General features: G+C 46.9%; 48 protein-coding genes and 2 pseudogenes (2 of these 50 cut by a window edge). 38 read left to right on the top strand and 12 right to left on the bottom strand.

The window, feature by feature from the left end; genetic code table 11:
* The 6 genes from G9U52_RS04090 to G9U52_RS04065 form a co-directional block, all read left to right on the top strand.
* A protein-coding gene (locus tag G9U52_RS04090; RefSeq protein WP_166146432.1) for an ABC transporter permease crosses the window boundary here: on the top strand, positions 1 to 461 show its final stretch. It extends 493 nt beyond the left edge of the window; only the last 461 of its 954 coding nucleotides appear in the window; its start codon lies beyond the left edge, outside the window; its stop codon occupies positions 459 to 461.
* Positions 462 to 484: 23 nt separating this feature from the next.
* Positions 485 to 1375: a carbohydrate ABC transporter permease gene (locus tag G9U52_RS04085; protein ID WP_311764800.1), complete on the top strand. Its 891-nt coding sequence runs from the start codon at positions 485 to 487 to the stop codon at positions 1373 to 1375.
* Positions 1376 to 1588: 213 nt separating this feature from the next.
* Complete coding sequence (locus tag G9U52_RS04080; protein WP_166146428.1) at positions 1589 to 3628, top strand: alpha-amylase family protein; 2040 nt, start codon at positions 1589 to 1591, stop codon at positions 3626 to 3628.
* Positions 3629 to 3823: 195 nt separating this feature from the next.
* A complete protein-coding gene (locus G9U52_RS04075; protein WP_166146426.1) occupies positions 3824 to 5191 on the top strand; it encodes an FAD-binding oxidoreductase in 1368 nt (455 codons plus the stop codon).
* Position 5192: 1 nt separating this feature from the next.
* Positions 5193 to 6551: a (Fe-S)-binding protein gene (locus G9U52_RS04070; protein ID WP_166146424.1), complete on the top strand. Its 1359-nt coding sequence runs from the start codon at positions 5193 to 5195 to the stop codon at positions 6549 to 6551.
* A gap of 111 nt (positions 6552 to 6662) precedes the next feature.
* Positions 6663 to 8078 carry an FAD-linked oxidase C-terminal domain-containing protein gene (locus G9U52_RS04065; RefSeq protein ID WP_166146722.1) on the top strand — a complete coding sequence of 472 codons (1416 nt, stop codon included), beginning with the start codon at positions 6663 to 6665 and terminating at the stop codon, positions 8076 to 8078.
* A 136-nt stretch (positions 8079 to 8214) separates the two neighbouring features.
* Here the strand turns inward: G9U52_RS04065 and G9U52_RS04060 are convergent, their stop codons facing one another.
* The 3 genes from G9U52_RS04060 to G9U52_RS04050 all read right to left on the bottom strand — a co-directional run bounded on the left by G9U52_RS04060 (position 8215) and on the right by G9U52_RS04050 (position 11051).
* Complete coding sequence (locus tag G9U52_RS04060; RefSeq protein ID WP_166146422.1) at positions 8215 to 9426, bottom strand: MFS transporter; 1212 nt, start codon at positions 9424 to 9426, stop codon at positions 8215 to 8217.
* Between the two features lie 88 nt (positions 9427 to 9514).
* Positions 9515 to 9877 (bottom strand): Rieske (2Fe-2S) protein, encoded by a 363-nt coding sequence (locus G9U52_RS04055; protein WP_166146420.1) that lies wholly within the window; start codon positions 9875 to 9877, stop codon positions 9515 to 9517.
* A 112-nt stretch (positions 9878 to 9989) separates the two neighbouring features.
* Positions 9990 to 11051 (bottom strand): amidohydrolase family protein, encoded by a 1062-nt coding sequence (locus G9U52_RS04050; RefSeq protein ID WP_166146418.1) that lies wholly within the window; start codon positions 11049 to 11051, stop codon positions 9990 to 9992.
* 183 nt (positions 11052 to 11234) lie between these two features.
* Between G9U52_RS04050 and G9U52_RS04045 the strand changes: the two genes are divergently transcribed.
* From G9U52_RS04045 to G9U52_RS04010, 9 genes are all read left to right on the top strand, one after another.
* Positions 11235 to 12134, top strand: coding sequence for an AraC family transcriptional regulator (locus G9U52_RS04045; RefSeq protein WP_166146416.1), 900 nt, complete (start codon positions 11235 to 11237; stop codon positions 12132 to 12134).
* On the top strand, positions 12131 to 13870 hold the full coding sequence (locus tag G9U52_RS04040) for a sensor histidine kinase (protein ID WP_166146414.1): 1740 nt from the start codon (positions 12131 to 12133) through the stop codon (positions 13868 to 13870). Before G9U52_RS04045 ends, G9U52_RS04040 begins: the two co-directional genes overlap by 4 nt.
* Positions 13867 to 15465, top strand: a complete 1599-nt coding sequence (locus G9U52_RS04035) for a response regulator (RefSeq protein ID WP_166146412.1) — start codon at positions 13867 to 13869, stop codon at positions 15463 to 15465. The genes G9U52_RS04040 and G9U52_RS04035 overlap by 4 nt, the downstream gene beginning before the upstream one ends.
* 127 nt (positions 15466 to 15592) lie before the next feature.
* Entirely contained in the window at positions 15593 to 15673 is an 81-nt protein-coding gene (locus G9U52_RS41565) for a putative holin-like toxin (RefSeq protein ID WP_375790228.1), read from the top strand.
* Positions 15674 to 15906: 233 nt separating this feature from the next.
* Positions 15907 to 16809: a LysR family transcriptional regulator gene (locus tag G9U52_RS04030; protein ID WP_166146410.1), complete on the top strand. Its 903-nt coding sequence runs from the start codon at positions 15907 to 15909 to the stop codon at positions 16807 to 16809.
* Positions 16810 to 16994: 185 nt separating this feature from the next.
* On the top strand, positions 16995 to 19289 hold the full coding sequence (metE, locus tag G9U52_RS04025; RefSeq protein ID WP_166146720.1) for a 5-methyltetrahydropteroyltriglutamate--homocysteine S-methyltransferase: 2295 nt from the start codon (positions 16995 to 16997) through the stop codon (positions 19287 to 19289).
* Positions 19290 to 19507: 218 nt separating this feature from the next.
* On the top strand, positions 19508 to 20380 hold the full coding sequence (locus G9U52_RS04020) for a phosphotransferase (protein ID WP_166146408.1): 873 nt from the start codon (positions 19508 to 19510) through the stop codon (positions 20378 to 20380).
* A 92-nt stretch (positions 20381 to 20472) separates the two neighbouring features.
* On the top strand, positions 20473 to 21045 hold the full coding sequence (locus G9U52_RS04015; protein WP_166146406.1) for a TetR/AcrR family transcriptional regulator: 573 nt from the start codon (positions 20473 to 20475) through the stop codon (positions 21043 to 21045).
* A 59-nt stretch (positions 21046 to 21104) separates the two neighbouring features.
* The gene (locus G9U52_RS04010; protein WP_166146404.1) at positions 21105 to 22535 is read left to right on the top strand and encodes a DHA2 family efflux MFS transporter permease subunit; all 1431 of its coding nucleotides are present in this window, start codon (positions 21105 to 21107) and stop codon (positions 22533 to 22535) included.
* A gap of 701 nt (positions 22536 to 23236) precedes the next feature.
* Here the strand turns inward: G9U52_RS04010 and G9U52_RS41280 are convergent.
* The gene (locus G9U52_RS41280) at positions 23237 to 23428 is read right to left on the bottom strand and encodes a hypothetical protein (protein ID WP_207952764.1); all 192 of its coding nucleotides are present in this window, start codon (positions 23426 to 23428) and stop codon (positions 23237 to 23239) included.
* A 177-nt stretch (positions 23429 to 23605) separates the two neighbouring features.
* On the opposite strand from G9U52_RS41280, the gene G9U52_RS04005 reads away from it, so the two are divergent.
* Genes G9U52_RS04005 through G9U52_RS03985 form a run of 5 tightly spaced genes read left to right on the top strand, consistent with a single transcriptional unit; the run spans position 23606 to position 29088 of the window.
* On the top strand, positions 23606 to 24223 hold the full coding sequence (locus tag G9U52_RS04005) for a hypothetical protein (RefSeq protein WP_166146402.1): 618 nt from the start codon (positions 23606 to 23608) through the stop codon (positions 24221 to 24223).
* A 21-nt stretch (positions 24224 to 24244) separates the two neighbouring features.
* Entirely contained in the window at positions 24245 to 25393 is a 1149-nt protein-coding gene (locus tag G9U52_RS04000) for a glycosyltransferase family 4 protein (protein WP_166146400.1), read from the top strand.
* A 2-nt stretch (positions 25394 to 25395) separates the two neighbouring features.
* A complete protein-coding gene (locus tag G9U52_RS03995) occupies positions 25396 to 26394 on the top strand; it encodes a phosphotransferase family protein (RefSeq protein WP_166146398.1) in 999 nt (332 codons plus the stop codon).
* Positions 26391 to 28316, top strand: coding sequence for a polysaccharide deacetylase family protein (locus tag G9U52_RS03990; protein WP_166146396.1), 1926 nt, complete (start codon positions 26391 to 26393; stop codon positions 28314 to 28316). Before G9U52_RS03995 ends, G9U52_RS03990 begins: the two co-directional genes overlap by 4 nt.
* Complete coding sequence (locus G9U52_RS03985) at positions 28309 to 29088, top strand: HipA family kinase (RefSeq protein WP_166146394.1); 780 nt, start codon at positions 28309 to 28311, stop codon at positions 29086 to 29088. Before G9U52_RS03990 ends, G9U52_RS03985 begins: the two co-directional genes overlap by 8 nt.
* Before the next feature lie 34 nt (positions 29089 to 29122).
* Here the strand turns inward: G9U52_RS03985 and G9U52_RS03980 are convergent, their stop codons facing one another.
* Positions 29123 to 29731, bottom strand: coding sequence for a hypothetical protein (locus G9U52_RS03980; protein WP_166146392.1), 609 nt, complete (start codon positions 29729 to 29731; stop codon positions 29123 to 29125).
* Positions 29732 to 30232: 501 nt separating this feature from the next.
* On the opposite strand from G9U52_RS03980, the gene G9U52_RS03975 reads away from it, so the two are divergent.
* The 4 genes from G9U52_RS03975 to G9U52_RS03960 all read left to right on the top strand — a co-directional run bounded on the left by G9U52_RS03975 (position 30233) and on the right by G9U52_RS03960 (position 34749).
* Positions 30233 to 31177, top strand: a complete 945-nt coding sequence (locus tag G9U52_RS03975; protein WP_166146390.1) for an ABC transporter permease — start codon at positions 30233 to 30235, stop codon at positions 31175 to 31177.
* 22 nt (positions 31178 to 31199) lie between these two features.
* Positions 31200 to 32066 (top strand): carbohydrate ABC transporter permease, encoded by an 867-nt coding sequence (locus tag G9U52_RS03970; RefSeq protein WP_243767105.1) that lies wholly within the window; start codon positions 31200 to 31202, stop codon positions 32064 to 32066.
* Positions 32067 to 32139: 73 nt separating this feature from the next.
* Entirely contained in the window at positions 32140 to 33633 is a 1494-nt protein-coding gene (locus tag G9U52_RS03965) for an extracellular solute-binding protein (RefSeq protein ID WP_166146388.1), read from the top strand.
* 30 nt (positions 33634 to 33663) lie between these two features.
* A complete protein-coding gene (locus tag G9U52_RS03960; protein WP_311764799.1) occupies positions 33664 to 34749 on the top strand; it encodes an amidohydrolase family protein in 1086 nt (361 codons plus the stop codon).
* Here the strand turns inward: G9U52_RS03960 and G9U52_RS03955 are convergent.
* The 4 genes and pseudogenes from G9U52_RS03955 to G9U52_RS03940 all read right to left on the bottom strand — a co-directional run bounded on the left by G9U52_RS03955 (position 34736) and on the right by G9U52_RS03940 (position 38495).
* Entirely contained in the window at positions 34736 to 34981 is a 246-nt protein-coding gene (locus G9U52_RS03955; protein WP_166146384.1) for a hypothetical protein, read from the bottom strand. The two genes, G9U52_RS03960 and G9U52_RS03955, sit on opposite strands and share 14 nt — an antisense overlap.
* Before the next feature lie 269 nt (positions 34982 to 35250).
* Positions 35251 to 35472: pseudogene (locus tag G9U52_RS03950) on the bottom strand (aldo/keto reductase); the annotation flags it as partial.
* A gap of 431 nt (positions 35473 to 35903) precedes the next feature.
* On the bottom strand, positions 35904 to 37148 hold the full coding sequence (locus G9U52_RS03945; protein ID WP_166146382.1) for a DUF455 family protein: 1245 nt from the start codon (positions 37146 to 37148) through the stop codon (positions 35904 to 35906).
* A gap of 93 nt (positions 37149 to 37241) precedes the next feature.
* On the bottom strand, positions 37242 to 38495 hold the full coding sequence (locus G9U52_RS03940; RefSeq protein ID WP_166146380.1) for a DUF455 family protein: 1254 nt from the start codon (positions 38493 to 38495) through the stop codon (positions 37242 to 37244).
* Between the two features lie 204 nt (positions 38496 to 38699).
* Between G9U52_RS03940 and G9U52_RS03935 the strand changes: the two genes are divergently transcribed.
* The 4 genes from G9U52_RS03935 to G9U52_RS03920 all read left to right on the top strand — a co-directional run bounded on the left by G9U52_RS03935 (position 38700) and on the right by G9U52_RS03920 (position 42459).
* Positions 38700 to 39701: an aldo/keto reductase gene (locus G9U52_RS03935; protein WP_243767104.1), complete on the top strand. Its 1002-nt coding sequence runs from the start codon at positions 38700 to 38702 to the stop codon at positions 39699 to 39701.
* Entirely contained in the window at positions 39698 to 40645 is a 948-nt protein-coding gene (locus G9U52_RS03930) for a creatininase family protein (protein WP_166146376.1), read from the top strand. Before G9U52_RS03935 ends, G9U52_RS03930 begins: the two co-directional genes overlap by 4 nt.
* 127 nt (positions 40646 to 40772) lie before the next feature.
* The gene (locus G9U52_RS03925) at positions 40773 to 41489 is read left to right on the top strand and encodes a phytanoyl-CoA dioxygenase family protein (RefSeq protein WP_166146374.1); all 717 of its coding nucleotides are present in this window, start codon (positions 40773 to 40775) and stop codon (positions 41487 to 41489) included.
* Between the two features lie 130 nt (positions 41490 to 41619).
* Positions 41620 to 42459, top strand: a complete 840-nt coding sequence (locus tag G9U52_RS03920) for an AraC family transcriptional regulator (RefSeq protein ID WP_166146372.1) — start codon at positions 41620 to 41622, stop codon at positions 42457 to 42459.
* 20 nt (positions 42460 to 42479) lie between these two features.
* Here G9U52_RS03920 and G9U52_RS03915 read toward each other — a convergent pair whose 3' ends face one another.
* Positions 42480 to 43334 (bottom strand): AraC family transcriptional regulator, encoded by an 855-nt coding sequence (locus G9U52_RS03915; RefSeq protein ID WP_166146370.1) that lies wholly within the window; start codon positions 43332 to 43334, stop codon positions 42480 to 42482.
* Between the two features lie 291 nt (positions 43335 to 43625).
* Here G9U52_RS03915 and G9U52_RS03910 point away from each other — a divergent pair, with 291 nt between their 5' ends.
* The 5 genes from G9U52_RS03910 to G9U52_RS03890 all read left to right on the top strand — a co-directional run bounded on the left by G9U52_RS03910 (position 43626) and on the right by G9U52_RS03890 (position 49213).
* On the top strand, positions 43626 to 44663 hold the full coding sequence (locus G9U52_RS03910) for a Gfo/Idh/MocA family protein (protein WP_166146368.1): 1038 nt from the start codon (positions 43626 to 43628) through the stop codon (positions 44661 to 44663).
* Positions 44664 to 44947: 284 nt separating this feature from the next.
* On the top strand, positions 44948 to 46315 hold the full coding sequence (locus tag G9U52_RS03905) for an ABC transporter substrate-binding protein (protein WP_166146366.1): 1368 nt from the start codon (positions 44948 to 44950) through the stop codon (positions 46313 to 46315).
* Between the two features lie 64 nt (positions 46316 to 46379).
* Positions 46380 to 47324, top strand: coding sequence for a carbohydrate ABC transporter permease (locus G9U52_RS03900; RefSeq protein WP_166146364.1), 945 nt, complete (start codon positions 46380 to 46382; stop codon positions 47322 to 47324).
* A 1-nt stretch (position 47325) separates the two neighbouring features.
* Positions 47326 to 48171, top strand: a complete 846-nt coding sequence (locus G9U52_RS03895) for a carbohydrate ABC transporter permease (RefSeq protein ID WP_243767103.1) — start codon at positions 47326 to 47328, stop codon at positions 48169 to 48171.
* A 196-nt stretch (positions 48172 to 48367) separates the two neighbouring features.
* Positions 48368 to 49213 (top strand): sugar phosphate isomerase/epimerase family protein, encoded by an 846-nt coding sequence (locus G9U52_RS03890; protein ID WP_166146360.1) that lies wholly within the window; start codon positions 48368 to 48370, stop codon positions 49211 to 49213.
* 176 nt (positions 49214 to 49389) lie between these two features.
* Here the strand turns inward: G9U52_RS03890 and G9U52_RS03885 are convergent, their stop codons facing one another.
* The gene (locus tag G9U52_RS03885; protein WP_166146358.1) at positions 49390 to 50478 is read right to left on the bottom strand and encodes a UCP032817 domain-containing protein; all 1089 of its coding nucleotides are present in this window, start codon (positions 50476 to 50478) and stop codon (positions 49390 to 49392) included.
* Between the two features lie 227 nt (positions 50479 to 50705).
* On the opposite strand from G9U52_RS03885, the pseudogene G9U52_RS03880 reads away from it, so the two are divergent.
* Positions 50706 to 51235: pseudogene (locus G9U52_RS03880) on the top strand (type 1 glutamine amidotransferase domain-containing protein).
* 127 nt (positions 51236 to 51362) lie between these two features.
* Here G9U52_RS03880 and G9U52_RS03875 read toward each other — a convergent pair.
* Positions 51363 to 52925 carry a choice-of-anchor I domain-containing protein gene (locus tag G9U52_RS03875; RefSeq protein WP_166146356.1) on the bottom strand — a complete coding sequence of 521 codons (1563 nt, stop codon included), beginning with the start codon at positions 52923 to 52925 and terminating at the stop codon, positions 51363 to 51365.
* A gap of 198 nt (positions 52926 to 53123) precedes the next feature.
* Here G9U52_RS03875 and G9U52_RS03870 point away from each other — a divergent pair, with 198 nt between their 5' ends.
* The 4 genes from G9U52_RS03870 to G9U52_RS03855 form a co-directional block, all read left to right on the top strand.
* On the top strand, positions 53124 to 54665 hold the full coding sequence (locus tag G9U52_RS03870) for a bifunctional GNAT family N-acetyltransferase/carbon-nitrogen hydrolase family protein (RefSeq protein WP_166146354.1): 1542 nt from the start codon (positions 53124 to 53126) through the stop codon (positions 54663 to 54665).
* Positions 54666 to 54680: 15 nt separating this feature from the next.
* Positions 54681 to 55571 (top strand): carbon-nitrogen hydrolase family protein, encoded by an 891-nt coding sequence (locus G9U52_RS03865; protein WP_166146352.1) that lies wholly within the window; start codon positions 54681 to 54683, stop codon positions 55569 to 55571.
* Between the two features lie 395 nt (positions 55572 to 55966).
* Entirely contained in the window at positions 55967 to 56836 is an 870-nt protein-coding gene (locus tag G9U52_RS03860) for an AraC family transcriptional regulator (protein WP_166146350.1), read from the top strand.
* A gap of 117 nt (positions 56837 to 56953) precedes the next feature.
* Positions 56954 to 57671, top strand: partial view of a Gfo/Idh/MocA family protein gene (locus tag G9U52_RS03855; RefSeq protein WP_166146348.1) — the 5' portion only. The gene runs 314 nt beyond the window's last position; only the first 718 of its 1032 coding nucleotides appear in the window; its start codon is at positions 56954 to 56956; its stop codon lies beyond the right edge, outside the window.

Here is a 57671-nt window from a genome sequence, read left to right as displayed (position 1 = left end):
ATGAACCTGTTTTATTTCTGTCCGAGCCGAAGTTTTTTTGGATTTTATTGACGCTGCAAAATATATGGAAGGATGCCGGATGGGGCACGATTATTTTCCTAGCTGCAATTGCTGGGGTTGACCCTGCCCGCTATGAGGCGGCCGTTATTGATGGAGCAAGCCGATGGAGGCAAATTTGGCATATTACGCTGCCTGCGATTCGCCCTACCATTATTATTTTATTGATTCTCCGTTTCGGGAATATGGCGGATGTTGGGTTTGAGCAGGTGCTGCTGATGATGAATCCATTGGTTAATTCGGTAGCCGATGTGTTCGATACGTATTCGTACACCCAAGGGATTGTTGGCGGCAAAATCAGCGTGGGCGTTGCTGTCGGGATGTTTAAAGGCTTTATCGGGCTTATTATGATTGTTGCTGCCAATTATATCGTCAAAAGATTAGGCTATGAGGGAATTTACTAGGATATGCTACTCATGTCATTCCAATGAAGAAGGTGAAAGCGATGAGTTTTGTTTACCGAAAAAGGCTAACGGTAGCCGATTGGATCAATTATGGCTTGCTGGCTACGTTATCCTTGATTTGTGTGTTTCCGTTTATTTATATTTTCAGCGTGTCCTTTACGGATCCAGCGGTTTATGTGCCTTTAAAATTTTATTTTTTTCCTCCTAAATGGTCATTGGATGCTTATCGATATATATTATCTACAGAAAGCTTTTTGAACTCGATCAAAAGCACGGTTTTTATTACGTTGGTAGGTACCCTTTTGCAGATCATCGTCACATTTACACTCGCTTATGGTTTGACGAGAAAGGATTTGGACGGCAGGAAAATCGTGCTGGGCTTCGTTATTTTTACGCTAGTTTTTCACGCGGGCATCGTACCGAACTATTTGGTCGTAAAAAGCCTTGGGCTGCTGAACTCGTATTGGTCTTTGATCTGGCCAAATTTAACCAATGCGTGGACGCTGATTGTGGTCAAAAGCTTTTTGGATTCATTGCCTCCCGAGCTGGAGGAATCCGCAAAGATTGATGGAAGTAATGATGTAGGCATATTTTTCAAGATTGTGCTGCCCCTGTCGATGCCTGCGATCGCAGCCTTTACGCTGTTTTTTGCAGTATCCCAATGGAACATCTATTTTAATGCATTGATCTATATATCCGATGCCAAAAAATGGACCTTGCAGGTGTTGATCAAAGCGCTGGTGCTGGACTCCACACCACTTGGCGCCTCCGGCACAGCCGCCGACGGCATCCCGCCTCTCGAAACCGTTCGCATGGCCGCGGTAACCTTCGCGATGGCGCCGATCTTGATCGTTTACCCTTTTTTGCAAAAGTATTTTGCCAAAGGTGTTATGCTAGGATCAGTAAAGGGTTAAAGGGCTAATAAAAGTGCGGTAAAGTACCTAGCGGAGTGGCCAGGGTGTTCTGGAGATAGCGAAGCGGTGCCTTTGTTCATGGATTTTCACCGTTAAATGTCTGATCTAATCAAAAAATCCATGAACAATAGCAATCGGAGGAGCACCCTGGCCACGCAGCATCGTCTTTGTCGTCCCTTACCAAACAACACTATCAAACAAGGAGGCTCCCCCATGAAATGGTGGCAACAAAAACCAATGAGATTGATCCAAACCAACCTACGCGAAATCGACGCCAGGCTCGATGTTGATGAATTCGTCAAGAGCTTAAAGGAATATGCAGCAGACGTAGTACTTGTTAATACAGGTGGCATCGTCGCCAGCTATCCTTCCGAATTGGACTTTCATTTTCGCAATCCATGCTTGGTGAATGATTTTGTTGGTGAAGTCATAAGCAAGGTACATGAGGCGGGGATACGTTATATTGCACGTTTTGATTTCAGCCGGCTGAACGAAGCTATAGCATTGGGTCATCCTGATTGGCTGTACCAAGGAGTCAAGGGCGAAACAGTCAATTATAACGGCCAGGTACATACCTCTTTTAATGGCTGGTACCAGCAGGAAGGCTCGATCCAAATTCTTACGGAGGCTGTGCGGAAGTACCCTATCGACGGCGTATTCATTAATATGCATGGCTATGTTACTCATGATTATAGCTATAATTTTTTTGGGATCTGCCAGTCAGCAGCGGACCAAGTGCGATTTAAGCAAATGTTCGGGCACGACAAGCTGCCAACGGTAGCCGATAGCCAAGATCCCGTTTATCTCGATTACGAGAAATTCAAGCAGCAAACAGTAGCGGAATTATTCAGAAGGCGTGCCCAAGCCGTCAAAGCGATCAACGAACATGTAGCCATCTGCAACTATACGCCTGAAGGCACGGATATTTTCAGGATGGAATCGAATACTGGGATTGATCGGGGTCTTCCCGAATTTAATTACTCGGCCAGCCATAATGTGAAGCTGGTTCACGGATCCTGGGAAGGCATGGCGGTGAGTAACTCGGCTGTGCATTTTGTTGATTTTGCAATGCGCCATGCTGCGGTATCCCCACATATGACCCAGCTCCGACTAGCCCAGGATTTGGTGCAGGGTGCTTGGCTTGACTATTATGTAATTGGCACTTTAACAAATCAGGATGACCGGCTCTGTATGGATAGTGTGAAAGACATATACAGCTTTCATAAGCAGAATGAGCATTATTACACCAACATCAGGTCGATTGCCGATGTATGCCTGATTGAGCCTTACAGCAGTGCGGTATATGGCAGCATGAGTGAGTTCAAAGGTATGTTTAGAATGTTATCGGAGCTGCATATTGCATTCGATGTGGTTCGGGACCATGTGCTGGAGGATCCAGAATGGCTGGCAAAATTGAGCAAATACCAAGCAGTCATTATCCCGGATGGGCGTAATCTTGATCAGGCTGCCTGCCAATTAATAGACGCTTATGTGAAGGCTGGTGGCAAGCTGTTAACAACTGGAGCGACATCAACGTGTGATAAAAAAGGGACGCCACTTGGCAAGTTCCAGCTTGAATGTGTGGGTGTAGCCTCCATCAAGCAAGCCTTTCCGAAGCAGCAAGGAACCTATTTTGCCGTCACGGCTGAAGATAAAGTGGCTTTAAAAGGCTTCGATGCGGTCGATGTGGTTTATTTATATGGGGAGTATCTATTATGCGAAGCCAAGCCGGATAGCCAAGCCTATTTGGGTTATATTCCGCCCTGCATGTTTGGGCCGCCCGAGAAATGCTACATTACGGAAGTGACGAATGAGCCAGGGCTGATTTATTATCGATATGGCCAAGGCGAAACGGCAGTCATTCCATGGACTATTGGGCGGCATTACGAGAAGCTAAGTAATCATGGGCATGCGATGCTGCTTAAAACGGTTCTGGAGGATCTATTAGGTATCTCTAGCTCAATTAAGGTGATTAACGGCTCGCCGTTGGTTGAGGTTTCGGCACATCATCAGCTTAATGGAGCGTACGACCTTGTGCATACTGTTAATTTGAGCGGGCAACTGGGTACTGCCTTTCATGCGCCTCTATCTATTCGTGATTTGCGAATTAGCTTTACTGTGAAGCAGCAGCCGCAACGAATTTTCGGGCTTCGAAGCGGCAAGGAACTGCCGATTATTGAGAACACTGCCGAGCAGGTGACATTTTTGATTCCTGAACTAGATGTATTTGAGACTGTGGTTATCAGTTATTAAGCTATTGAAATAAAATCCAAGGCCGTTGGGGCTTAATAAACTCCAGCGGCTGCTTTGTGTTAGGTGTTACGTGAAAAAGCAAAAACTGTCTCTATGCGGATGGTGAAGTTTTAGGTATGATAGATATAAGTTCATGTTTAAGAAGTTAGTTTTCTATAATGAACAGAATGCGCAAAATTATGAGGAGGGACATATATGGATGGCGTAAAGGTAGCATTTCCGATCCAACAGGCGATGGGCCATATCGGTGAAATTGTTGGCCCAGAGCTTGTAGAGGAACAACAGGCAAACAATCATACCTCCTCCTATACAATCCGGGCTTCCATAGTCGTTGCTCCAGAAACGGAGGAGCAGGTTTCGCATGTTCTGCAATTTGCCCACTCCAATGGTTACTCCGTAGTTACCCAAGGGGGCGGCACGAAGGATGCATGGGGAGGGCACACCGGGCAGGCGGATATTTTATTATCGATGAAAAATATGTCCGGGATTCTGCATCACTCTATAGGTGATTTGATGGTGACGGCACTTCCGGGCACGACTGTTAAGACACTACAGGATGCTTTAGGGCAGGCAGGGCAATTTCTCCCGATTGACCCCTCATGGAGTGAACAATCAACAATTGGCGGAATGGTAGCCGCGAATGGTTCGGGACCCAAACGGGCACTTTTTGGTTCGGCTCGAGACCATTTGATCGCTACAAGGGTTGCCCTTGCCGATGGAACGGTGATACGAACAGGTGCCAAAGTGGTTAAAAATGTTGCCGGCTATGACATGAACAAGCTTTTTGTGGGCTCGATGGGGACACTCGGCGTGCTGACAGAGCTTACGTTCAAAATACGCCCGCTACCTGCAACAACGGGGCTGTTGGCTTTTGGCTCCAACGCAAGTGGTGATTGGAAGCGCATTCAGGAAGCGCTGCTCGACTCTCAGCTAGAGCCATGCGCCGCAGAGCTTGTTAGTCCAGCGCTGGCAATGAAGCTATTCGGCTCAGCGCAGCCTGAGCCTGCTTTAGTCATTTTATTCGAGGATGTCGACCCCTCTGTCAGCTACCAGCTAGAGTGGCTGAAAACTTTTGCCGCGAATATAGGGCTGGAGCCTGCTTCGGAATGCCGCGGACGGACAGCAACCGAGCCGCTGATCGAGCACTTACGCAATATCGTTCCAAGCGCCAACGCTATCGCTCCCGACCGCTTGGTCGTTTCTTTAAAGCTGCTTTCCACGATGACAGAAGTATCGGATATTTACGAGTTTGCCAACACATCGGCTGCACAACTGGGCTGCGAGCTTTATTTCAGCGGTGGCTTATTTACAGGAATCAGCTATTGCACGTTAGATACGGAGCCCAATCGTACACAGGACATCATCCAATGGATTCATGGCATCAATGCCTACATGGACCAGATCCATGGAGCGGCGATCGTCGCTTTGGCTCCTGTGCAGGTGAGGTCAGCCGTTTCTGTGTGGGGCTTTGCCAGAGCCGATGGAGGCCTGATGAAGGATATTAAACAGAAGCTGGATTCGACACATATTTTGAATCGTGGTCGTTTCGTGGGAGGAATTTAAAATGTCTAAATCATTAGCACCACCCTGTAATGAGCTATCGCTGATCAAATCTAATTATTTATTTGAGGATGCACCGGATGAGAATAAATTCTCGCAATGCGTCCATTGTGGAATGTGCCTGGAGGCTTGCCCAACTTACCAGCAGACTGGATTGGAGGCGCATTCTCCCCGTGGCAGGGTTTACCTGATAAAGGCTGTGGCTGAAGGCAAAATGAACCTTAACGAATATTTCGCCGATCCCGTCGAGACTTGCTTGGACTGTCGGGCCTGCGAAACCGCTTGCCCATCCGGTGTGCAGGTTGGCGCTTTGATTGAAGAGGCGCGGGGACAGCTATTTAAAGCAGACCCGCCAACAGGGATGGCTGGACTGATGAATAACTTTTTTCTGCATAAGCTATTTCCTTTTCCCAAAAGGCTTCATGCTTTGCAATCGTTACTGAAATTTTATCAAAAATCAGGCTTACGTACGATCACACGAAAAACGAAGGTTTTGCATGTACTTCCTAAGCATTTGCGAGAGATGGAATTGGCTGTGCCAGAAATTACAACCGGACCTGTTTTGCATAGAATGCCTTCAACTTTAACCGCCATCGGCCCGAAGCGGGCACGCGTAGCAGTATTGACGGGCTGTGTGATGGATGTGATGTTCAGTGATATTAATGAGGCGACAGTTCATGTATTGCGCGAGAATGGCTGTGAGGTGTGGATTCCGCAAAATCAAAGCTGCTGTGGCGCGCTGCATGTGCATGCAGGTGATCGGGATATGGCCAAAGCATTGGCGCGGCGCAATATTGATGTTTTTCTCTCCGAGGATATCGATGCGATTATTATTAATGCCGCTGGCTGCGGCTCTACGCTTAAGGAATATGAAGAACTGTTGAAAACAGATGAGCGTTACCACGATAAAGCACGGCATTTTACAGAAAAAGTAACGGATGTATCGAAGTTTCTCGACCAATTGGGTTTAATTCCGCCCAAAGGAAGTATTGACCTGACTTTGACTTACCACGATGCTTGCCATCTTGCCCATGCCCAGAAAATTCGTGCAGAGCCGCGGCGCTTGTTGGAGGCGATTCCCGGCATTCGAATGGTACCTTTGCCTGATGCTGACCGTTGTTGTGGCAGTGCGGGCATCTATAATCTGACCCATCCGAAGATGGCTGGTGAACTGCTGGAGCGTAAAATGGATGATATCCCGCAAGGCTGCGATGGCGTCGTCATGGGAAATCCAGGCTGCATGATGCAATTTCAAGTGGGCATTGTTCGCGACAATCGTCCGGAAAAAATATTGCATACGATCCAGGTGCTGGATTGGGCTTATAGAGGGATTAACCCGATGCGGCAAGCGGAAGGAGAGTAAGGGATGAACAAGATGAACGTTCAAGCAGCGAAGCATGTGGGGAATCATACAGCAGACCAAGCTGAAAGCCAGTTTGGAAATCAGGCTAATAAGCAAGCTTTCATTGCAGAAATGCAGCGAATCATCGGTAAGCAAGCCGTATTACATCGCTACGAGGATTTAATGGCTTACGAATGCGACGGCTACACGATTCATAAAGGCGTGCCTGCTGCTGTTATTTTTCCAGCGAATACGCAGGAGGTTTCCGCAGCGGTCACTTATATGCATAAGCATAAAATTCCGTTCATTCCGCGTGGTGCAGGCACGGGCTTAAGCGGCGGAGCCACAGCGCTGAATGGCGAAGTGATCATCAGCCTTGTGCGGATGAATAAGCTGCTCGATGTCGATTATTTAAACCGCAAGGCAGTCGTGCAGCCGGGCTTCATTAATCTGAAGCTATCCAACTCGATCTCAACCAAAGGCTACTATTATGCGCCAGATCCATCCAGCCAAGCCGCTTGTACAATAGGCGGGAATGTTGGGGAAAATGCCGGAGGCGCGCATTGCCTGAAATATGGGGTGACAACGAATCATGTGCTGGGGCTGGAGCTTGTGCTGCCAAGCGGCGAGATCGTGCGGATCGGAGGGCTTCCGGATTCTCCTGGTTATGATCTATTGGGCATTTTGACGGGCTCGGAAGGGACGATGGGGATCGTCACGGAAATTACCGTGCGTATCTTGAAAAAGCCGCAGGGGATCAAAACCGTAGTTGCGCTTTATGACGATGTGAACGATGCGAGCCAGGCGGTATCGGACATTATTGCCGCGGGTATTATCCCGGCAGCGCTGGAAATGATGGATAATACGGCGATTGAAGGCGTCGAATCGGGCAATTATCCGGTTGGTTATCCGCGTGATTTGGGAGCGGTGCTAATTGTTGAAGTCGACGGGATCGAAGCAGGCCTGCAACACCAGATCGATGAGGTGCTGGAGGTATGCCGCAAGCACCATGTGCGGGAGGTCAGGCAGGCGGCTAGTGTAGAGGAAAGGGCACGCTGGTGGGCCAACCGCAAGACCGCATTTGGGGCGATGGGCACGATATCGCCGGATTACTTGGTGCAGGATGGCGTCATTCCACGCAGCACGCTGCCTTTTGTATTAGCCAGAGTAGGCGAGATCAGCCAGAAATACGGCCTGCGAATAGCCAATGTATTCCATGCGGGCGATGGCAACCTGCATCCGCTTATCCTGTTTGATTCCCGCATACCAGGCCAGCAGCAGGATGCTGTTTTAGCAGGCTCGGAGGTGTTGCAGGTTTGCGCGGAAATGGGCGGCACGATCACGGGTGAGCATGGCGTCGGTATTGAAAAGATGGAGGATATGCGCTTTGTATTTACGGAGCAAGAGATTGAGGTACAGATCGGCCTGCGGCAAGTATTCAACCGGGATAATCTGTGCAACCCGGATAAAATCTTCCCCAAGCCCGCCCGCTGCGTAGAGGTCAAGCAGCATCTTGCGACTGTTCGTGAAACGGCAATTAGCAACTAATCGTGTAACGATTTCAAATTTCACTTTCTAAACATTGTTAATGCAGATCTGGAACATGTGTGGATTCATCGCTTCCCACGTTATATAAAAGAGCCCTACGAGTTCATACTCGTAGGGCTTTCGTTATATATCGAATCTATAAAGTGAGAGCTCGCCGACTCATTTTTTTCTCCACAAGATAGCTCAGCATTACACCTACAAAAGCAAGGGCAGCAAGTGCCGCCGCCAGCCATGGCAAGGAAGAGAGGCTCATCGATGTGATAGTCAGACCGCCGAGGTAGGCTCCCGACGCATTGCCTACATTTAGGGCAGAATGGCTGGAGGTGGTAGCAAGCAGTGGTGCTTCATGTGCCAAATTCATAATCCGTATTTGGATACCAGGCATAATGCCGAAGGCGGCAATCCCCCATATAAAAATAGTGATAACAGCTAGCATCGGATGCCAAAGTGTCACTGTCAATAAAGAAAGAATGACTGCCAGCACAGCAAAGTTGATCATTAATGAGGGCATCAGCCTCCAATCCGCCAGCTTGCCGCCAAGCACATTCCCCAAAGTAACACCCAGACCGAATAAAACCAGAATCCAGGTTACGCTATGCTCGGGGAAGCCGCTTATCGTTTGCAGCATAGGCGCAATATAAGTGAATACGGAGAACAGGCTTGCACATCCAAGAGCCCCGGTTAATAAAATAAGCAGAACCTGTGGATTCATTAAGCTGCGAAACTCTTTGGAAAGACTTGGAATATGGTCTTGGCGAATAATAGGGATAAACTTCATAATGCCAATTAGAGAGATGATCCCCATGATAGTAATCGCTCCAAACGAAGCTCTCCATCCTAGGTTTTGGCCTATAAAGGTTCCAAAAGGCACGCCAATTATATTGGCAATGGTTAATCCGGCGAGCACCATGGAGACAGCTCCGGCGCGTTTTTCAGGCCTGACCAGGCGGGCGGCGATAATTGAGCCTACACCCAGAAAGGTTCCATGTGCTAAAGCCGTCAAAATCCGGGCTGCTATTAACAGGTAGTAAGTAGGCGCTACGATAGATAAGGCATTGCCTATAGTGAAAATGCACATAAGAATAATTAGCAATTTCTTTTGCGGGACGCTGTGGGTAAAGATCGTTAGCAGAGGTGCACCAAATGCGACACCAAGCGCGTAGCTTGTAATAAGCTGCCCAGCTTGCGGAATGGTGACATCCAGATCAAGGGCAACGTTAGGCAGCAGGCCCATAATAATAAACTCGGTCATGCCGATTGCGAAGGCTCCAAGGGTTAGGCATAAAAGAGAGAAGGGGAAACGCTCCTTTTGGGGTAATAAGGGAAACTGGTTTTTCACTGCATGCATGATGTGGGCCTCTTCCTACGGTATTTTCTCCTGTATGAGTATAACATCCTAAATAACCGTTGGGGAGTCCATCCCATAATTTCGCAGTTTAAATTTCGCTTCCTATTACAATCCCGACTTTTCCTTCATCGACTCTCGTTTTATAGCTGCGCGTACGCGTTTTATCGCTGAATAGCGATTTGCCCGTCTTGATGTCGAATTCCCAGCCATGCCAGGGACAGCGGACAATTTCCTTGTCTCTTCCATATATAAACTCGTATACGCCTGACTCCAGCGTCGTTCCGCACACATCGCCTTTACACATCGGGGCTCCTTGGTGCGGGCAATAATTATGAATCGCGTAAAATTCCCCTTTAATATTGTAAACGCCAATTGATCGACCGGCCACCTCGACTACTTTATGGGTACCTGCCGGAATTTCTTCGGTATCGCCGACATAATGAACGGCCATGATGATTCCTCCTTATGAGCTTATCCATGCCTAGGCTAATGGCGCTGTTTGAAGCACTCTCCAGACACAGACGGCTAGGCTTGCTTTATACGCTTGATCCCAAGTGGCTCGTTTAGGCCAAATTGTAGAGCTTTCTCGCATTTTCGTAAAAGATTTTATGCTTTGCTTCCTCAGATAACCCCTTCATTATCATAAAAGGGTCATCGAAATCCCAGTGGGGGAAGTCGCTAGAGAATAATAATATATTTTCGGCATCCATCATTTCGAAAATTTGCTGGAGATGCTTCGGATTATCCGGCTCCTCAATAGGCTGCGTCGTCAAATAGCAGTGGTCGCGGATATAAGCGCTTGGCATCCGCTTCAGCCAAGGCGTTGTCGCTCGCAATGCCTTGTAGTTCTTGTCCATGCGCCACATCAGATGCGGCAGCCAGGCTACTCCGCCTTCGACCAAGACGAATTTCAGGCGCGGGAATTTCTCGAACACGCCTTCGAGGACAATACTGACCAGCTGCGCCATGAAATTTTGTGACAAGCAGGTATGCCATTGGAAATAGTTGCTCACATAACCGGCAGCAGTTGGCGGGTTAGAGGTGCCACTGCCTTCGGCACCAGGGTGGATCGCTATAGGCAATCCATGCCGCTCAGCCGCTTCATAGATCGGATGGTAATATCGATTACCATAGGGGATATGCGTGGCGCTGATCAGGACTACCTGCACAATATCGGGATGCGGGCCAATCCGGTCAATTTCACGCGCAGCGAGCATGGGGTCCTGGGTAGCGACGGTCATCGAGCCTTTGAATTTTGGATTATTCGGCAGCCATTGCTCAATCAGATGGTCATTATAAGCGGCGGCAATAGCGGCAGCATAATCGGCATCGGGATGGATGGAAATCGAATACAAGCCGCCGGTTAGAATGGCATAGTCCATATGGTAAGTATCGATCAGCTGCTTAGTCAGTAGCTCCGGGTAGGCGGCTGCATCCCGTCCATCTTCCGCGTACGTATCCTTGCGCTGTACACCGATTGGCGAGGAATAAGTACCGCCACCACCGCGAATGCCGAATTTTTCTACACTGCTTTTCCATGGCTCTTTGAGGTAAGGGACGAGGTCCATATGGCTCTTCAGCGCATGGTGGACATCACAATCAATGATCTTTGATGGAAGTTTCATGACTCGATTCCTTTCGGATTCAATCTGTGATTTCTGGTAATTTTCTACTTAAGTATAGAAAAGAAAAACGCTATAAGCGATAAACAAAACAATTATTATTTGGACAATTCAATCATCAATTACTATAATGAGAAAGAAATGAAGGCGTATCCATCACAAAGAAACACAACGAGGTGATCTGGAATGATTGAAATCGATTCGGTTTTTGCCGAGGACGTGGGACCTGATTGGCGTAAGCCGGAATCGGTAACCGAAAGCCACATATTTATGTATATCGCTGGCGGGCACTTGACCTACCGCTTGAACCATTTGAATATCCCATTAACCCAAGGGGATATTTTGTATATTCCGAAGGGAACGCTGCGCGCTGGAATGGGGGATGGCAGCTCATCCCACCAGAAATATGCGGTGCTGTTCTCGGCTGAGGAAACGGACATGGGGCAGAGTCCCATTCAGATGCTTGGGGGCAAGCATTACCAGCTGCTGCATGCACGGAATTATGAATATATGAAGCAGCGGTTTTCCTTGCTCATCCAGCAATGGCTTGGCAAACTGCCGCATTATGAGGTGATATGCAAGGGCATTATGCTGGAGCTGCTTGGGATTACTGCCCGTGAGGCGGAAACCGCGGATTTTCCGTCGAAGAAGCTGGGGATGGTGATGGCAATCCAGCAATATATTCTCGAAAGCTACCAAGGACAAATTCGCTTGGAAACGTTATCACAGCTTGTCGACCGGACACCTAATTATGTGACCCGTATATTCCGCGAGGTGACAGGGCAAACTCCGATCGATTATTTGCACCAGGTTCGTGTGTATGCGGCTCGTGACCTGATGCTGAATTCATCGCTAACCATTGGCCAGGTAGCGGATATACTGGGCTACTGTGACCAGTCCTACTTCAACCGGATGTACAAAAAAATTACCGGGCATCCGCCTTCGAGCCTGGTCGCACACCAGCCTGTACACACACCCTTGCACCAGCCAGCGCACGAGCCCATAAATCTGCAGCAGCCGACACACACACTCGTACATCAGCCAGCGCATCAAGCTGGAGGGGAAGGGAGGCAGTTTCCGAGATGATCAATGTAGCCCGTGTATATTCGATTCAAACGAAGCTGACCTTAAACTTTTTGCTTATTTTATTGCCGCTAGTGGGGGTTAGCATATTTGCCAACTTTTATTCGCAAAGCATCATGAATGAGCAAATTAGCGACCGAACCAAGGGCGCCTTGCTTTCGACCTTGGAATATGTCGACCAGCTGACCAAAAATATGGACCAGCAAACCTTATTGATTGCCTCCAATCCCAATATTGTCGACATCTGGAAAGGCATCGACAACCCGCTGAGCCCTGACCATCTCTATGAAATCCACACCGTGCAGCAGCAATTAACTGCGCTTACTAATGTGAATGGAGCCGTCAAGGAGGCTTATATTATTCATGGGGAAAGTGGCAATGGAGTTTCTACGCTGAAAGGCGGCGTCAAGTGGCCGGAGGTGAAAAAGGAATTTTGGTTTGAGCAAACGATTGCAGCTAGAGGGGGGCTGGTTGTTTTCGTCCCTACCAAGGATAGCAGCAACCCGTTAGCTCACTCCGCCTATATAAGCGAGGATATGATTTATTATATTCGGATGCTGGATGTGCTGAGCAATAATAAGGAGCCGAATGTGATGGTTTTGGCTGTGGATAAAAGTTCGTTCCAAAAAATCATTCAAAATCTGCAAACCTCCAATAACATCAATATTACTTTGTTTTATAATGATGGTTTTGTATTGGAGACGAATCCCAATTCGCAGCAAATTCATGAGCAGCAGCCTTTTTCGATTAAAGTGGAAAGTGGAGTTTGGTCGATCCGCTTGGAGCAGCCGAAGGCGGAGGTATTCCAGCTATCGCATACGCTACAGCTCTTTACTTATTTGATCTCAGCGATCAGTATTATATTGGCGTTCTGGATCGCATGGCTGGTGTACAACGGAATTGCCAAGCCCTTGCACCAATTATCGAGTGCGTTCAAGCAGTTCAGCAGCGGCAATCTGGCCGTCGAGGTCATTCATCATAGAAAGGATGAATTCGGCTTTGTGATGAATGGCTTTAACCGGATGGCGGCCGCCCAGCGCAAAATGATCGAGGATGATTATGAAAAAGAGCTCCGCCTGGCGAAAGCTGAATTTAGCCTGCTGCAATCGCAAATTAATCCGCACTTTTTATATAACACACTGGATTCGATATACTCGGTTGCGCTGACTAAACAAATTCCGGAAATCAGTGACATGGTGATTAATCTGGCGAGATTTTTTCGGGTAAGCCTGGGCAAAGGCAGGGATTCGTTCACTTTGGAGGAGACCGCGCAGCATTTGATGTATTACATTCGCGTCCAGCAAATTCGTTCGGATCATTTTACCGTGGACATCGATTTGCAAGAAGAAACGAAGGAGATCCCGATTCTGAAATTGATCCTTCAGCCGATTGTCGAGAATGCAATTATCCATGGATTGGAAAAAAGTTTCAATGGGGGCTATCTGTATATTCGTTCCCGGATCGAGGAGGGGAGCCTGTATGTTGAGGTGGAGGATACCGGAGTGGGTATTTCGAAGGAAAAATTGGCAGGAATCAACCAGGAAATGGACAAGATTACGAATAAATCGTATTTGAATAGTCCCGATAAACCATCAAGCCTTTATTATGGACTGAAAAATGTGAAGTCCCGGATCACACTTTATTACGGAGCAGATGCCAATTTGACGGTGGAAAGTAAAGAAGGGGAAAGCACCAAGGTGATCTTGCGATTACCTTTGCGAAAGGATGAGGACAGATGAGGTTATTAATTGTAGAGGACGAGCATTATGTCAGGGAGCGGATCGAGGGCGGGATTGATTGGGCAGCGAACGAGATTGAATGTGCCGCGGCCGTGGGCAGCAGCAGGGAGGCATTAACGATCCTGCAAAAGGACCATATTGATATCGTACTAACCGATATTCAGATGCCTGAGATGAGCGGTCTGGAGCTGGCCAAATGGCTGAAGGACAGGTTTCCTTTGATCAAGGTTATTATTTTGACTGGCTATGATGATTTTGAATATGCGCGGGAAAGCATCGAATATGGCGTGTTCAAATATTTGGTCAAGCCTGCCGAAAATGAGCTTATACTAGAGACTGTATTGAATGCCAAAGCCGTCCGCGAAAAAGAAATTGGCGAGAGGCATAACATCTCCCTGCTTGAAAAAAGGTGGAACGAGCATTTGCCCCATTTACAGGTGACCTTTGTGAAAAACTGGATCAATGGGCGGTATTCGATATGGGAGATCGAGAAGCGCAGCCAAGACCTGCTTATGCAGTTGGAGGAAAAACGGTATTTACCAGTTATTTTCGATATGGACCCGATCTCGGAGGAGAATGGACGTTTTCAGGTGCGAGACAGGTCGTTGGTGCAATTCCTGCTGGTTACGATTGCGGGCGATGTGTTGGATAACAAGGAATGTGTGATTTTGCAGGATGATGATGGGATGACAGCGGTCGTCTTTTTCCTGCCGGCCGATGAACCCGATGATGCTTTGTATGCAAGGGTCAATCCGCAGATTAATGGGCTGCTCAGCACGGTCAAGGATTGCCTAAAGCTGACCGCGAGTGCGGGCATTGGGCCATTGGTGTCGGACAAGCTGCTGCTGGCCAATGCCTATAGCCAAAGCCGGATGGCGCTACAGGAGCGGATTATTCTCGGTAATGCGATTGCGATTCCATACCGGGATGCGGTTCCGATCAAGGATTCCTGGATGCATATGAACCATTTGGAGAAGGAATTTGAGGTAGCGATTGAAACGGGAGATGGCAGCAAATGTGAAATGCTGATCCAGCAGGTAATGGAGTTGGGCTTCTCAGCGGATAAGCCGGTTACAGAGGCGAAGGAGATGCTATGGCGCTTAACCTGCCTGCTGGCGCGCATCGTGCATACGCATGGCTGGACCTTGCGGGAGACGCTGAAGGTGGATTATGAAGATTTTGAAAGCTTTAACCAATTGCTTTCTAGGGAGCATGTGGGTGAGTGGCTGCGCCGCATGACCTCGCGTATTAGCCAAACGATTTCGGAGCGAAGGCAGACGGGAACCCAGCTGGCGATGAGCCAAATCATTTTATTTATTCAGGAGCGGCTGCATGATGAAGGGTTAAACCTGTACCTGGTTGCCGAGAAAATGTTTATCAGCTACTCTTACCTAAGCCGCGCCTTCAAGGAGGCGACCGGTGAATCCTTCTCCGACTATGTGCTGCGTTTGCGGATGGAGCGGGCCAAGGAATTGCTGGCCAAGGGCTTTAAGGTATATGATGCGGCAGAGCAGGTTGGCTATAGGCATGTGAATTATTTTTCCAAAAGCTTTCAGAAATATTGGGGTGTGAAGCCTAGTGAGATATATAAATAAAGCGTAATGAGATAACCGATACTTTGTGTGTTTCGCCACCATACGTAATCTTATGCTATAATTATTCTGCAATTGAATAGGCTTATAAGGGCGGTCGGCTAATCTCCTGCAAGGGAGGTGATGCCTTATGGAAGTATTCCAAACATTGACGCTAATGATTTCGTTCGCGACGTTGGTAGTGCTAATGCTTACCCATAAACGAAAATAGACCGCCCTCTGTAAGGGAAGCGGTCTATTTCTGACGCGTTACTCTTTATTAAAAGCCTACCGCCCTTAAAAGCGGATGTTGCGCTCGGAGAGTCGTGTTACCAGCACGGCTCTCTTTGCATTTTACACATTTCTTGAGTACAGTATACCACATAATTGGAAAAATAATTAGGGGAATTTCGTGGTATTACATAAAAATGGCTGGCGAATTCATCGAAAAGAGGGTAAATAACATTGACTTTACAACAATTAAAATACGTCATAGAAGCGGCCAATCGGGGCTCGATTAATGAAGCTGCGAAGCGGCTGTTTGTCTCCCAGCCCAGCCTTTCCAATGCGATTAGGGAGCTGGAGGACGAATTGCAGATTACGATTTTTGAACGGACGAACAAAGGGATTTCGCTTTCCAAGGAGGGAGCTGAGTTTCTCAGCTATGCGCGGCAGGTGGTGGAGCAGGCCGAATTGCTGGAGGGGCGTTATCTTAACGCCGCACCTTCTCCGCAGCATTTCTCCGTTTCCACGCAGCACTACGCTTTTGCGGTCAATGCCTTTGTCAGTCTTGTTAGTGAATATGGACTGGATGAATATGAGCTGGCTTTGCGTGAGACCAAAACCTATGAAATTATTGAGGATGTCAAAAGCATGCGCAGCGAGGTCGGGATTTTATACCTGAATGAGTTTAATGGCAAGGTGATTAACAAGCTCTTAAAAGCTGCCAATCTGCAATTTCATAGCTTATTTACAGCTAAGCCGCATATTTTTATAAGTGCCAAAAATCCGTTGGCCAAGCAATCAATCGTGACCATTGACCAGCTGCAGCCTTTTCCCTATTTGTATTTTGAGCAAGGGGAATATAATTCCTTTCATTTTTCGGAAGAGATTCTAAGTACGCTTTCACATAAAAAAAGCATTCGCGTAAATGACCGGGCAACGCTGTTTAATTTACTGATTGGTTTGAACGGATATACGATATCAACCGGTGTTCTAAGCGCTGATCTCAACGGCAATGAAATTATTCCCGTACCTTTGGATCTTGAGGAATCCATCCAAGTCGGATGGATCTCCCATAAAAACGCCGCGTTATCCAGACTGGGAGCCGCCTATATCGCAGCTCTGGAGCAGGCTGTTGGCCAATAATACTTTAGGTGCAGGTTCATGTGTACACCGAGGCAAACTGCTAAGCCCAATTGACCTCAATTATAAGGCTTGATATAGTTTTAAGCTATACCTAGCTATAGGTTAAGGGAGTTACGCTATATTCGCCAATTCATGGTATCTTTCTTGTATGAAAAGGATGTACACAGGTGAGGGAGATGCAGATGATGGTAAGAAGCAGCGTTTTGGGATATCCGCGAATTGGCATAAACCGGGAATGGAAAAAAGTACTGGAATTATTTTGGGCAGATAAACTTGAAGAAACCGACCTTCATATTCAATTGCAGGAGATCCGCTTGAATCATTTGCGGAAGCAGCAGGAAATGGGTATCGACATCATCCCTGTTAATGATTTTAGCTATTATGATCATATGCTGGATACAGCAACGATGTTTGGCATCGTTCCGAAACGATTCGCCTACGAGGGCGGAGCCGTTCCGATTCACGTTTATTATGGCATTGCAAGAGGGACGAAGGATGCGGCGGCGAGTGAGATGACGAAGTGGTTTAACACCAATTACCACTATATCGTGCCTGAGCTGAATGGAGCGGAGCCGGTGCTTACGGAAAACCGTCCGCTGCTAGCCTACCGGGAAGCCAAAGAGAAGCTTGGCATTGAGGGCAAGCCCGTTATCGTTGGACCGCTTACGTTCCTGAAGCTTTCCAAAGGCTATAAAGCTGCGGAAACCGATGCTTGGCTGGATCGCCTGCTACCGCTTTATGTGCAGCTGCTTCAAGAGCTTGCTAGCGAGGGCGTTCAGTGGGTGCAAATGGACGAACCCATTTTGGCAACTAAATTGAGCGCGGATGATGTGCTTCGCTTGAACAAGATCTACGAGACCATCGCTGCACAAGTTCCAGCTTTGAACATTATGCTGCAAACCTATTTTGAAGCTGTCGATAATTATAGCGATATCATCGCGCTTCCTGTTAAGGGAATCGGGCTTGATTTTGTACATGGCCTCACCGGCAATCTGGTGGCAATCCAGGTATTTGGCTTCCCGGCAGATAAGGTGCTGGGAGCGGGTGTCATTGATGGCCGTGGCATATGGCGGGCATCGCTTAATGGCAGGCTGGATCTCCTGCAGGATCTGGTCGAGCTGGTATCTGAGGATCGCCTGATCGTGCAGTCGTCCTGCAGCTTGCTGCATGTGCCTGTATCGACCGAACGGGAGACGAAGCTGCCGTCCGAGCTGAAGGATGCACTTGCTTTCGCTGATGAGAAGCTTAGCGAGCTTGTGCTACTTGCCAGAGCCGTCTCCTCCGGCAGATCCGAAATCAGCCGTGAATTGGCGGATTGCGAACGCGCCCTGCAAGCACTTAAGCTGTCGAAGGCACGGAACCGCCAAGACGTGCAGGACGCCGTAGCTGTGATCAGCGCCCAGCAGGTAGAGCGCCAGCAGCCTTTTGCCAAGCGCCATATCGCCCAGCAGGAGAAGTGGCAGCTTCCGCTGTTTCCGACGACGACGATCGGCAGCTTCCCGCAATCCGTAGAGGTGCGCAAGGCTCGCCAGCTATGGAGAAAGGGCGAGTGGAGCCAAGAGCAATATGCTGCCTTCATCCGCGAGCAGATCGATATTTGGATCAAGCTTCAAGAGGAAATCGGGCTGGACGTGCTAGTGCATGGCGAGTTCGAGCGGACCGACATGGTTGAATTCTTCGGCGAGAAGCTTGAAGGCTTTGCTTTCACACAAAACGGCTGGGTGCAATCCTACGGCTCCCGTTGTGTGAAGCCACCGATTATTTTTGGCGATGTAGCGTTTAAGGAGCCGATGACCGTTGAAGAAACGGTGTACGCCCAGTCGCAAACCTCACGCCCTGTTAAAGGCATGCTTACCGGGCCGATTACGATTCTAAACTGGTCGTTCGTCCGCGAGGATATTACCCGCGAGCAGGTGGCTTACCAGTTGGCTTATGGGCTTCGTCAAGAAGTAGAAGCCTTGGAGCAAGCCGGCATCGGCATGATCCAGGTCGATGAACCAGCGGTTCGTGAAGGGCTGCCGCTCAAGGAAAACGAGCATGCGAATTATTTGGCATGGGCGGTCAAAGCCTTCCGCATGACCACATGCACGGTGCAGGACTCCACTCAAATTCACACGCATATGTGCTATTGTGAGTTCCACGATATGATCGACTCGATCGAAGCGATGGATGCCGATGTCATCTCGATCGAAACCTCCCGCAGCCATGGCGAGATGATTCATGGCTTTGAGCTGAATACCTACAAGCTGGGTATCGGGCTTGGCGTCTACGACATCCACAGCCCACGAGTGCCAGCGGTGGAAGAAATGACCGATATGATCGACCGTGCCTTGAAGGTACTAGATCCAAAGCTGTTCTGGATCAACCCGGACTGCGGACTTAAAACTCGTGGCATGGATGAGACCGTCGCTTCCTTACGCAATATGGTCGAAGCGACCAAGCTCGCCCGTGAGAAGTATTCCGTATCCGTATCCGTGTAACATGGAGCAATGGCTGGAAGCCCAAGTATGGGCAACTTATTGAATGATTAATGAATTTGAATGATTAATGAAAAGTCGTGTAAATTGCGGCTTTTTTTTGCTGTTTAACAGGTGGGGATCTTCCTATATAGTTGATTACAACCAAATATTATCTTGAACTTTCTTCAGAGCCATCCTATGATCGAGGTAAATAAAGCTCATGCTAAGGGGAGTACCTTATGCTAGAAAAAGTCGATATAAACAGCATCACCCAAATTCTTCGTGAAAAAGGCTTTATCGATAACACTGCGTTAGAGCTTCCTAATAAGAGCGGGACTACTGACGGGCTTGTTTACATGCTTACCGAGCATAACGAAGCCAAATACGTTGTGAAAATAGATCATCCGCAACAAATTGCGTTGACCGAACAATTTCTTCATACGTATCGGCACATAAATCTTGTACCTGACGTTCTTTATACCGATCCTGAAAAAGCTTTTATCGTGTATGCCTACATACCGGGTACCACTCATTATAATCGCGGTTCAAAAATCAAATGGCTTGCCATTTTAGTGAAAGAGCTGTTCAATCATTACGAAAGATACATCCAACCCAAACAATGGGGAAGCCTGGAAAAACCGGTGCGAACTTGGCGTGAATGGAATGTTCGGAGCTTGGTGGATACAAGAAATCATTGGGGCAGCCTCTTATCCATCGAGGATTATAAAAAAGTGGAATCCATTGTTAAGCGCATCTCAAAAAACGAAGGGAATGAAGCCGGATTTTTGCTGCACGGTGATACGGGTGTCCATAATTTTGTGTTTCATGAACTCAGCTTAGTTGGAGTTATCGACCCTTCGCCAATGATCGGTCCTTTATTATACGATTTTACTTATGCGTTTTGCTCCTCACCAGACGATCTTGACCTTGAAACGTTACTTGCAGCATTCGCTTTGCTTGGTCACGAACCTATCGACAGGTCCAGGCTTATTGAAGAGGTCATCTTTCAGCTTTATTGCCGCATTGGTATCTGTCTAAAATGGCATCCGCAGGATTTGGAAAGCTATTTAAGTGCTTGGGCCTATTGGAAAAACTTATCCATTAAGCTTTAATACTTCAATAATAAAACCTTGAATAACTTATCTTAATAATATATTATAGTAGACCAGTCGTTATAATTTTATAAAAGTAGGTGTTTTCAGCTATGGTAGACAAAAAAAATTCTAGAGACACTCTTATTGAAGCTGCTTCTAGACTTTTTCGTTTACGAGGATATTATGGTGTTGGACTAAATGAAATTATTGAGGAAAGTGGTATACCTAAGGGCTCGCTATATTATTATTTTCCAAAAGGGAAAGAAGAATTAGCGATTGAGGCGATTAATCATACAAAAGAGATGGTTATTAGCAAGATTCAAGAGGTATTTGAAAGAATTGAAGATCCTATAGAAGCCATGCAGGCTCTTATTTATCAATTATCCGAAGTGATTGGGGAAAGTGATCATAAATTAGGCATGCCAATTGGAACAATAGCGAGTGAAAACTATTCTACAAGTGAACCGATTAGAATTGCTTGTCAGTTAGCTTTTGAAGATTGGCAATCACTTTATAAAAAAAAGCTTATTAGTTCGGGATACAGCGAGAAGCAGTCTAAGGAGGTAAGTATAATCGTTAACGCACTAATAGAAGGTGGTATTCTTTTATCTATCACTTCAAAAAGTGGAAAACCTCTCCAAGTCATTGCAGAACAGATGCCATTATTGTTGATTAAAAAGTAAGCCCTTCGGACAACTTATTACTAACCTAGATCGACCCGAAATTATTGGAGGAATTATTCATGTCAACAACGGCAGCACAGCAGCAAAAACAAGTCATTAAAACGACCCCGATCTTGATTTCTTTTTTAATTGCAGGGTTCATTGGATTATTTAGTGAGACAGCTTTAAATATGGCACTTGGAGATTTAATACAAGTATTTCAAGTCAGTTCTTCTACGGTTCAATGGCTGACAACAGGTTACCTATTGGCATTGGGGATATTAGTTCCGGTTTCTGGCTTATTGATTCAGTGGTTTACTACACGCCAATTATTTATGACCTCACTGGTCTTCTCTATAATAGGAACGTTAATCGCTGCACTAGCTCCAAGCTTCAGCGTCTTAATGCTTTCTCGCGTTATTCAAGCAATAGGAACCGGCTTAATGTTGCCTCTTATGTTTAATACTATTTTATTGATTTTTCCGATTAATAAAAGAGGAGCAGTTATGGGACTGATGGGTTTAGTCATCATGTTTGCACCCGCTATTGGACCTTCTATATCAGGTTTAATTATTGAAAATCTCAATTGGCACTGGATCTTCTGGGTCTCTTTACCGTTTCTTGTTCTCGCTTTACTATCTGGTTTAATGTATATGCAGAATGTCTCTACAATCACTAAACCAAAATTAGATATCCTATCCATTATTTTATCGACCATTGGTTTCGGCGGAGTTGTATATGGCTTCAGCAGCGCAGGTGAAAATGGCTGGGGAAGCACTATCGTGATTGCCACAATTGCTGCAGGCCTTGTATCACTAATCTTGTTCTCTCTAAGGCAACTAAAAATGAACAAACCGATGATTGATTTACGCGTATTGAAATACCCCATGTTTACATTAGGTCTATTAGCTGTATTTATTACCTTTATGGTGATCTTGTCTAGTATGATTCTTCTTCCCTTATACTTACAAACGGGGCTGGCATTAGCTGCGTTTTCAGCTGGACTTGTTCTTTTACCAGGTGGTGTACTGAATGGTTTTATGTCACTACTAACTGGTCGTATTTTTGACAAATATGGTCCCAGAGGATTGGTTATTCCCGGATTTATTATCATGATTGTGATGTTATGGATACTGTCAAACGTCACAACCGAAACTTCTATCTTTTCGGTGATCGTCATGCACTCACTACTTATGGTTGGCGTGTCTATGGTAATGATGCCTGCTCAGACAAATGGGCTAAATCAATTACCGAAAAGCCTATATCCTGATGGAACTGCTTTGATGAATACATTGCAACAAGTATCTGGAGCCATTGGTACAGCTGTTGCTATTACAATCATGTCAGCTTCACAAAAAAATTATCTGAAGAATGTGACAGATCCATCTGACCCATCAACACTTAGTGCTTCATTAACCGCAGGTGTTCAAGATTCATTTATTTTCGGTCTAATCCTTGCATGTGCAGGTCTGATTCTGTCTTTTTTCATTAAATCATCTCGCGTTAAGTAAGAACAACTAACCTATTCCATGCATATCTGTCATTAAGGAGCTGTGCCTATAAAAGCGCAGCTCCTTATCTATTCTGATTCATAGGCTCACGTCTCGAGCAAAGGATTGCCGCCTTCTTTATCATCTCGCCGACTCGATTCCTTGTCCGATTTTGAATTTGCTCTGATGCAAAACTCTGAAAACAGTCACTAAACTAACAAACTATTATAAGTTTTCTACTTTTCTGTTTTCACAGCAAATGGCGAAGAGCCTAAAAAGCTTTAGACTCAATATCCTAGTATCTGTCAACCAACTTTAACAAGCAACATAACTTACCATAGGGCATTAATATAGAGAATGTCCGCAGCAGAATCAACAGATTATGCATTCGGAGCTACCTTTTGTCCAAACAAAGCGTGACTTATATCTGTTTGACCTGTTCAACAACGGCTGGAACCCCATACCCATGTCCTCGCCACCGCACAAATATATGAGTTTAGACAAGGACCTAGCCGCAGGCTGGGTTTTTCTTATTTTTTTACTAAAATAGGTTTTAATAACCGGTAGTCACCACCGCCAAGTATTTCGCGCTCTGGCAGGCATTGTCCGAAATTATGGGTGCCGCTGCCGCTGGCATCATCAAACTCATGACGGATTTGGAAACAGCGTAGTTGCCACAGAGTGTCTTAGCGCCTTACCACGCATGTGACTACCGTGACGCGCTAAACCGAATGGACCGGTGCAAACAACTGTACGCCCCCGAACGCTTTCATATCACCCGAGGAGGGCGAGCGCTGTACAATCGATCTGGAATGGTTATCTACAGAGTAGCCCGAGCCGCATATGCTGGGTGGTGTCACGATAGCATCTCTGTTGGAGATCGGGCGGCGTGGAACAGGTCGTGAGATGCTCATTTGCTATATATACGCGCTACTAGAATCTACTCTACGATATTTTGAAGCCGGGAGCCGGGTGTGACCCTTTATATTTTCTTAACAATCTATATTTAATAGATGAGCGCCGTTTCTTTGATAACGAATATATCATACGCTGTATGGATCACATGTAAAGAGAGGAAAGGATGATAAAATATGCAGAAAGCACGCGGAGAAGACGCGGAACTGGTCAAAAAAATCAAAAGAGTAATAGTTAGGAGAATCGATCCAGTTGACGAAGTGGAAGTGGACAATCCTACAGACCTTCCTTTGATAGCCAAAGAAAGAAAGTGTGCCGTGTTCCAATTGGATGAAACACGGTGTGTGAAGATTTTCCGAAAAGCGGGCAAGGCGGAAAAAGAATTTTTCCTTCTGCAAAGAGGAGCGGCACACGCCATCACACCGAATGCGTACGAGTACGGCCCATTGTTTGTAGTTATGGATTTGATGCCATATCCAACGGCGGAGCAGTACATCCAGACGAATGGGCTAACCAAAGAATTAGCAAGCGGCCTGCTGCATTTGCTCAATGCCTCTAGAACAATTGGATTTACCGGAGGTCATGCACCGCGGGATATTTACGTCATGCCGGATGGCACTCTGAGAGCAGTCAATATAAGCGATAAACGTCTTCCGTTGGGCTACCCGCCGAAAAAACTGCTAAAAGGGCTTGGGATGTTGGCGAATGACTTTCTCCAGCACGTGAAAGAGCTGGATCCGGTGATATACGCTCAGTGGACAAGTCATCCAGAGTTGAAACAGACTTCAAACTAAACTGCTAGAAGAGGTGTTTCTATGAAAATTGCAATGATTTCCTGGGAGTACCCTCCACAGTTCTCAGGTGGCTTAGGCATTCACTGTCAGGCGCTCGTCCAGGAATTGGTCAAACAGGGGGTGTTCATCGATTATTATCTCCCGAGTTCTGTCCATACCGAGTTTGATATCCCGGACGGGATGGTCATACACCGTGTGGACATTGATCAGCCGTTCCCTGCGTATTTGCCAAGCGATAATATTATATGGAAATCTGTCGAGCAGTTTCGAGTCGGCCTGGAGAAAATTTTTCGTCCTGAGGGCGTAAATCTGATCCATGCCCATGATTGGATGGGTGTCCATGCTGCGAAATCAATTAACGAACTTTACCATGTTCCCCTTTTATGGACGGTACATTCCACAGAATATGACAGGGCAGTGGGCTTGTCGCCACATCCCGGGATTGTGGCTATCGAGCAAGACGCAGTACAATCCACAACCCACATCATCACAGTTTCTGCCCGCGCCAAGGCGACTCTGGAGGCGAATTACAATGCGAATCCTGGTGCTATCTCTGTTATTTACAATGGGATTGAGATGGCGTACTTTCAAAATTCTCTGAACCGTGATTACAACAGAACAGACGGGAATGTATTATTCCTAGGCAGAGTAACCGGACAAAAGGCTCCCGATGATTTCTTGCAAGCCGCGCGGTTGGTGCTGGCAGAACGAGACGTTCGCTTCATGATAACAGGAGACGGTGAAATGCTAGGTCCCCTCCGCAGACGGGCACGCAGTTGGAAGATCGATAAGCACGTTACGTTCACGGGCACTTTGACCGGAGAGCCGCTGCTGGAATGTTACAGAAATGCTCAAATTTACGTACTGCCATCGATTTCAGAGCCATTCGGTATTACGGTATTGGAAGCCATGGCCTCTGGCGTTCCCACAATTATAACGACTACAACAGGAGCCGGTGAAATAGTGCAGAATGTGCACCGTGTAGAACCGAGAAGCCCCGGCCAATTGGCAAAAGCAATCCTCAAGCTACTGGATAACCCTGATCTGCGAATGGCCTTAGCCTTAGAAGGAGTGAGGGAAGTGCGCCAGTTCTCGTGGAAAGCAGTGGCCGATCAAACCCATCAACTTTATTCCCATCTTGTCGGACAGCTTCAACGAAAGGAGCCCTAACTATGGCTAATGAAAATGAGACTGTATTTAGCCCTACGGCAGAGGTCGGTTCTGCTTATGCAGCGAGTTTTCCAGGTGAATCACGACGGGTGATGTCGATCGACCTGGTGTCCAGTATGCCCAAGATGAAAAAATGGATATTGGAATATGCGCTAACCAGCAGAGACGAGACGGGCGTGAATATGCATGAATCTGTTATCGCCAAAGTATTCTCTGATCCAGAAAAAGGAACCGCCAGCTATCACTTGATGCAGTACCTGTGGAGCAACAGCATGAGCGAGGATCCTCAATATACTCTGGTACGACCCATCTCGTACATTCATTCTTTAAATTTATTGCTTATGTCCAAAGCTCCCGGGCGTACCGTAAAGGATTGGCTGTACGAAACAGACAGATGGGTCGAAGTTGCAACGCAAATCGCTGTCTGGTTAATCCGGTTGCATCGAGTGCCCCTAATGCAGAGCAGTCAAACGAAAAGGACAAGAGCAGATGTTGATTTGTCCCGTTTTGTCACAGAATTGAGTGACACTGTTCCGGAAAAAGAGGAGGCATTCCAAACATTCGCGGCTCAACTGCTGCATTATCATCATGCTAATCCTTGGACAGGGACGCCTGCCATGCTCCATGGCGATTTTCATATCAAAAATGTATTTTGGGACGGCAGCATTGTTACGGCGATTGACTTTGATCACCATTTTATTGGCGATGCTGCCTGGGATGTAGCTTACCATGCGTGCCAAATGCAACTGAGCGCGTATTTCAATAAAGGCAATTTCAATTACTTTCAACCCGCCGTGAAAACATTCATCGAAGCTTACCTAAGCAGTGTTCCCGATAGTGAACGCCAATCGTTCCTGCAGCGCCTCGACTTTTATCGTTCCCGTTCATTATTTGAAAGCCTGCACTATGAAGTATGCGTGTGCAAAACCGGTGCACTGCATATAGTGGATCCCTTCCTCCAGGAGTGCGAACAATCTTTGCAGGGGAAAGGTTTCGTGTGAGCACCATCCGCGTTCCTATTGCTATTGTCCATCATGGCAACCAGTATTTGATCACTAACGGATACTTGAACCGCCCGGGAATCGCGGAAACAATCGGGTTGACGGACGGTTCTTCCGGTTTAAGAGCCGTTCTTGATCTACATTGTCGGTATGACATCCCCTTCCACCTGCATATCAGCGGTACTTTTATCGAAGCATGTGCATGGTATGACCCGATTTTTCTAGAGGAGATTTCGGATCTATGGAAAGCCGGGCTGGTTGAGTTGATAGGCTCGACATATTCGCAAAATATTATGACGTTGTCCGACCGCGAGTTTAATCGGTGGCAATTGGAGGAGGAACTGCGGCTGTATCAGACTTGGTTGGGTGTAGATCCGTCCACGGTGAAGGGATTTTGGATCCCTGAACGGGTATGGGATACGGACCACTTGGCAGCAACAGTTACAGATACAAGCCTCTGCAACGGGGGGTTCCGCTATATTTTGGCTGATGATCGCTTACTTCTGCAGGGGGCTGAGCGTTCCCGTTTTGACCAACGCCGCTCTTTTGATTCACACCTATATAAGCCGTGTTCGGTGCAAGGAACCACCGGGTTGATCGCACTTCCGTTATCCACCGAGATGAGATTGAACGTACCTTTTCACGCCGTGGCGAATGAAGCGAAGCTAGATACAATAATAGACAGCTTACTGCAAGCGACGGCAAGCGGACAGACTACGGTCGCCATATACGGCGATGATATGGAAAAAGCGGCGGGTATCCCACCGATGTGGTCCTCTAACTCTATTGAACAATATCAACGGTTTTTGCAATGGATAAAGGGGAGGCAGGATGTCGAACCTGTATTGCTTGGTGATTGGCTCAAGAACTCTCTCAGCATGCCGGTTCGAACCGTTGGGCCAGGCACCTACCTAGAACTGGCCGGGCGGTTCGGAGCAGGCGAAGATTACTCTGGGTGGGCGGGATCGGCCGCTTGGGCTCCATATAAAAAAATGCTTCAGCAAGCTTGTGACACAGTCTCTCATGCCCACCAGCATGGCACAGCATCCAATATGCTTGAGCTGGCGAAGAAGCATGTGATGGCATCTGCCTATGAGACAGGTTGGCACGATCCTGTCACTTCTTGGGCAGACGCCACACCTGCGCCGTGGGCACGAGCGCTTGCCAGTCATGCTCGTGCTGCGTATGTACTACTGGAGGCCGCCCGCTGGGAGCAAGACACAGAACAACCGGATGTGCTGCAGATGAGGGTGGAGGATATAGATGGGGATGGCTACGAGGAAGTGATCTTGCGGAATCATGTGTTTGCGGTTGTAATCACACCTAGACATGGCGGACGGATTCTTTATGCATTTTTTTTTAGGGCAAAACAGGGTCGCCTGTTTATAGGTAATCCATCAGATGACTGGAACTTGCTTGAGGAACTGAACTGCTTCATGGACAATCCTATGAATCATCCGGGAGCTCTCGCAGATTATGGATTCGAGCATGATCTATATGAAATCGAAACTGCTCATTCTGCAGAAGGTTCTCTGCTGGAGTTGGTGCTCGTTAACAGACAAGAAGATAGTGCCGCTTATGGTTTAAGGAAACAGTTTACACTGAAAAAAGGGGAAAGCCGTATAAAAATCCGTTACACTCAGGTTCCCCCTGCCATATTGCCTCTATCGACAGATATAGGGCTATCTCCCGACTACCTGCGGCTGCTGCGCGAGGGACAAAAGTCAATTACTTCATATCAGGATGGGGGGAAACGGGGATTCCGAAGCTGCAGCCTGCTTGCTTGGGTTTATCCGGAAACGGCAGACGTGCGATGGCGTATTCCCCGCGCCCCAGTTTTCGGCCATGGGTTCTGTATCAGTTTGTCCATCGCTGCCGTGGATGGATCATTTTATCTGGGAGCTGATGCCACAGATGAGTGAAAGTTTGCTTCCCGTGCAACACACGGGTTCAATCCCCATCGGCTACTCCAAGCCGCAGCTAACACTTTTGAGTGACGGCCTCACGTATGCCGTGAAGTTCAAGAACAATCCTTCCGGCACGCGAGTGTTGGTCAACGAATATGTCGCAGCAAGAGTGGCACAGCTGCTATCTCTACCTGTACCGTCTTTTCAGATCGTCCACATTTCTGATGATTTCATCAAAAACAACCCAGCATTAGCTGACCACGACTTTACGTCTGGGCATCAGTTCGCCAGCTTATATATTGAAGGCTGTACTTTTTTTTCAGCTGACTTGCTCCGTACGGACGGCATATCGATCACTAATCCCGAAGTGTTACCCGGAATGATAGTATTCGATTTCTGGCTGAGCAACACGGATCGGAAAGAAAAGAATGTCTTAGTAAAGGCTGACGGGAATGGCGGACATTATATTTACATGATCGATCATGGTCGCTGCTTTGCCGATTCGAACTGGACCACAAAATCACTGAAAGAAATCAAATCGAGGCTCAATTTGAAAGTTCACCAATGGTGCTTCCACCACCTGGGAGGCAAGGAAGGGCTGGCTTCTTATGTGGAACAGATTGTATCGCTGCCGGAGGGAGAAATTCGTCAAATTGTCCAGTCGATTCCTCAGGATTGGGATGTAACGGCCGTGGAAAGAGAAGCTTTGTGCGTGCATCTGATGAAAGCACGAGAAAAGCTGCCTGCCATCTTAGCTGAATTCATAAAGAAAACAGGTTCTGCTTGAAAGCAGAACCTGTTTTCTTCGTGTTTACCACATGTTATCTCAGTTGACTCATTACTTCTTCAAATTCCCAATGATTGCTCCAATGCCCGTACCATTTGGGACTCAGTTCACGGACAAAATTGACAAAATCATGCCCGTACATTCCCATATCCCCTATTAACTTCTTCGCTAGGTACACTGGAGTCGGTTTAATCATATGGACGACATCGATAACTTTCATGCTGTCTCCTGGCATTATGAAAATATGGCGTGCAGAATGGTCAAATCGATTAAAACCAACTTGCTCAAACGTATCCAGCAGGGTCACAAGCCTTTCGGATAGTTCTCTAGTCATACCATTCTGTTGTATATAGTCAAATAGCGTTGGTGCCGTCAAGTATTCCATCACGATAAATTGAGTGTCCCAATAATAGATTTCAGGGCAAATTCCCGCTTTTGCTCCTAACTTCAGGGTATGCAGTTCTCGCTGACAGCTTTTACTATGATAATAGATTTTAACACAGCGCCGTTCATCGATTTGAAACACGGCCCCCTGCTTTCCTTTACCGATTAACCTAAAGCCGTCCGGATTCTCGATCTCTATCACCGTCTCGGGCTTCCATACGCGAATCTGATTCACTTTATGCAGTAGATCTTCTGTCATTCCAGTCTCACTCCTTTGTCATTTTATTAACAGTATATGAAGCAAGACCAAGCCCAGGAACGGTATTTATGTAGTAAATCCACATTCTAGTAATACAAAAATAGTTCTGGCCTAAAGCCTGAGCCCTTAAGAAGTGGCAGTTAACAAATAAGGCTGAAAAGAGGGCAGGCGTGTGGGATGGAAAGCTTGCGGGCGGGCCGTCTTTGAAGTCGTGTCCCCACCACCTCGTCTAATAAAAAGGGACACGACTTCAACAACGGCTGGAGCTCCACATGACTGCCCTCGCCCACGTCCACCGCAGGGGTTTGCAACAAGGTTTGCAGTAAGGTTTTGCCCAATCAACCACCGCCCACGCAAGCTCCCAGGGACGGTTTTTTTGCTTTTTCCGCGCATCAGGTCAAATAAGTTGCTATTAAAGATATAAAACTGGGGTACGAATGGTAACGCATACAAGGTATAGTAGAACTATCAAACAAGTACAGTTGCAGAGGAGTGAAATCGATGAAAGCGTCTACGTCCACGGCATCAGCAGCGAAAGCGCCCCAAAAATCAAAATGGTTTTTGTGGAAATATTGGGATTTGTATCTGATGGTGCTGCCGGCTCTTGTATTTTTGATTATCTTTAAATATGCGCCGATGTACGGAATCGTTATCGCATTTAAAGACTATAATATCATTCAAGGCGTTATGGCCAGTAAATGGGTAGGTCTTCAACATTTTCAGGAGCTGTTTGCTTTTGATGAGTTCACCCGGGTTGTGCGTAACACATTGTTAATTAGTTTAATGAAATTAGTTTTAGGATTCCCTGCTCCGATCTTGTTAGCATTGTTGCTTAATGAGATCAGATTGGCTGCTTTTCAACGTACGGTGCAAACGGTTACTTATTTGCCTCATTTTATTTCATGGGTTGTTGTCGGGGGGATGGCTGTAGATTTGCTTTCTCCGAGCAGCGGGATTGTGAACAAAATCATTGAAGCCTTTGGCTTCGAACCGATTTTTTTCCTATCAGATGAGCGTTGGTTTCGTTGGATTCTAGTATTGTCCGATATATGGAAAGAAGCTGGTTGGGGTGCTATTGTTTATTTAGCGGCATTGATCGGAATTAATGAGGAATTGTTTCAAGCAGCGACAGTGGATGGAGCAGGTAGATTTAAGCAGATATGGCATGTTTCATTGCCCGGGCTTACTTCGACAATCGTTGTTCTGTTACTGCTTCGCTTGGGTCATGTGCTTGATGCCGGATTTGAGCAAGTATTGGTTATGTACCATCCTGCTGTGTACGACGTGGCGGACATCATTGACACGTATGTATTCCGGGTAGGGCTAGGTACGATGCAATTCGGTTTAACAACGGCAGCTGGACTATTCAAATCGGTAATTGGCTGTGTGTTACTCATCCTAGCGAATATGTTAGCAAGAAAGATGGGGGAAGAAGGAGTATTCTAACAATGGAAAGGTGGTGGTCCCGTTGATACGAAGTAAAGGTGAATTTGTATTTAATTATTTTAATGTCTTCTTGCTGTCACTGGTTTCATTATCCATGGTCTTGCCGTTTATTCATATAGCTGCCAAGTCGCTCAGCAGCGAAGCACATGTGCTGGCGAAAGATATCCTTCTGTGGCCTAGAGGCTTTAACACGATGTCGTTTGAGTACGTGCTTACGAATAAACAGTTTTTTTACTCCTTTTCCAATTCGGTTTTTATTACGGTTGTTGGCACATTGGTCAGTATGGCGTTGACGATATTGGCTGCTTATGCATTATCCAAAAAAATACTACCTTATGGTCGTGTCTTAATGCTGACGTTCGTCATTACGATGTTTTTCAGCGGGGGTTTAATTCCAACGTATCTCGTAGTGAAAGAGATGGGCTTGATGAATTCGCTGTGGTCGTTGATATTGCCTGGAGCCATAGCGCCCTTTAATTTGATTCTGATTCGTAACTTTTTTATGGGTGTACCGGAATCGTTAGAGGAGTCGGCCCGAATAGATGGAGCTTCTAACTGGCGTATCCTTTACTCGATCTATCTTCCATTATCCAAGCCTGCTTTGGCTACGGTATCGATGTTTTATGCCGTTGGATACTGGAACAGCTTCTTTCAGGCGATGATGTATATTTCAGAACGGCGTTGGATGCCGTTGCAAATGTTCTTGCTGCAGTTGGTGTCGGATGAGAAAACAGCCGATACAGCACTCAATGATATTTTCAGAGAGATTACACCTGAAACGATTCGTGCGGCGGCCATATTATGCGTGGTCATTCCGATCTTGTGTGTATATCCGTTTATTCAGAAATATTTTGTAAAAGGGATTATGCTGGGAGCGGTGAAGGGATAGACAGCTTATCCTTTTGCCCGGCCTTCATATATATTCAAACATTTTATGTTTTTTAAAACAGGGAGGGTTTAGAATGAATAATAAAAAAACAGCGTTAATCAGTATGTCCGCTTTACTTGTTATCGTGGCTTCTGGGTGCGGCAGCGATGCAGGAACGGAGAAGCCAAGCGGGTCGGCTACAACTGCGAACAAAAATAAAGATGTAAGCATCATGATGTCCTATCACGCATCCTTGGAGCAGTTCCAAGGATCGGACAATATGAACAGCAACAAGTTGATCAATATAATTAAAGAAAAATCAGGAATAAATGCGAAATATGAGGCGCTGCCGAAGGACAATCCGGGCCAGAAGGTTTCCATTATATTAGCATCGGGGGATGTTCCGGATCTGATGCGGATTACTGGAAAGTCCGACTATTTCAAGCTGGCTCAGCAGGGTGCCTTCGAACCACTGGATGAATTGATCAAGTCCAGTATCCCGAATTTAAACGCATACCTTACGCCGGAAATTATGGATTCTACCCGATTAGACGGCAAAATATACGGGATTCCACACCGCGTGGCGCAGAAGGTAGGTGCTGGTATTCTTATGCGGTCCGATATTACCAAGGAATTGGATCTGAAAGATCCGGTAACGGTTGACGACTTTTATGCAACGCTTAAAACCATTAAGGAAAAGAAAAATCTCGCTGGTTTGACGGCGGCTGCCGCTAACCCAGGAGCATTCACCACTTCATTCCTCCCGTTTGCATCTGCCTACGGTGTCGACACCAGGACCGTCGTGAAGAACGGCAAGCTGGAGTTCTCCGTGCTTCAGCCGGAATATAAAGAATTTTTAACGACAATGAAAAAGTGGTACAGTGAAGGACTGATTGACCAGGAGTTCTCGATTAATAAAGACGTGAAGGACAGGATGATCAATGGTACATCGGTATTCAGTACGAGCTATTGGGCAGATGCATTTACGATTGACAAGTCGATGAAAGATAAAAAGACTAGCGGAACCGTGAAGTATATTACTCCTATAACAGGTAAAGATGGTCAATCCGGGGTTCCTGAGGAAGCAGTTGTAGGCGGCTCCTACTGGGTTATTCCTAAGCAAGCGAAAAACAAACAAGGAGCAGCTGAATATTTGAATTATGTTATCGGGCCGGAAGGCGATCAATTGTTGACCTACGGAATTGAAGGTCAAGACTTTAAAATGGAAAACGGCAAACCTGTACAGACAGCTGAACAAAGTAATGCGATTAATTGGCGCACACTGTATTTCTTTGGGGATACCGATCCAAGCTTCTTTGCCAGATTGGGAGCGAAAGGCTTCTTGCCTTTCTATGAACCCCTTATTCCATTCAAGCGGAACCGTGAAGAAACGGTGTTCTCACCTTCTGTAGAAGCATTTGATTCCAAATCTACTGAATTGCGAAACTTCGGCGAAGAAAACTCATTGAAATTTATTATGGGCAAACGGAGCTTGGATGAATTTGATAAGTTCGTACAAGAATACAATGCTAAAGGCGGCAAAGCAGCTATTGATGCGATGAATGAATGGTATACGAAGAAAAAATAACCGGCAAGGCTCCTTGACCCGGAAGAGAGGTTGATTAAATCTATGAATCCCGGTAAAGAAATTTTGAAGGTGATTGATTGCGATGTACACAATCAGTTCCGTAGTAACCAAGACCTTGTTCCCTATTTGAAGGAGCCTTGGAGAAGCCATGTGCAGAAATTCGGTTGGCATGGAGGAGGGCTGCCCTATGCATCTCCGATTGGCAATAAACGCAAGGATGCCGACCCGCCTAGCGGGCTTCCAGTTGGTGCCGATCCCGACTACATGATCGAACACTTGGTGAAACCTTACCATATAGAATATGCACTGTTGAACTCCGATTCGATGATTAGCATATCCGGATTTGCGGATGCAGATTATGCTGCAGCAATATGCAGTGGATATAATGATTTCTTCATCGAAGAATGGCTTTCGAAAAGCGATCATTATAAAGGGTATATTTGTATCGCTACTCAAGACCCTCTGGAGGCGGCCCGGGAAATTGACCGGGTCGGTTCCCATCCGGATGTTGTCGGTGTTGTGGTAGTTGGTGGCTCACGGGCGCCGTATGGCCAGCGCTTATTTCACCCGATTTATGAAGCGTGTGTTAGAAATGATCTGCCCCTCGTTATTCATCCGGGAGCAGAAGGGGGAGGCATCTTCAATGCTCCTACAGCAGTTGGGTATGTAAGTAATTACTTGCAATGGCATACTTGCCTGCCGCAAACGTATATGGCTCATTTGGTCAGCTTCGTGTGTGAAGGTGTGTTTGAGAAATATCCGAGCCTAAAGGTTGTGTTCTGCGAAGGCGGTGTCAACTGGCTGCCCCCTTTATTATGGCGATTGGATAAAAACTTTAAAGCGCTGCGCGCTTCTACCCCATGGCTTAAGCGGATGCCAAGTGAATATGTGCGTGATCACTGCTTTATGACCACTCAGCCCATAGAAGAGCCGGATAATCCGAAGCATTTATTAATGATGTTCGAAATGTTCGATGCAGAAAATATGCTGTTGTTTTCAAGCGATTATCCACACTGGGATTTCGATGATCCCAACCGGATTCTTCAGCAGCTACCTTTGGAAAAGAAGCGGAAAATCTATTACGAAAATGCCAAGAAGCTGTTTAAGCTGAAGTAACAACAGCTGGAACCGCATACTCCTGCCCACACCAATGCACAATAACCAGTTTTTGAGGGAATTTATATTCTCTTTGCATGGCATTGGGATAATCTAAAACCATACTGCCTGCTGGAAGGTTTGTTTCTTTGAAAATTATTTCCGGTTTCTGTTGGGTAAGTTCATCCTTAATTCCATTACTACACGCAGTCAATATAATAAAAATGACTAACCATAATATTTTCTTTTTCATCAAAAAACTCCTTTTATGAACGAATAGGGATCCTTATTGGGATCCCTATTCGTTTATATTTCAAATTCATGAGGGAGAAGGTCATCTTATTGGATGACTAGATTGTTAAACTCCTGATTTTCAAAACGGATTTACTTCATAAATTCTACATGAGCATTTCCTCGATTTATCATAAACAAAGATGCATTGAAGTTATCAATATTCTCATATTTATCGACTTTCAGCTCGTGTAGGATGATCGCGTGATGAATTTATGGTTCGATCAAAGGTTACAGATCGACTCTCAAGCCGCCCAGCATCTTGGCGATTTCTGGGTCGTGGTACGATAAGAAAAGTCTTTCCCGCGTATCGAGGGTTGAAATCCGTGCGATATCTTCCGCGCTCAGCTCAAAATCGAAAATATCGAAGTTCTCGACGAGCCGCTCTTTGCGCACCGATTTCGGAATAACAACGACTTCGCGCTGAACAAGCCAGCGCAGCACGACCTGCGCTGCCAGCGCTACAATTGTTCGGGTCTTCTTTTTGGGATATCCGCTTTACAGTCCGTCATGACTGACCATCAGGAAATAATTCAAGCTGTTCTGGCTCTGCCAGACTACGATGGATGGCGGAGATCCTACAGTGCCTCCACAATTCACCTGTAGGGGTTGCGGAGGAGGCAACTCAAAAAGAATGAAAGAGGACATGGGTATGGGGTGGAGGAGCGATAGCGTTCGCCTTTGAAGTTCGTGTTCCAACCGCTGGAAGCCGAAAATTCAAGGAACATGAACTTCAACAGCGACCGGAACCCCATACCCATGTCCTCACCAACGCACACATGTATGAGTTTAGACAAGGACCTGGCCTTCGGCCGGGTTTTTCTTATGGCTCCAAGGGCGCACTTTTTATATGCCAGTTCGTTTGCTGTGCTTATAGAAGGGGGTTACCACGGAACCATCGGTCCGCCAGATAGCTGATCTTTATATGCCTTGAGGTAAACGGCGATTTCCTCATGTAGCTCCTCGACGGTGCGGGCGTCGTCACGAAGGAAATAATCGACCCATTGCTTGCCATATCGCACATGATTCATCTCATCAGACCAATCCACATCGGCAAACAGCTGGGAGCGTCCATCGCCCTCCTGCTCATAATAACGGACACGTCCGCGCTTCCGAGGCATGAAGTAAATCTCTAAATCCAGTGCCAAATAACAAATGCGGTGCAGAAAAGGCATGTTGCGCGACTGGTCGAAGAGCACCATGTTGACCTTGGTAGGCTCCACGCCTGCCTCGCGAAGGCGAAGGGCACCAAACTCGGCGTGGCGAACCTCATCCCAGAAATGATGGGCAATGTCGAGAAAAAATTGGCGTGGTGCCTGCACCTTCCACGAATCATATATAATCGTGGCTAGCAGGGCGGCCGCGTAGAACTCATTAAAATACACCTCGAATTCACCAATTCTTCGATCCGGCAAGGGCATCTTCAGCTTCGATTCGTAGCTGCCCAGATCAAGGGTTTCGATCCGTTCATCGAATTGGATGGTCATGGGCCATGCGAAATGGGCTTGATCCGGACGCGGAGCAGGGTTATCCACACGAGGCTTCATGCCTTCCATGCCGCCGGATTTGGCAAGCAGGCTTGCCAAATAGTCGACCCAAGCTACGGCATTGGGATCATCATCATCTGGGTCATACTCAACCCTGTGCTCCTTAAGCTCTTGTAGCTCGCGCTCAATCTCAACCAAATGCCGCCGCAGAATGCGAATTTCCATTGCATTGGCCGAACGGTCAGCTGCCTCCAGATAGTCCCGGTATACGCCGGCAAGACATTGCACCGTCTTGCTATAACCGCTTAGGAAGCAGGCTTCATCGGGGGCGTGCACCAGCTCTTCTCCCCACACAGCAAGGCTTGGCTCGGTATTCGCTTCACGATGCCCGCCACGTAATTCCTCCAAGCGCCCTTGCAGGTCATAAACCCGTTCCGCATGCCCGAACAGCAGGTAACCCAGCTTTAGCTTAGTTTCCCATTTGGGTACTTTTAAGAACCAGCCTGCAAGCGCTCTCACACAGCTGTGCTCAATAAAGGCAAAGCGCCGGAACAAATCTACGGTTTTGGTTATATCAAATCCTTGCTGGCCATTACGCTCCGCATAAATCCTAAGTTCAATGTTGGTTGGTTTCGTATTCATCTTTGCCCCACCTTTTTGAATGATCATCTATAACTATAAGGCAATCTTTGCTATATAACCACTTGAAAAAGTACTCAAAAGTTGTAATTTTGTTCAACGCTTACATGGTGGACAAATGTACAACTTCTGATAGGGGTTTGATGAAGTTTTCAGCTCCCCGGCGATTTCCTCATGTAGCTCCTCTACGGTGCGGGCGTCGTCACGAAGGAAATAATCGACCCATTGCTTGCCATATCGCACATGATTCATCTCATCAGACCAATCCACATCGGCAAACAGCTGGGAGCGTCCATCGCCCTCCTGCTCGTAATAACGGACACGTCCGCGCTTCCGAGGCATGAAGTAAATCTCTAAATCCAGTGCCAAATAACAAATGCGGTGCAGAAAAGGCATGTTGCGCGACTGGTCGAAGAGCACCATGTTGACCTTGGTAGGCTCCACGCCTGCCTCGCGAAGGCGAAGGGCACCAAACTCGGCGTGGCGAACCTCATCCCAGAAATGGTGGGCAATGTCGAGAAAAAATTGGCGTGGTGCCTGCACCTTCCACGAATCATATATAATCGTGGCTAGCAGGGCGGCCGCGTAGAACTCATTAAAATACACCTCGAATTCACCAATTCTTCGATCCGGCAAGGGCATCTTCAGCTTCGATTCGTAGCTGCCCAGATCAAGGGTTTCGATCCGTTCATCGAATTGGATGGTCATGGGCCATGCGAAATGGGCTTGATCCGGACGCGGAGCAGGGTTATCCACACGAGGCTTCATGCCTTCCATGCCGCCGGATTTGGCAAGCAGGCTTGCCAAATAGTCGACCCAAGCTACGGCATTGGGATCATCATCATCTGGGTCATACTCAACCCTGTGCTCCTTAAGCTCTTGTAGCTCGCGCTCAATCTCAACCAAATGCCGCCGCAGAATGCGAATTTCCATTGCATTGGCGGAACGGTCAGCTGCCTCCAGATAGTCCCGGTATACGCCGGCAAGACATTGCACCGTCTTGCTATAACCGCTAAGGAAGCAGGCTTCATCGGGGGCGTGCACCAGCTCTTCTCCCCACACAGCAAGGCTTGGCTCGGTATTCGCTTCACGATGCCCGCCACGTAATTCCTCCAAGCGCCCTTGCAGGTCATAAACCCGTTCCGCATGCCCGAACAGCAGGTAACCCAGCTTTAGCTTAGTTTCCCATTTGGGTACTTTTAAGAACCAGCCTGCAAGCGCTCTCACACAGCTGTGCTCAATAAAGGCAAAGCGCCGGAACAAATCTACGGTTTTGGTTATATCAAATCCTTGCTGGCCATTACGCTCCGCATAAATCCTAAGTTCAATGTTGGTTGGTTTCGTATTCATCTTTGCCCCACCTTTTTGAATGATCATCTATAACTATAAGGCAATCTTTGCTATATAACCACTTGAAAAAGTACTCAAAAGTTGTAATTTTGTTCAACGCTTACATGGTGGACAAATGTACAACTTCTGATAGGGGTTTGATGAAGTTTTCAGCTCCCTTCCGTGGTACAACAGTAGTAGTTGAAAAAGCAATAGAGAGGATAGATGACTATGCAACGTTCCACATTCGCCCGTTCCAGCGAAACCATCAGCAGGCTAGGTTTCGGAGCTATGGGGTTAACAGGTATGTTCGGCAAGCAAGATGATGCGGCCATGATCCGTTCTATCCTATATGCGTTGGAGAACGGCATCAATTTTATCGATACAGCGAGAGTGTACGGAAGGTCAGAGGAGATTATTGGCAAGGCGCTTAAAGAATGGAGCGGTGCCAAGCCATTCATCGCAACGAAAGCGGCTGCATCTTCCATCCCCCATGCATTGCCTGGTGCAGGCTTTCATTTTCCAATGGATGTGCAGCATGCCTACCCGCAAGGCTCGATCCGCGCAAGCGTGGAGCAGTCGCTTCGAGAAATGGATATCGAGGTCATTGACCTGATTCAGCTTCACCAATATTGGCCGCATTGGGACTCCGTCGACTATTGGATGGAGGAGCTGCTAAGGCTGAAGGAAGAAGGCAAGGTGAATTTTATCGGCGTCTCGCTGCCGGATCACCGCCATGACCATGCGATCTCGCTAGTGAGAGCAGGTGTGATTGACTCCGTCCAAACCATTATTAATATATTTGACTCGGTTGCATTGGATTGTCTGGTGCCGATCTGCCAGGAAAACAATGTCGCAGTCATTGCCAGGGTTATTTTGGACGAAGGGGGCTTGACCGGATTTTTAAAAGAGGACACGGTTATTGGTGAAGCGGATTATCGCTATAACTATTTTGACTGCCAGCCGAGACAGGTGTACTTGGATAAAATCGAGCGTCTGCGACAATATGTACCTGTTTATGCCAGCTCATTAACCGAATTGGCAATTAAATTCGTGCTGCAGCACCCTGGCGTTACCGTGGCGATATCGTCCATGCAGGTACTGGAATATGCAGCAGAGAATATCGCCGCAGCAGGAAAGGAACCTTTGCCTGATGATGTGTTTGAGCTGATTAAAATACGTGAACGTTGGATCAGGCACTTTTACCATGCGAGGAGACATTTATGAGTGACGCCTCTTTATCATCCCGTGCATCTGACTTCATCGAGCCATCTGACACATCAGTAGCCACACCAAAAGTGCTATGGGCTGAGCTTTATCCAGCGGAATTTATAGTGAGGCAGCAGCAATGCCCATTGGTATATATGCCGCTCGGTCTATGCGAGCCGCACGGGCAAATTAGTGCTTTTGGCTTGGATACGTTCAAAGCTGAATATTTATGCACACGTGTTGCCCGTCAGGCAGGGGGGATTGTTGCCCCCAGCATGGCCTACCATGTGCACGAATCGGGTCCATCTGCCAAATTCTTGGAGGACATGGTAGGAGAAAATAATCCATATATGTCGTCGGTTCCACCCTATATGTTTTATCATTTTTTTCTTTACCAGCTCCGTTCGTTTTATAACGCAGGCTTCCAGTCGGCCTTAATTTTATCAGGCCATGGCGGAGCCCATATTCATGATCTCCGTAAAATTTCTCGGATGTTCACGGAACGTTTTGGCATGAACGTCTGGTATGGAACGGATTTTGATCTGGTAGAAGGAACTTATGCCGGCGACCATGCGGGGAAATATGAAATTTCGATGCTGATGTTTATTCGTCCCGATCTGGTTGACCCTACGAGAAAACCCTTGGAGGATATGGCTGGCTCAGGTGGCCGTTTGGCGGCTGGACATGATGCTGATCAAGCATCGAGGCTTTACGGAGAGCAGATCAGCCAAGCATGTGAGGCCGCTTTAACCGGGATCGTTGCTCAATTAATCGGTCAATCGAACGTGAATAGTGGCGTGGAGCTGCTGTCCTACGGGGCTATTGAAGCTTTATGGGCAGACATTGTACGCTCTGCTGAAGATGGCTCTGAGATGTGGACAGCCTTGCAGCCGAGAGATGGGCAAGTGCCTGTTTCCGCGCATTCACGCTGGAAGCCCAATGAATATGTCCGTATGGCCTGAACAAAAGTACAAATAATTGATGGCATCCGAGCAGTCAAGCAACGCGTTTTCCATTACATTATGTATATACCAACTCAAATTGTTGTACCAGTCCGAATTTACAAACCAACCAAGGAGGGTTTAACCCATGATAACTGCAAACGCTTCTAATTTCGTCTTAACCCAGGAAATGGTCGAAGAATTTTACCGCGAAGGCTTTTTTTACGCACCAGGCTTTCTCACACAGGAAACTGTAGATAAAATTAACCAAGAAAATCTCCAGTTTGCCAACCAGCAGTCGAGCGATGGAAAGTGGAAGTCCAACCCTACGATAAGTATTGCCAAAAGCCAAGAGCAGTTCCCGGAAACCGCTAATTTCCTGACCAACACAACACTTATCAAAGCCTTCGAGCAAATTCTGGGCAATGATGTAAAGCTATGGATGGGCATGTATGCGGTTGTGCCGCCTCGTGGTGAAGGCCTGGCCTGGCATCAAGATAATATGTATACGCATATTCTAGGGCATATGCTTAATGGCTTTGTAGCCTTGGATACTATCACCCAAGAAAATGCTGGCTTGTGGCTGGCGCCAAGATCCCACCGTTTGGGACGCCAAGCGAATTTGAACGAAGCCGGGGAAAACCATCGCCGTGCGGCTGATCCTGAGAATGGTGCCCCTTGCAAGCCAATGGCGCCTGGCGATGCGGTTATTTTCCATCGGGAAACGCTGCATCACAGCAAAACCAATCATACGGATATGCCAAGAAGAGCCTATGCCTTCCAGGTAGCCTCCTCGGTTTGCCGTTATGCGGAGACAGGTAAGCTGCTTGATGATCGGGAAGACCTAAGCCCCTACAAAAAATAGTGCCATTGTAAAAAAGAATAAATGTCTGCTATACTGGCATCGTCGAACCCGGCGATGCTTTTTTGCTGTTAGCGGGTAGGCGATAATAGCGTATTTTTTGTTTAGGCTTGGCTTAAGATGGGAGGGAACTATGTTTTACGATGATATCCGTTTGGATAATGAGCTGAATTTCGTCAAAAAAATAGGGACGCTGACGGAGCATGAAATGCATGTTCACGCTGCGCTGGAAATAAGTGTAGTTCTAAAGAATAATGTCAAATATCAGCTATGCGACCGTGATTATCACGGCAAGCCTGGCGATGTGTACGTGTTTCGTCCCTTCGAGCCGCATTGGAACCTTGCAGAGGACAGTGATAAGCCGGTCGAATGGACGATGATTCTTTTTGCACCCTCGATTGTTCGCTCCATTCCTGAGGGTTATAAGCTGTTGACCCCTTTTTACGCCGCAGATAAGTTCTCGCCCTTAATTCCCGCGGACAGCTCCTATGCCCAAGCGATACAAGAGGCGACCAAGCAAGCGATAGCAGAAGGGGAGCAGCAGCTTCCAGGCTGGAGGGCGAAGCAGTATCTGCATTTTATCGATATTTTGGTGACGATCTTCAGATATTATGAGACCGTCCAGCAAGATGTCTTATCCCAGAACAAAACCGACCAAGGCATTATCGAGGTGATTCAATATATGCTTTCCCGGTTCTCGGAGGATATTGATATCAACCAAATGATTGTCATGTCCAACCTACGCAAAACGCTCTTTTTTAAAAAATTCAAAGCGATCACCAGCCTAACACCCAATGAGTTTATTAGCCGTCTGCGGCTACAGGCTGCTGTATATTTATTGGACCATACGACCAAATCGATTACCGATATCGCTTTTGAATGTGGCTTCCATTCGTTAAGCTATTTTAATAAACAATTTAAGCAATACAGGGGCATCTCACCGAGAGACCAGCGTAACCAATTTAAGAAATAAGGTTTGTCTTGCTTCCAAGCTTATAATTCCAAAAATTGCTTTCTGTATTGGTAAGGGGTAATGCTCATCTTTTTTTTGAAAAATTGGCAAAAATATGACAAGTTCGTGAAACCGCATTCGAAGCAGAGCTCGCCAATCGGCTTGGACGAGGTCTTTAGCAGCAAGCAGGCTTGGTTGAGTCGTTTGGCCATCAGGTAATCAGTAATGGTTCCACCTGTTTTTTGTTTAAACAAGGACGAAATGTGCTTAGGTGACAGATGCAGCTGTTTGGCTAGCTCATGGATGGAAAACGGCTCCTGGTAATGCTTCTCGACCCAGTCCATAATATGCTCCGCATGGTTCAACGAACGGATAGAGGTACAATCGATGGTGTCATACTCAGACCAAATAGGGCGAAGATGGCAAAGAAAGCGGACGAAAAACAAGCCATATTCCTCGGCCAAGGAAGCAGCGGGAACCTTCTGGCAGCGCTCGTGAAGCTCCTCGTATAAAAGCACCAAAGGATGCTCCTCATCCAAAGCAAATATTTGATTGGAAAGCTGGTCCTTCCACATATGATGGAAAAAGCTTCGCAGCACAGGAAACGGTGCTAAATAAGTATCGAACAACGACGGCTCGAATACGACATAGGAGCGAATATAGTCAGTGGTAATATCCTGCTGGATGCGATGGAGCTGGAAGGGCTGAAAGCAGATCAAATGGCCGCTTTTAAACTCATGCATCCGGCTATCGAGCATCAAATTGCCCTTGCCTTGATAAATATACATAAACTCCATTCCTTTATGACCATGGAAGTTATTGGTGATTTGTACCTCGGAACGGAATTTAAGTAAAAAATGGTTATCTGTTAAATCCAAATGTTCAATAACGGCCATCCTGCCACCCCTTAACACCGTACTTTAACTACATTATATACGTTATTAATGAAAGTTTAAGCCTTTATTTTATGCTAAGCTTTATTTATCAGTTAGCGGGTTCGTAAAGGGGGGTTCGCAAATACAAATAGCGATAATTACCGATGAGATTAGCCAGGATCCTGAAGCCGCTATATGGATGGATAGCCAGGTTTGGAACGTATACCAATCCGAGAAATCGCCCCGCAGCTTGAGGGCATTGCTGCATAAGTTGGAAGCGTAACAGTTACATATGCAGGGAAGGGGGACACGATGAGCAAGCCACTCACTGCGGCATTAATCGGCATCGGAGGTATTGCGAAAGCGCTTCATATTCCAGCACACCAAGCGCTTCAAGGCTCCAGCTTAAAGTGGGTTTGTGATACTAAAGTAGAAACGGCGAGGAACATAGCAGAGCAGTACAACATTCCTTGTTGGACGGATGATATGAATAGGATATTAGCCGATCCTGAAGTGGATTGGGTGGATGTTGCTATCCCGAACCGTTACCATGGGCCAGTAACCCAACAATGCCTTGAAGCCGGCAAGCATGTGCTATGCCAAAAGCCTATGGCCGATAGCCTGGAGGCGGCCGAACGAATGGTGAAAGTAGCGGCCCGAACCGGCAAGCAGCTTGGTATTTATATGTGCTTCCGCGGCGATCCCGGGCTCCAGCTGCTAAGAACATTGATCCAGGATGGCTCCTTCGGAGGCGTGATTTCGCTTAGAGGGAAGATGATCTCATCCAACGGCTTCAATCTGCAAAAGGGTGACTGGCGAATGGACGACGCCTCGGGTGCTCTAGACCTGCTTGGTATCCATATGGTCGATTTATTTGCTTGGCTGCACAGCGATATCGAATGGGTACAGGCCTACTCGAATACGCTTTATGCTCCGATGAATGGCGACGATGTAACCACGGCCATTTATGGATTATCCGAGGGCGTTACAGCGGTTTTGGAAACCACCTACAGCTCGTTCACTACCTCCATGACGCCGCTTTATGTGCTGGAGGTCAACGGAACAGCAGGCTGGGCACGGTATACACTCGATAATGGAAACTTGTTGATCCAGCTGCAAAAGGACTTCACCGAAGGAAAACTCTTGTATCAAGCAGGTTCAATTACGGAATTGACTTTTCCACATACATTGTCAGGCGGAGGGGCGCTGCCGAACGTACATCAAGCCTTCGTGGATGCTTTGCATGAGCAAAAGCCATTTGAACTGAATGGCCATTGTGGCGTTAAAGCGATGAAAGCCATGGCCTGTACCAGAGAAGCCGCGATTACACAGGGTCGGGTCTATGTTTGAAGTAGTTGAGGCAGTTAAAGTAGTTGAATTAAGTGGAAGTACGAAAAGTAACAGCGGAGTGGTTGGGGTGTTCTGGAGATAGCGAAGCGGTGCCTTTGTTCAAGGATTTCTACCTATCAATGTCTTATACAATCAAAAAAATCCTTTAACATTAGCAATCGGAAGAATATCCCAACCGCGCAGTGGCCTTTATCCACCGCCCACCGAACTTATTCCCCCTCAAACTTCCAGCAACTCAGTTGTAAGCGTTATCTAAAGATGTATACGAAAAGGGAGGCTTCCAAATGAAACGTAAATTAGTAACATTGATGTCATTGGCTGTATTATCAGGAGGCGTTTTAGGCTGTTCCACGGCGCAACCAAGCAATACTGGAGCGATGGCGCCGAAAACCGAGGCTGCGAAAACGGATGCCCCTAAGACCGATACCGCTGCCAAAGCCGATCCAGCAGCCAAGGCGAAAATTCGTGTTGCCTGGTGGGGCTCCCAAGACCGCAACGATAAAACATTAAAAACGATTGACCTTTTTATGAAAAAAAATCCCAACATTGAAGTCCAATCCGAGTTCATCGGTTTTGATGACTATATGAATAAGGTAAATACACAAGCCGCTGGCGGCAATTTGCCGGATGTGATGCAAATCCACGAGGGCATCATTAACGAGTACGTATCGCGGAATTTACTGGTAGATTTGAATCCTTTTGTAACAAAAGGAACAATAAATTTAAAAAATGTCGATGCCATCTATTTACCCGACAAAGTAGACGGTAAGCTATGGGGTATCAATCTGGGCACGAACTCCGCCACGATGGTATACGATCCAGCCCTGTTTGCCAAAGCGGGCGTTGAGGAGCTAAAGCCGGGTTATACCTACGATGATATGGCCAATGCCTTGCGGGCGATTAAAGCCAAGCTGGGTAACGATTTTTACGGCATCACGCTGGATAATGGCTACGATGGATTAAAGCATTACGTCCGGCAAAGCGGCACCATGTTTTATTCGGCAGACGGGAAAAAGCTGGGTTACACGGATGATAAAGTATTCGTCGATTATTTCACCTTCTGGCAAAAGCTGATGAAAGAAGGCTTGACACCTACACCGGAGGTTCAATCCGAATTCAAGCAGCTTGAAAATTCGTTGCTAGTGAATGGAAAAGCGGCTATTCAGCCAGTGTTTAGCAACCAGATTGTTGCTTTATCTACGGCAGCCAAGCGCCCTCTAAAGATGACCGTGTATCCGTCGCTGCCTAATGGCAAGGAAGGGCATTTCCTGAAAGCAGCGATGTCATTCGCGGTGACCAGCGGTTCCAAAAACCAGGAAGCGGCAGCCAAGCTGATCGACTTTTTCACCAATGATGTGGAAGGCAATGACATTCTTGCTGCTGAGCGGGGCATTCCGGTATCCTCAGAGATCCGCAAGTCCGTATCGGCCAAGGTACCTGAGACCTCCAAGCAAATGTTTTCTTATATTGAAATCGCGCAAAAATATGCCCGTGAAAGCGATCCACCATCCCCTGCGGGTGATACTGAAATCCGTACCTTGGTCAGCAAAATCCAAGAGCAAATCAACTTCGGCAAATTAACGCCAGAAGAAGGGGCGAAGCAATTCCGTAAGGATGCTGAATCGATTCTAGCCAAAAACGTTAAGAAATAGCGGATTCCTTCACCAAAGCCGTCCGGCAACGGACGGCAAATCTTATATAGGGGGCGATTCAAGGATGCGCCAGACAGAAGTAGCGGATCGCCATACGATCAGCATCAATAAATTACAGGCTGCGAGGGAATGGAAAAGAACCTTAATTGCTTATGGCTTTATATCACCATGGTTGATTGGTTTTTTAGTATTTATTATCGGTCCGATGCTAGCTTCCTTATATTTTTCCTTCACCCAATATGACATGCTCTCCGATCCTCAATGGGTCGGGTTCGATAATTATATCGAGATGTTCACCAGCGACAAACGTTTTATGGCTGCCTTGAAGGTAACCTTGATGTTTGTGCTTGTTTCGGTGCCGCTTAAGCTGATTTTTGCATTATTGGTAGCGATGATTTTTAATGTAGACCGCAAAGGCGTCACGGTCTATCGCACGCTGTATTATATTCCTTCCATCCTTGGCGGGAGCGTTGCGGTGGCTGTAATGTGGAAGCAAATATTTGGCTCTAAGGGCGCTGTTAACTCGATTCTTGCCTTGTTCGGGATCAAAGGGATGAGCTGGATCGCCAGCCCGGATTTTGCCATCTGGACTTTGATTGTGCTCGTGGTTTGGCAATTTGGCTCACCGATGCTTATTTTTCTTGCGGGGCTTAAGCAAATTCCTACTGAATTGTATGAGGCTGCCAAAATGGACGGGGCAGGTGCTGTTATGCGCTTTTTCCGGGTTACGTTGCCGATGCTGACGCCTATTATCTTTTTTAATTTAGTCATGCAAACGATTGGGGGCTTTATGACGTTTACCCAAAGCTTCTTGATCACCAGCGGAGGACCGATGGATAGTACCTTGTTTTACGCTGTCTATTTGTACGAAACGGCATTTACGCATTTCCATATGGGCTATGCTTCTGCTATGGCTTGGGTATTGCTTTTGATCGTAGGACTATTCACGGCATTAATTTTTAAATCTTCATCTTCTTGGGTTCATTATGAAGCGGAAGGGGGGAAATAAATTGAACAGTACCAGTTCCATACGTACCTTCTTTTTTCATACAGGCGTTGTGCTGTTGGGATTGTTTATGGTGTATCCCATCCTTTGGTTAATTTCGAGCTCGATAAAGCCGGAATCGGAAATTTTCACGAATTCAGCATCGTTAATTCCTTCAAGTCTGCAATGGAGCAATTATGTAAAAGGCTGGGCAGGCTTTGGTAATTTCCATTTTGGGCTGTTTTTTCAAAATTCCTTGATCGTGACGACAGCGATTGTAATTGGCACGCTTTTTTCTTCAAGCTTGGTCGCGTTTGGCTTTGCCCGCCTGCAGTTTAAGCTGCGCAAGCTATTATTTGCTTTTCTACTTATGGCGATTATGCTTCCAGCACAGGTGACGCTCATTCCCCAATATATTTTGTTCCATAAGCTGGATTGGGTGAATACTTTTATGCCGCTTATCGTTCCGGCATTCGTGGGTGGAACTCCGTTTTTCATTTTTATGCTGATCCAATTTATTCGGGGTATCCCTAAGGAGCTGGATGAATCGGCCGTTATTGATGGCTGCTCGACCTTTGGTGTTTTTTGGTACATGATGCTGCCCTTAATGGCACCGGCACTGGCTACTGTAGCGATATTCTCCTTCTATTGGTCATGGGATGATTTCTTGGGACCGCTCATTTATTTAAACCAAACGAAGCTGTTCACTGTATCGCTGGGCCTACGTATGTTTGCGGATCCTTCCTCGGTTTCACAATGGGGTCCTTTGTTCGCGATGTCTGTGCTGTCGATCGTGCCGCAGCTTATGGTGTTCCTGTTTTTCCAAAAATATTTGGTGCAGGGTCTGGCTACAACAGGGTTAAAAGGGTAATCGTAGCACAGAGTAATCAATTGGAGTCATGTCTTGTCAGCCGTTAAAATCGCCAGCTAAACGATAAAGTCGTTTATACTGGCTCTTTGCTTTCATCCTGATTCAAAGTGGATTATCCTTAGATAAAGCATTAGTGGGCTATTAGGAGATGCTGGGTCCAAAAATTCGCGGAATTTATAAGCTAAAGGAGAAAAAGATGATTCGATTAGGCGGTAATCTACAAGGCTCCACGGATGACCCGGAAGAAATCGCAGACGCACATAAAGCCTATGGCTATAGTGCAGCCTATTGTCCGGAGGTAACCCTTGCACAGCCGGAGCGTATTCGGCAAATCCGCAAAGCCTTCGCCAAGCAGGATGTCGTCATTGCTGAGGTTGGTGCCTGGTGCAATATGGTCGATGCCGATCTGGCACAACGGTCCAGCAACCAAGCCTATGTCATCGAGCGGTTAGCGCTTGCTGAGGAAGTTGGGGCGTTTTGCTGCATTGATTATATAGGCTCGGTGCTGCCAAACAGCAAATATGGACCACATCCTTATAATTTATCCACCGAAGGCTTTGAGCTATGCGTGGAAACGGTAAGAACCATTATTGATGCCGTGAAGCCGAAAACTGCTAAATTTTGTTTGGAATTTATGCAGTGGGTGCTCCCAGACAGCCCAGAGGCTTGCCTTGAGCTGATTAAAGCGGTGGATCGTCCTGCTTTTGCTGCTCATCTGGATCCCGTTAATATTATTGTGTCGCCACGCCAATATTTTAACAACGGCGAACTGATCAAGCGCTGCTTCGAGCTGCTTGGTCCTTATATTGTAAGCTGCCATGCGAAGGATATTGTGCTGCGTGACCAGCTCGCGCTGCATTTTGATGAGAGCATCCCTGGACAAGGGCAACTGGATTATAGGACCTACCTATGCGAACTAGCTAAGCTGCCAGGTGAAGTTCCATTGATGCTGGAGCATCTGCAAACGCAGGAGCAATATACGCAGGCGAGGGACTACTTGTTCTCGGTTGGCAAGGAGAATGGACTTCAATTTAAAAGCTGATTTCGGCGTTGAGCCGAAAAAGAACCTCAACCCACTCCAACCGTGGATAAGAGGTTCTTTGGCTTTTCATTGGATCCATTCATTCGTGCTTCCCTCTTGTCTTGGGGCAGCCCGATCTTGCTTGGTCTGTTGTAGCTATGGTTGCGGGTAATATGCCACGGGCATAGCCAAGCTATTTAATCGCCGCCACCGCCGCATCCCGAGCAGCTCGATGACCCGCCGCCGCTGTCATTGCCACCGCCATCCCCGCCGCCATCACCGGAGCTGTCGTGGTCACCGCGGTTATCGTCATCCCGGCTTCCGTTGCTGCTGCATGAGCTGCCACCACTACCGCCGTAGGCTTGCTCCTGCGCACGCTGCTTCATTTCCTCCTCGCTGAGATGCTGCTCCATGGAGGAATCAAAGCTGCCTAGCTGCGTGACCGAGTAGAACAGCAAGGCTCCAGCCAAATAGGGCATATACGCTGCGTGGTCAAACGCAGGTCGCTCTTGGTTGTAAGTAGCTCCGGGAACCGCGCCGGCTGCTTGCTCTTTGGCCTTACGAATCAGGAGCATTGCAGTTGAACGGATTTCGGGGTAACGCTCGACAGCCGCTTTGTTAAAGCCGCGCGGAATCAGCTCCGTCTCTCCCGAGATTTTGATCTCCTCAATCATTTCCCGATTAAGGGGATGCTTGAAGAACGCTCCCCAGATTCTCCCGGAATACGGAGTTTGAATAAACATGTTGGCATAAACCCAATCGAACCAAGCACGCCCTTCAGGATCTGGCTGCCCGCCTGTATGGGGGGCATGGTGGATCGGGGAGCCTAATAAAGCTTCTCCAAGCTTGTTATATTCACGTGTAAACATCAGCATCTCATGCCAGATATCATCCACCGCATCGCTAAACATCGGTACATCCTTGAGAACCGCAGTCATTAGAAAGTACCTTTTTAGTTCAAGGAACTTCCATTCAAATTCGGCAAGCGTCATTTTGGGATATTTAATGATGACACGGGCTTTCAGCTTTTCAGTAAAGCCATTGGCCAGTGCCTGCTCCATGCGATCAATCGCTGCCTTTAAAGGAATATGGGGTTGAATACCAAGCAGCACCGGAATAGGTGTGTTTTCGTAGGGCTTAATAGAGTTGAATTTCTTTTTGGAAGTTTGGTTTGGGCGGTGAACAGGACCCTTGATGCGGGTTTTCCCTGATTTGGCCCGATTTATTCTACTAACAATGATAATAACAATCAAAAACATGACCGTGATAGTAATAAATGTAGCCATAGATTACCTCCTGAGCGTTTTCGCAGAAAACCTTTTGGTGAGTATCCGCTTAAATTTGTAGTGGAAATCTTTTTATCACCTTTATTATACCATAGGACATATCAACCTAACTAAAGCAACACGGCTTCACACAAGTATTTTGGCCATTGTTTATTGGGAGCTTTATTTGGGTAATATATACAAGTGTTTTCCTAGCAAGGCTTATAATCGAGAGGAGTCGTTTACTCATGGCAAAAGTAGCATTTCTATTAGCAGCCCAATTTGAGGATAGCGAAATGCAAAAACCGTATGAAGCCCTTCGTGAGGCTGGACATGAGACCGTCATCATTGGACTAAAGGCCGGTGAAAAGCTGGAAGGAAAAAAAAAAAAGCTACTTACGTAAGCGAGCTGGCCGCCAAAGATGCAGATCCGACAAGCTTTGATGCCGTAGTTATTCCCGGAGGCTCTTCGCCTGAGCAGTTAAGGCTTGATCCTGATATCCAGTCCTTTATTAAGGCGATCGATAAGCAGGGCAAGCCAATCGCGGCGATTTGCCACGGTCCACAAATTTTAATTAGCGCCCATGTGACAAAAGGTCGGACTTTAACCTGCTATCCTCCGTTACAGGATGATCTACTAAATTCGGGAGCCGCCTATAAGGATGAGGAGGTCGTCGTCGACCGCAATTTTATCACCTCGCGCACTCCTAAGGATGAGCCTGCTTTTATCAGGGAGACGCTTAAGGCGTTGGAGGCTATTAAATCCGTGCGTGTATAAATAAGCTTGAGTCATTGAAGTATGCAACATCAGGAAAAAAGCACCTCCGTATCCACAATTGAAGTGGGGTGGGGGGGTGCTTTTTGTGAAGTTTTCAGAAGCGAAAACCAATCACTTGTCTTCGTAATTACTTACCTTGATAAAAGGTCAAGCTGCCAGCCACCTCATCAGCGCTGATAAACAGGTTGCGTCCCGTAACTTTGATAATGCCCTCGGGCGAAGTACCGGATGGAAGCAGACCCAGATGAACTGGCTTCAGCGGGTTGGTCACATCAAAGAATACAATCGCGTTAGCACGCTCAGCAGCAACAGCCATAATCTGCTTGCCACCCACCTCGGCAATCGTGAGGTTTTCTACCTCGCTGCCCCGGTTCCCGCTGCGATCTTCGGGATAGAGCCCGGCTAAAGCGGCAGAGTGGTCGATCCATTCCATGCTGTCATAGACTACATTGCCGTTAAGATCCCAGCCCATAACATTACGTCCTCCTGAACGGACGCCATCCTTAAATTCGTCCTTGCCCAGATCGCCTTCATTGGCGGTAAACAAATATTTGCCGTCGGAAGTAAAGGCAATGCCATCAGGCTCTGGACGGGAGGTCAGATCCTCGGTAATGGATACCTTATCATCAGTCTTGAGATCGGCTTTATGTTTAGTAACACCTAGCGCAAAAATAGAGGTAATCGCTTTTTTGCTTAGATCTACCATGGCGATTGCATTATTTTCCTGCAAAGTGATTGCGGCGGTTAAGCTATCCGGGCTAATCGCTATGTATTCCGGCTGCGGGTCGTGGGGATAAATCGCTCCCTTGACTGCTGTTAAATCGACTTTAATATCGGTAAGCTCGCCTTGGGTTGCGTCTCCGCCAGCGAAGCTAATAACCGCGATTGAGCCTGGACGCTTGGCATTTTTATAATCGATTTCATCTTTGGCGATATCAATCTCTTCATCCTCAATCGCCACGACGGCATATTTGCCATCCTTGGAAAGCACGATACTATCGGGGCCAATGCCAACCTCATAGGTTTTCGCAACTGCATATGTAGTTAGATCAATCACAGCGACGATGCCTTTGCTGGCCGTATTCTTATCATCGCCTGTGCGAACAGCGGCTAAAGCATATTTGCCATCAGTAGTTACGGCAACACTAGTAACAGCCACTTTGTCGGATAGGCTTTTCAGGCTAACCGTCTTGAGTATAGTGACCTTCGTCACGTCTTCGATATTTAAGATGCTGACGCTGCCCAAATCGTCCTCGGTTACAACTAACCGCTTGCCGTCAGGTGTGGAGGAAATAATCTCGGCTTTGCCGTTTGGCATTTTGAACGTTGCCGCTACCTCGTAACCGGTTTTATTTTGTGCGGCAATAACGAGCTGTTGGATCGAAAGAAGTGTTTCTGGAGAAATTTGTGCCATTTGGTCAAGCAAATAAGGTTTTTTGTTGAGTTTTATCGACTTCCCTTGAAGCGTTGCATCCTCGGAATCCAGCTTCAGCAGGGCTTGTACACTGCCAACATCAATTTGAATGCTGCGGTCTTTATCATTCCAGGTAATTTTGCCTTCCATATTTTCAATGGTTTTGCGTACAGGCACGTCTTTACTTTCCGCTGCAAAAGCGGCAGGGGCTGTCAAGCTGGTTAGAAATATAGCACTTGCGGTCATACTGGTTAATAGTTTCTTACTGTGTTTCATCTAGACACCTCTTCATTAAATGATGGCAATAAGCCAAGTATAGGAGCCGGATGTAAAGAGAACGTTAACGAATTATAAATCTTTTGTAAATCACCTGTTTCAATTACCGATGAATATAAAGTTTACATATCGCAAATATACCGATAGTATTGTATGTATATACTAAATGGTAAACCTAGTGAAGAGTGGAGAGTTTATATGACGACAATTGGCGATGTTTCACAGTTTGAGAAAAAAATTATTATCCGTAATATTGTGCGAGCTGATTTCGAGAATATTATCGAGCTTCAGCTTATTTGTTTCCCCAATATGCTGCCATGGAAGCTGGAGCAACTGGAAAGCCATATTCGGATTTTTCCGGATGGGCAGATCTGCGTTGAATATGATGGCAAAATTATCGGCTCCTGCTCAAGCCTGATCGTAAATTTTGATGATTATTTGGAGCAGCATACGTATTCGGAAATAACCGATAAGGGCTATATTAGCAAGCATAATCCGATCGGTGCCAATTTATATGGTATGGAGGTTATGGTTCACCCCGAATACCGGCGTATGAAAATAGGCAGGCGGCTGTATGAGGCTAGAAAACGCTTGGCGGAGCAGCTGAATCTCAAAAGTATTATTGTAGGCGGACGTATCCCGCTTTATCATAAATACAGTGATAAAATGTCACCAAGAGCCTATGCCGAAGAGGTATTGCAACAAAATATTTATGATCCCGTATTGACCTTCCAGATGATGAACGGTTTTACGTTGAAGCGGATTATAACGAACTATTTGCCAGAGGACCGGGAGTCGATGACCTATGCGACGCTGCTGGAATGGAATAATATTGAATATAAGCCCACGATGTCGAAAATCCATTACAAAATGTCGTTTCCCGTGCGTATTTGTGTGGTGCAGTATATGATGAAGAAAATTGAATCGTTTGATGAATTTGCTACCCAATGCGAGCATTACGTGGATGTGGCTTCCGATTATAAATCGGATTTTGTTGTGTTTCCCGAAAATGTGACCATGCAGCTGCTTTCATTCCTTGAAGAACGCTCCCCAAGCCTGGCCGTACGCAAATTGACGGAGTTCACGCCTAATTATGTAGAGCTATTTTCCGATTTGGCGGTCAAATATAATGTCAATGTAATTGGCGGCTCGCATTTTGTTGAAAAAAATAACCGGATCTACAATGTGGCCCACCTGTTCCGCCGCGACGGCTCCATTGCCCAGCAATATAAGCTGCATATTTCTCCGAACGAACGGAGATGGTGGGGAATTAATGGCGGCATGAAGCTGGAAGTCTTTGATACGGACTGCGGCAAGATTTCGATCCAGCTCAGCAGTGATATTGAATATCCGGAAATTTCGCGGATTGTCGCTGAAGAAGGCGCGCAAATTATTTTCGTTCCTTATTGTGCGGAGGATCGCCAAACCTTTCTGCGTGTTAAATATTGTGCACAAGCCAGAGCCATTGAGAACCAGATGTATGTGGTCACAGCAGGCACTGTTGGTAATTTGACGCATGTCGAAAATATTGATATTCAATATGCCCAATCGGGCATTTATACGCCTTCGGACTTCTCCTTCCCGCGTGATGGCGTGGCGGCGGAATGCAGTGAAAATACAGAAACCGTCATTATGGCGGAGGTTGATTTGGAAGTATTACAGCGCTACCGCAAAACGATGGATGTATTAACCATTGGGGATCGCCGTACAGATATTTATTCATTGCAAATTCGTTCATAAAGAGGGAGCATCATAATGACAACACTAACTATTGCTTCCGTCCAATATGGACTAGGTAGCCGAAATGGACTCACAGGAATCGAATCTGCCGAGCATTATTGGGATGGCTTGGCATCCACGATTAAAGAAGCCGCTGCCCAAGGCGCGAATTTGGTTGTATTTCCGGAATATGTAACCGCACATCTGCTAGCTTTTACGCCTGCTATGAGCAATGAGGAGGCCTGCGAATATTTGGATAGCTTTACAGCAGTCTATGAAAAATTTTTCCTAGAGCAAAGCCGTGAAACCCATATGATTATCGTCGGCGGCACCCATATTTGCAAGGAGCATGATGATTATGTCAATAAGGCTCATATGTTCTTCCCAGACGGTCGGGTAGAAACGCAAAATAAATTCCACCTGACTCCTGAAGAAAAGCAACGATGGAAGCTAAGAGGCGGCAATGCCTTAAATATGATCGATACCGAATGGGGCAAAGTCGCGATCCTGACCTGTTATGATATCGAATTTCCCGAGATTGCCCGAATCGCAGCGAAAAAAGGAGCAGAGCTGATCCTGTGCCCATCCTATACCGATACGGCCGCCGGCTATCATCGTGTGCGGAATTGCTGCCAGGCGCGGGCGATTGAGAATCAATTTTTTGTGCAATTAAGCGGCATTGTGGGCAGCATGTCCGAGCCACGTCCGCAGATTGATGAAGGCCATTGCCAGGCCGGTGTATTCTCCTCCTGCGATTTTCCTTTTCCTAGCGATGGCATCCTGGGTGTCGGTACAGTAAATGAAAATATGATTGTGTATACGACCATCGATTTCGCCCAGCTTCGCCAAAACCGCGAGCATGGGATCGTTGCTCCCTTTTATGACCGCCGACAGGATTTATATGATAGGGAAGAGCTGGACTTATAGCTAGAGCTACACAAGATGAAATTCATATACGATCAGCAAGGCGACGCTGCGCAAGCAGCCCCTTCCTTCGATCGCTGTTGCAGCCCGATTCTTGGATTTTCTTAGCCCCATTAGGGTAAGAATCCGGCTGCAAAGGCGAACACTTCGTTTCTCCAGAAGGGGCTGCCTGCTCCGCTCGGCTTTGCGTTTCTTACATAATCGTAGTAGAAGTACGGTGAATAAGCAGCGGAGCGGCAGGGGTGTTCTGTAGATAGCGAAGCGGTGCCTTTGTTCATAGATTGTCACCTCTAAATATCTTATCTAATCCAATAATCTATGAACAATAGCAATCGAAGGAACACCTCTGCCGCGCAGCGCCACCTATTCACCGCACTTTACCCCCCAGGAGGCTCCGCATGCGTAAAGAAAAAATGGATTTGGACCAAGTGTTTCCAGTTGATATGGCCATTCGCTCGATCAGGGCCAACACGGTAACGCAGCATTGGCATCCATTTCTGGAGCTTGGCCTTTGCCTTTCAGGTGAGGGCTGGTTTCATATTGTAGATAGGACTTATGCGGTGCGGCCAGGCGATGTATTCGTGGTCAATCAAGCGCAGCCCCATATTGCCAATTGCGATCCGGGAAAAATATGCCAGTTTTTGTTTATTTATTTTCGCCCCTCGATATTAGAAACGAGTGAACCCGAGTTACTGCTCCCCTTTAATTCGAAGCCTTTCGTTATCCGCAACCAAATTTCTGGAGAGCTCCCGATAGCGCGGGATATTGGTAGATTGATGAGCACGATGAGCGAGGAATTGGAGCAAAAGCAGATCGGCTATAGAAGCCATGTGATAGGTGCGCTTATGCAGTCATGCGCCTTGCTCGTCCGTTATTATAGATCGCTGCTCAGTGAGCAGGAATGGAATGTGACCCAGACCTCATTTAACCGGATCTTTCCGGCGTTGCAATTTATTAGAGAGCATTATACGGAAACGATTCATTTGGAGGATGTGGCTTCGCATATATCACTGAGCCCCTCGCGGACATACCATCTGTTTAAAGAAAGTATCGGGGATGGGTTTAAAGAATATTTGATCAAAATGCGGGTAAAGGAAGCGCAGCGGTTATTGATTGGCAGTGAGCTGCCGATTACCGATGTTTTTTTGCAAAGCGGTTTTCCTAACCACGCCTCCTTTTATCGTTCCTTCCAGCAGCTTGTGAAGATGACTCCACGGCAATATAGAGCGAGTGTAGGTACCACAGCGGATTTTATGAATTTTCCATAGTTTATTTTGATGCTTAGCCAGCTTCTCGGCGCTACAATGGATAAAGAAGCTGGCAAGGGATGGTGAGGATAAGGATTACCCAGTGCAGCTTCCAATCAGGAAGGGGTAATGCTATATATGTCAAATAATGTTAAAAAATTAAAGGTCGGAATCGTTGGCTGCGGCAGGCATATGTTCGAATTTATGTATAACTGCTTGCGGTGGGCACAGCCCGTTTCCGTGCTGGCGGCATGTGATATCGATGAAAGCCGGTTAGACAAATTTACAGGGCATTACAATATTCCGAAGCGTTATACGGACTTTCGTGAAATGTTCGCCAAAGAGCCGTTGGATGCGATCATTTGTGTGATTAATCCGGAGATGCATTATGAGGTGGCAAAAGCTGCTATGCTGTCCGGGATTGATGTGTTGGTGGAAAAAACGCCTTGTTTAAATACGGCACAAGCCGAGGAATTGCTGGCGATTCAGGAGCAAACGGGCAGAACTACGATGGTCGGGTTTAACCGTCGATTTACTACATCCTATGTGATGGCGAAACAAATTTCACAGCGTCCGGAGTTTGGCGGTGTGCATATGTTCCAATCACAATTTAATGCTTCGCCTTATAAATCAGACGACGAATTTAAGCTAAGCCACATCATTCATCATTTTGATTTGGCTCGTTTTATGCTGGGCGAAATCAAGCTAACGCATGCACAGCGCATTAGCTTGGATGAGACCATTGGTCATACGCAGGTCGGCTATACGATTTCTTTCCGTTCGGAGAGTGGAGCGATCGGGTCGATCCAGTCGGCTTCCATTCTCGACGAAATGTATCCGATGGAACGCTTGGAGT

It is taken from the genome of Paenibacillus agricola (assembly GCF_011440305.1).
GTDB classification, from domain to species: Bacteria; Bacillota; Bacilli; order Paenibacillales; family NBRC-103111; genus Paenibacillus_S; species Paenibacillus_S agricola.
Note: the sequence above shows the minus strand (reverse complement) of the source record. Positions and strands in the feature narration are given on the sequence as shown.

Bases quoted from the DNA above. Each gene is read 5' to 3' on its own strand.
- G9U52_RS03980 (WP_166146392.1), bottom strand. From the start codon at position 29,731: ATGACAGAAGATCTACTGCATAAAGTGAATCAGATTCGCGTATGGAAG.
- G9U52_RS03985 (WP_166146394.1), top strand. From the start codon at position 28,309: ATGAGTGAAAGTTTGCTTCCCGTGCAACACACGGGTTCAATCCCCATC.
- G9U52_RS03875 (WP_166146356.1), bottom strand. From the start codon at position 52,925: ATGAAACACAGTAAGAAACTATTAACCAGTATGACCGCAAGTGCTATA.
- G9U52_RS04040 (WP_166146414.1), top strand. From the start codon at position 12,131: ATGATCAATGTAGCCCGTGTATATTCGATTCAAACGAAGCTGACCTTA.
- G9U52_RS03900 (WP_166146364.1), top strand. From the start codon at position 46,380: ATGCGCCAGACAGAAGTAGCGGATCGCCATACGATCAGCATCAATAAA.
- G9U52_RS04015 (WP_166146406.1), top strand. From the start codon at position 20,473: ATGGTAGACAAAAAAAATTCTAGAGACACTCTTATTGAAGCTGCTTCT.
- G9U52_RS04070 (WP_166146424.1), top strand. From the start codon at position 5,193: ATGTCTAAATCATTAGCACCACCCTGTAATGAGCTATCGCTGATCAAA.
- G9U52_RS03965 (WP_166146388.1), top strand. From the start codon at position 32,140: ATGAATAATAAAAAAACAGCGTTAATCAGTATGTCCGCTTTACTTGTT.
- G9U52_RS04035 (WP_166146412.1), top strand. From the start codon at position 13,867: ATGAGGTTATTAATTGTAGAGGACGAGCATTATGTCAGGGAGCGGATC.
- G9U52_RS04065 (WP_166146722.1), top strand. From the start codon at position 6,663: ATGCAGCGAATCATCGGTAAGCAAGCCGTATTACATCGCTACGAGGAT.
- G9U52_RS03890 (WP_166146360.1), top strand. From the start codon at position 48,368: ATGATTCGATTAGGCGGTAATCTACAAGGCTCCACGGATGACCCGGAA.
- G9U52_RS04080 (WP_166146428.1), top strand. From the start codon at position 1,589: ATGAAATGGTGGCAACAAAAACCAATGAGATTGATCCAAACCAACCTA.
- G9U52_RS04075 (WP_166146426.1), top strand. From the start codon at position 3,824: ATGGATGGCGTAAAGGTAGCATTTCCGATCCAACAGGCGATGGGCCAT.
- G9U52_RS04005 (WP_166146402.1), top strand. From the start codon at position 23,606: ATGCAGAAAGCACGCGGAGAAGACGCGGAACTGGTCAAAAAAATCAAA.
- G9U52_RS03975 (WP_166146390.1), top strand. From the start codon at position 30,233: ATGAAAGCGTCTACGTCCACGGCATCAGCAGCGAAAGCGCCCCAAAAA.
- G9U52_RS03945 (WP_166146382.1), bottom strand. From the start codon at position 37,148: ATGAATACGAAACCAACCAACATTGAACTTAGGATTTATGCGGAGCGT.
- metE (WP_166146720.1), top strand. From the start codon at position 16,995: ATGGTAAGAAGCAGCGTTTTGGGATATCCGCGAATTGGCATAAACCGG.
- G9U52_RS04050 (WP_166146418.1), bottom strand. From the start codon at position 11,051: ATGAAACTTCCATCAAAGATCATTGATTGTGATGTCCACCATGCGCTG.
- G9U52_RS03905 (WP_166146366.1), top strand. From the start codon at position 44,948: ATGAAACGTAAATTAGTAACATTGATGTCATTGGCTGTATTATCAGGA.
- G9U52_RS03865 (WP_166146352.1), top strand. From the start codon at position 54,681: ATGACAACACTAACTATTGCTTCCGTCCAATATGGACTAGGTAGCCGA.
- G9U52_RS41280 (WP_207952764.1), bottom strand. From the start codon at position 23,428: ATGAGCATCTCACGACCTGTTCCACGCCGCCCGATCTCCAACAGAGAT.
- G9U52_RS03925 (WP_166146374.1), top strand. From the start codon at position 40,773: ATGATAACTGCAAACGCTTCTAATTTCGTCTTAACCCAGGAAATGGTC.
- G9U52_RS04000 (WP_166146400.1), top strand. From the start codon at position 24,245: ATGAAAATTGCAATGATTTCCTGGGAGTACCCTCCACAGTTCTCAGGT.
- G9U52_RS03940 (WP_166146380.1), bottom strand. From the start codon at position 38,495: ATGAATACGAAACCAACCAACATTGAACTTAGGATTTATGCGGAGCGT.
- G9U52_RS03885 (WP_166146358.1), bottom strand. From the start codon at position 50,478: ATGGCTACATTTATTACTATCACGGTCATGTTTTTGATTGTTATTATC.
- G9U52_RS03860 (WP_166146350.1), top strand. From the start codon at position 55,967: ATGCGTAAAGAAAAAATGGATTTGGACCAAGTGTTTCCAGTTGATATG.
- G9U52_RS04085 (WP_311764800.1), top strand. From the start codon at position 485: ATGAAGAAGGTGAAAGCGATGAGTTTTGTTTACCGAAAAAGGCTAACG.
- G9U52_RS04045 (WP_166146416.1), top strand. From the start codon at position 11,235: ATGATTGAAATCGATTCGGTTTTTGCCGAGGACGTGGGACCTGATTGG.
- G9U52_RS04020 (WP_166146408.1), top strand. From the start codon at position 19,508: ATGCTAGAAAAAGTCGATATAAACAGCATCACCCAAATTCTTCGTGAA.
- G9U52_RS03910 (WP_166146368.1), top strand. From the start codon at position 43,626: ATGAGCAAGCCACTCACTGCGGCATTAATCGGCATCGGAGGTATTGCG.
- G9U52_RS04060 (WP_166146422.1), bottom strand. From the start codon at position 9,426: ATGCATGCAGTGAAAAACCAGTTTCCCTTATTACCCCAAAAGGAGCGT.
- G9U52_RS03920 (WP_166146372.1), top strand. From the start codon at position 41,620: ATGTTTTACGATGATATCCGTTTGGATAATGAGCTGAATTTCGTCAAA.
- G9U52_RS41565 (WP_375790228.1), top strand. From the start codon at position 15,593: ATGGAAGTATTCCAAACATTGACGCTAATGATTTCGTTCGCGACGTTG.
- G9U52_RS04055 (WP_166146420.1), bottom strand. From the start codon at position 9,877: ATGGCCGTTCATTATGTCGGCGATACCGAAGAAATTCCGGCAGGTACC.
- G9U52_RS03935 (WP_243767104.1), top strand. From the start codon at position 38,700: ATGACTATGCAACGTTCCACATTCGCCCGTTCCAGCGAAACCATCAGC.
- G9U52_RS03930 (WP_166146376.1), top strand. From the start codon at position 39,698: ATGAGTGACGCCTCTTTATCATCCCGTGCATCTGACTTCATCGAGCCA.
- G9U52_RS03995 (WP_166146398.1), top strand. From the start codon at position 25,396: ATGGCTAATGAAAATGAGACTGTATTTAGCCCTACGGCAGAGGTCGGT.
- G9U52_RS03915 (WP_166146370.1), bottom strand. From the start codon at position 43,334: ATGGCCGTTATTGAACATTTGGATTTAACAGATAACCATTTTTTACTT.
- G9U52_RS03955 (WP_166146384.1), bottom strand. From the start codon at position 34,981: ATGAAAAAGAAAATATTATGGTTAGTCATTTTTATTATATTGACTGCG.
- G9U52_RS04010 (WP_166146404.1), top strand. From the start codon at position 21,105: ATGTCAACAACGGCAGCACAGCAGCAAAAACAAGTCATTAAAACGACC.
- G9U52_RS03870 (WP_166146354.1), top strand. From the start codon at position 53,124: ATGACGACAATTGGCGATGTTTCACAGTTTGAGAAAAAAATTATTATC.